Annotated in this window: 53 protein-coding genes and 9 pseudogenes (2 of these 62 cut by a window edge); 28 read left to right on the top strand and 34 right to left on the bottom strand. The window is 64.6% G+C overall.

The window, feature by feature from the left end; all coding sequences use genetic code 11:
- Positions 1-512, bottom strand: partial view of a citrate lyase subunit alpha gene (gene citF / locus BMG07_RS04070; RefSeq protein WP_198083461.1) — the 5' end (the start) only. It extends 1021 nt beyond the left edge of the window; only the first 512 of its 1533 coding nucleotides appear in the window; its start codon is at positions 510-512; its stop codon lies beyond the left edge, outside the window.
- A gap of 55 nt (positions 513-567) precedes the next feature.
- The gene (locus tag BMG07_RS04065) at positions 568-783 is read right to left on the bottom strand and encodes a hypothetical protein (RefSeq protein ID WP_198083460.1); all 216 of its coding nucleotides are present in this window, start codon (positions 781-783) and stop codon (positions 568-570) included.
- Between the two features lie 10 nt (positions 784-793).
- On the opposite strand from BMG07_RS04065, the gene BMG07_RS04060 reads away from it, so the two are divergent.
- From BMG07_RS04060 to BMG07_RS04035, 6 genes are all read left to right on the top strand, one after another.
- Positions 794-1378: an NAD(P)H-dependent oxidoreductase gene (locus BMG07_RS04060; RefSeq protein WP_198083459.1), complete on the top strand. Its 585-nt coding sequence runs from the start codon at positions 794-796 to the stop codon at positions 1376-1378.
- A gap of 42 nt (positions 1379-1420) precedes the next feature.
- Complete coding sequence (locus BMG07_RS04055; protein WP_198083458.1) at positions 1421-2641, top strand: bifunctional 3,4-dihydroxy-2-butanone-4-phosphate synthase/GTP cyclohydrolase II; 1221 nt, start codon at positions 1421-1423, stop codon at positions 2639-2641.
- 62 nt (positions 2642-2703) lie between these two features.
- Positions 2704-2808 carry a dodecin domain-containing protein gene (locus tag BMG07_RS04050; RefSeq protein WP_198083457.1) on the top strand — a complete coding sequence of 35 codons (105 nt, stop codon included), beginning with the start codon at positions 2704-2706 and terminating at the stop codon, positions 2806-2808.
- Positions 2809-2831: 23 nt separating this feature from the next.
- Positions 2832-3440, top strand: coding sequence for a glutathione S-transferase N-terminal domain-containing protein (locus BMG07_RS04045; protein WP_198083456.1), 609 nt, complete (start codon positions 2832-2834; stop codon positions 3438-3440).
- Between the two features lie 52 nt (positions 3441-3492).
- Positions 3493-4893, top strand: coding sequence for an aldehyde dehydrogenase family protein (locus tag BMG07_RS04040; RefSeq protein WP_198083455.1), 1401 nt, complete (start codon positions 3493-3495; stop codon positions 4891-4893).
- A gap of 54 nt (positions 4894-4947) precedes the next feature.
- Positions 4948-6108 (top strand): LLM class flavin-dependent oxidoreductase, encoded by a 1161-nt coding sequence (locus BMG07_RS04035; RefSeq protein WP_198083454.1) that lies wholly within the window; start codon positions 4948-4950, stop codon positions 6106-6108.
- On the opposite strand, the gene BMG07_RS04030 is transcribed toward BMG07_RS04035, so the two are convergent.
- The 3 genes from BMG07_RS04030 to BMG07_RS04025 form a co-directional block, all read right to left on the bottom strand.
- Positions 6075-6404, bottom strand: coding sequence for a hypothetical protein (locus tag BMG07_RS04030; RefSeq protein ID WP_198083453.1), 330 nt, complete (start codon positions 6402-6404; stop codon positions 6075-6077). The two genes, BMG07_RS04035 and BMG07_RS04030, sit on opposite strands and share 34 nt — an antisense overlap.
- 168 nt (positions 6405-6572) lie before the next feature.
- Positions 6573-6704, bottom strand: a complete 132-nt coding sequence (locus BMG07_RS41430) for a hypothetical protein (protein WP_269758618.1) — start codon at positions 6702-6704, stop codon at positions 6573-6575.
- On the bottom strand, positions 6688-7092 hold the full coding sequence (locus BMG07_RS04025) for an NAD(P)-binding domain-containing protein (RefSeq protein WP_198083484.1): 405 nt from the start codon (positions 7090-7092) through the stop codon (positions 6688-6690). Before BMG07_RS04025 ends, BMG07_RS41430 begins: the two co-directional genes overlap by 17 nt.
- Here BMG07_RS04025 and BMG07_RS44665 point away from each other — a divergent pair.
- The 5 genes and pseudogenes from BMG07_RS44665 to BMG07_RS03995 form a co-directional block, all read left to right on the top strand.
- Positions 6988-7314, top strand: a complete 327-nt coding sequence (locus BMG07_RS44665; protein ID WP_198083452.1) for an ATP-binding cassette domain-containing protein — start codon at positions 6988-6990, stop codon at positions 7312-7314. The two genes, BMG07_RS04025 and BMG07_RS44665, sit on opposite strands and share 105 nt — an antisense overlap.
- The gene (locus tag BMG07_RS04015) at positions 7277-7714 is read left to right on the top strand and encodes an ATP-binding cassette domain-containing protein (RefSeq protein WP_374221229.1); all 438 of its coding nucleotides are present in this window, start codon (positions 7277-7279) and stop codon (positions 7712-7714) included. Before BMG07_RS44665 ends, BMG07_RS04015 begins: the two co-directional genes overlap by 38 nt.
- Positions 7715-7989: 275 nt before the next feature.
- Entirely contained in the window at positions 7990-8313 is a 324-nt protein-coding gene (locus tag BMG07_RS04005; protein WP_198083450.1) for a transporter substrate-binding domain-containing protein, read from the top strand.
- Between the two features lie 341 nt (positions 8314-8654).
- Positions 8655-9834: pseudogene (locus tag BMG07_RS04000) on the top strand (IS3 family transposase).
- Between the two features lie 24 nt (positions 9835-9858).
- Positions 9859-10344 (top strand): annotated as a pseudogene (locus BMG07_RS03995) (IS21 family transposase); the annotation flags it as partial.
- A 387-nt stretch (positions 10345-10731) separates the two neighbouring features.
- Here BMG07_RS03995 and BMG07_RS03990 read toward each other — a convergent pair.
- The 6 genes and pseudogenes from BMG07_RS03990 to BMG07_RS43965 all read right to left on the bottom strand — a co-directional run bounded on the left by BMG07_RS03990 (position 10732) and on the right by BMG07_RS43965 (position 15474).
- On the bottom strand, positions 10732-11415 hold the full coding sequence (locus tag BMG07_RS03990; protein WP_198083449.1) for a hypothetical protein: 684 nt from the start codon (positions 11413-11415) through the stop codon (positions 10732-10734).
- Positions 11416-11456: 41 nt separating this feature from the next.
- Positions 11457-12430: pseudogene (locus tag BMG07_RS03985) on the bottom strand (tripartite tricarboxylate transporter substrate binding protein).
- A gap of 54 nt (positions 12431-12484) precedes the next feature.
- Positions 12485-13441: a tripartite tricarboxylate transporter substrate binding protein gene (locus BMG07_RS03980; RefSeq protein WP_198083448.1), complete on the bottom strand. Its 957-nt coding sequence runs from the start codon at positions 13439-13441 to the stop codon at positions 12485-12487.
- Complete coding sequence (locus BMG07_RS03975) at positions 13434-14810, bottom strand: amidase (protein ID WP_198083447.1); 1377 nt, start codon at positions 14808-14810, stop codon at positions 13434-13436. Before BMG07_RS03975 ends, BMG07_RS03980 begins: the two co-directional genes overlap by 8 nt.
- The gene (locus tag BMG07_RS41425; protein WP_307866862.1) at positions 14807-15022 is read right to left on the bottom strand and encodes a hypothetical protein; all 216 of its coding nucleotides are present in this window, start codon (positions 15020-15022) and stop codon (positions 14807-14809) included. Before BMG07_RS41425 ends, BMG07_RS03975 begins: the two co-directional genes overlap by 4 nt.
- Positions 14953-15474: an RraA family protein gene (locus tag BMG07_RS43965; protein WP_307866861.1), complete on the bottom strand. Its 522-nt coding sequence runs from the start codon at positions 15472-15474 to the stop codon at positions 14953-14955. The genes BMG07_RS41425 and BMG07_RS43965 overlap by 70 nt, the downstream gene beginning before the upstream one ends.
- Before the next feature lie 74 nt (positions 15475-15548).
- Between BMG07_RS43965 and BMG07_RS03965 the strand changes: the two genes are divergently transcribed.
- Both BMG07_RS03965 and BMG07_RS03960 read left to right on the top strand, forming a co-directional pair.
- Positions 15549-16502 (top strand): LysR family transcriptional regulator, encoded by a 954-nt coding sequence (locus BMG07_RS03965; RefSeq protein WP_198083446.1) that lies wholly within the window; start codon positions 15549-15551, stop codon positions 16500-16502.
- Between the two features lie 53 nt (positions 16503-16555).
- Positions 16556-16888: a DUF427 domain-containing protein gene (locus tag BMG07_RS03960; RefSeq protein ID WP_198083445.1), complete on the top strand. Its 333-nt coding sequence runs from the start codon at positions 16556-16558 to the stop codon at positions 16886-16888.
- Positions 16889-17005: 117 nt separating this feature from the next.
- Here the strand turns inward: BMG07_RS03960 and BMG07_RS03955 are convergent, their stop codons facing one another.
- From BMG07_RS03955 to BMG07_RS03890, 14 genes and pseudogenes are all read right to left on the bottom strand, one after another.
- A complete protein-coding gene (locus BMG07_RS03955) occupies positions 17006-17740 on the bottom strand; it encodes a class II aldolase/adducin family protein (RefSeq protein WP_198083479.1) in 735 nt (244 codons plus the stop codon).
- 50 nt (positions 17741-17790) lie between these two features.
- Positions 17791-18878: pseudogene (locus BMG07_RS03950) on the bottom strand (tartrate dehydrogenase).
- 19 nt (positions 18879-18897) lie between these two features.
- Complete coding sequence (locus BMG07_RS03945; protein ID WP_198083444.1) at positions 18898-20352, bottom strand: NAD-dependent succinate-semialdehyde dehydrogenase; 1455 nt, start codon at positions 20350-20352, stop codon at positions 18898-18900.
- Between the two features lie 16 nt (positions 20353-20368).
- Positions 20369-21085 (bottom strand): SDR family NAD(P)-dependent oxidoreductase, encoded by a 717-nt coding sequence (locus BMG07_RS03940; protein ID WP_198083478.1) that lies wholly within the window; start codon positions 21083-21085, stop codon positions 20369-20371.
- Positions 21086-21135: 50 nt separating this feature from the next.
- Complete coding sequence (locus tag BMG07_RS03935) at positions 21136-22038, bottom strand: PfkB family carbohydrate kinase (protein ID WP_198083443.1); 903 nt, start codon at positions 22036-22038, stop codon at positions 21136-21138.
- 39 nt (positions 22039-22077) lie between these two features.
- Positions 22078-23124 (bottom strand): ABC transporter ATP-binding protein, encoded by a 1047-nt coding sequence (locus BMG07_RS03930; RefSeq protein WP_198083442.1) that lies wholly within the window; start codon positions 23122-23124, stop codon positions 22078-22080.
- Between the two features lie 5 nt (positions 23125-23129).
- On the bottom strand, positions 23130-23981 hold the full coding sequence (locus BMG07_RS03925; RefSeq protein ID WP_198083441.1) for a carbohydrate ABC transporter permease: 852 nt from the start codon (positions 23979-23981) through the stop codon (positions 23130-23132).
- Positions 23982-23988: 7 nt separating this feature from the next.
- Complete coding sequence (locus BMG07_RS03920; protein ID WP_198083440.1) at positions 23989-24924, bottom strand: carbohydrate ABC transporter permease; 936 nt, start codon at positions 24922-24924, stop codon at positions 23989-23991.
- A gap of 60 nt (positions 24925-24984) precedes the next feature.
- Positions 24985-26295 (bottom strand): extracellular solute-binding protein, encoded by a 1311-nt coding sequence (locus BMG07_RS03915; protein ID WP_198083439.1) that lies wholly within the window; start codon positions 26293-26295, stop codon positions 24985-24987.
- A 74-nt stretch (positions 26296-26369) separates the two neighbouring features.
- Positions 26370-27242, bottom strand: coding sequence for an aldolase (locus tag BMG07_RS03910; RefSeq protein WP_198083438.1), 873 nt, complete (start codon positions 27240-27242; stop codon positions 26370-26372).
- 217 nt (positions 27243-27459) lie between these two features.
- The gene (locus tag BMG07_RS03905; protein WP_198083437.1) at positions 27460-28476 is read right to left on the bottom strand and encodes a LacI family DNA-binding transcriptional regulator; all 1017 of its coding nucleotides are present in this window, start codon (positions 28474-28476) and stop codon (positions 27460-27462) included.
- Between the two features lie 558 nt (positions 28477-29034).
- Positions 29035-29400 carry a transposase gene (locus BMG07_RS03900; protein ID WP_198083436.1) on the bottom strand — a complete coding sequence of 122 codons (366 nt, stop codon included), beginning with the start codon at positions 29398-29400 and terminating at the stop codon, positions 29035-29037.
- A gap of 791 nt (positions 29401-30191) precedes the next feature.
- Positions 30192-33131 (bottom strand): RHS repeat domain-containing protein, encoded by a 2940-nt coding sequence (locus BMG07_RS03895; protein WP_198083435.1) that lies wholly within the window; start codon positions 33129-33131, stop codon positions 30192-30194.
- Positions 33128-34204, bottom strand: coding sequence for a DUF6531 domain-containing protein (locus tag BMG07_RS03890; protein ID WP_198083434.1), 1077 nt, complete (start codon positions 34202-34204; stop codon positions 33128-33130). Before BMG07_RS03890 ends, BMG07_RS03895 begins: the two co-directional genes overlap by 4 nt.
- Before the next feature lie 204 nt (positions 34205-34408).
- Here BMG07_RS03890 and istA point away from each other — a divergent pair.
- A pseudogene (gene istA, locus BMG07_RS03885) lies at positions 34409-35733 on the top strand (IS21 family transposase); the annotation flags it as partial.
- Positions 35726-36223, top strand: a pseudogene (locus tag BMG07_RS03880) (ATP-binding protein); the annotation flags it as partial. The pseudogenes istA and BMG07_RS03880, both read left to right, overlap by 8 nt.
- Positions 36224-36529: 306 nt before the next feature.
- Here the strand turns inward: BMG07_RS03880 and BMG07_RS03875 are convergent.
- From BMG07_RS03875 to BMG07_RS03855, 5 genes are all read right to left on the bottom strand, one after another.
- Positions 36530-37417: a hypothetical protein gene (locus BMG07_RS03875; protein ID WP_198083433.1), complete on the bottom strand. Its 888-nt coding sequence runs from the start codon at positions 37415-37417 to the stop codon at positions 36530-36532.
- Positions 37418-37422: 5 nt separating this feature from the next.
- A complete protein-coding gene (locus BMG07_RS03870) occupies positions 37423-38403 on the bottom strand; it encodes a peptidylprolyl isomerase (protein WP_198083432.1) in 981 nt (326 codons plus the stop codon).
- A 169-nt stretch (positions 38404-38572) separates the two neighbouring features.
- Positions 38573-39601: a glycerophosphodiester phosphodiesterase family protein gene (locus BMG07_RS03865; RefSeq protein WP_198083431.1), complete on the bottom strand. Its 1029-nt coding sequence runs from the start codon at positions 39599-39601 to the stop codon at positions 38573-38575.
- A gap of 117 nt (positions 39602-39718) precedes the next feature.
- Positions 39719-40522: a DUF6528 family protein gene (locus BMG07_RS03860; RefSeq protein ID WP_198083430.1), complete on the bottom strand. Its 804-nt coding sequence runs from the start codon at positions 40520-40522 to the stop codon at positions 39719-39721.
- A 289-nt stretch (positions 40523-40811) separates the two neighbouring features.
- On the bottom strand, positions 40812-41984 hold the full coding sequence (locus BMG07_RS03855; RefSeq protein ID WP_198083429.1) for an ROK family transcriptional regulator: 1173 nt from the start codon (positions 41982-41984) through the stop codon (positions 40812-40814).
- A 176-nt stretch (positions 41985-42160) separates the two neighbouring features.
- Between BMG07_RS03855 and BMG07_RS03850 the strand changes: the two are divergent.
- From BMG07_RS03850 to BMG07_RS03790, 13 genes and pseudogenes are all read left to right on the top strand, one after another.
- Positions 42161-42673, top strand: a pseudogene (locus BMG07_RS03850) (TonB-dependent receptor plug domain-containing protein); the annotation flags it as partial.
- A gap of 38 nt (positions 42674-42711) precedes the next feature.
- Positions 42712-44865 carry a TonB-dependent receptor gene (locus tag BMG07_RS03845; protein ID WP_307866863.1) on the top strand — a complete coding sequence of 718 codons (2154 nt, stop codon included), beginning with the start codon at positions 42712-42714 and terminating at the stop codon, positions 44863-44865.
- A gap of 55 nt (positions 44866-44920) precedes the next feature.
- On the top strand, positions 44921-45706 hold the full coding sequence (locus BMG07_RS03840) for a MotA/TolQ/ExbB proton channel family protein (RefSeq protein WP_374221231.1): 786 nt from the start codon (positions 44921-44923) through the stop codon (positions 45704-45706).
- A gap of 26 nt (positions 45707-45732) precedes the next feature.
- Positions 45733-46161 carry a biopolymer transporter ExbD gene (locus tag BMG07_RS03835; RefSeq protein WP_198083427.1) on the top strand — a complete coding sequence of 143 codons (429 nt, stop codon included), beginning with the start codon at positions 45733-45735 and terminating at the stop codon, positions 46159-46161.
- A gap of 3 nt (positions 46162-46164) precedes the next feature.
- The gene (locus BMG07_RS03830) at positions 46165-46599 is read left to right on the top strand and encodes a biopolymer transporter ExbD (protein WP_198083426.1); all 435 of its coding nucleotides are present in this window, start codon (positions 46165-46167) and stop codon (positions 46597-46599) included.
- Positions 46600-46939: 340 nt separating this feature from the next.
- Positions 46940-47305 carry a hypothetical protein gene (locus BMG07_RS03825; RefSeq protein ID WP_269758616.1) on the top strand — a complete coding sequence of 122 codons (366 nt, stop codon included), beginning with the start codon at positions 46940-46942 and terminating at the stop codon, positions 47303-47305.
- A gap of 58 nt (positions 47306-47363) precedes the next feature.
- Positions 47364-48590, top strand: a complete 1227-nt coding sequence (locus BMG07_RS03820) for an extracellular solute-binding protein (protein ID WP_269758615.1) — start codon at positions 47364-47366, stop codon at positions 48588-48590.
- Positions 48591-48632: 42 nt separating this feature from the next.
- The gene (locus tag BMG07_RS03815) at positions 48633-49727 is read left to right on the top strand and encodes an ABC transporter ATP-binding protein (protein ID WP_198083424.1); all 1095 of its coding nucleotides are present in this window, start codon (positions 48633-48635) and stop codon (positions 49725-49727) included.
- Positions 49727-50611, top strand: coding sequence for an ABC transporter permease (locus tag BMG07_RS03810; RefSeq protein WP_198083423.1), 885 nt, complete (start codon positions 49727-49729; stop codon positions 50609-50611). Before BMG07_RS03815 ends, BMG07_RS03810 begins: the two co-directional genes overlap by 1 nt.
- A complete protein-coding gene (locus tag BMG07_RS03805; protein ID WP_198083422.1) occupies positions 50604-51368 on the top strand; it encodes an ABC transporter permease in 765 nt (254 codons plus the stop codon). Before BMG07_RS03810 ends, BMG07_RS03805 begins: the two co-directional genes overlap by 8 nt.
- Positions 51369-51517: 149 nt before the next feature.
- Complete coding sequence (locus BMG07_RS03800; RefSeq protein ID WP_198083421.1) at positions 51518-52411, top strand: glycerophosphodiester phosphodiesterase family protein; 894 nt, start codon at positions 51518-51520, stop codon at positions 52409-52411.
- A gap of 124 nt (positions 52412-52535) precedes the next feature.
- Positions 52536-53279: an inositol monophosphatase gene (locus BMG07_RS03795; RefSeq protein ID WP_198083420.1), complete on the top strand. Its 744-nt coding sequence runs from the start codon at positions 52536-52538 to the stop codon at positions 53277-53279.
- On the top strand, positions 53276-53668 hold the full coding sequence (locus BMG07_RS03790) for a hypothetical protein (RefSeq protein ID WP_198083482.1): 393 nt from the start codon (positions 53276-53278) through the stop codon (positions 53666-53668). The genes BMG07_RS03795 and BMG07_RS03790 overlap by 4 nt, the downstream gene beginning before the upstream one ends.
- A 66-nt stretch (positions 53669-53734) precedes the next feature.
- On the opposite strand, the pseudogene BMG07_RS03785 reads toward BMG07_RS03790, so the two are convergent.
- The 4 genes and pseudogenes from BMG07_RS03785 to BMG07_RS03770 all read right to left on the bottom strand — a co-directional run.
- Positions 53735-53978 (bottom strand): annotated as a pseudogene (locus BMG07_RS03785) (ATP-binding protein); the annotation flags it as partial.
- Positions 53979-54287: pseudogene (locus BMG07_RS03780) on the bottom strand (helix-turn-helix domain-containing protein); the annotation flags it as partial. It lies immediately after the preceding pseudogene.
- Between the two features lie 48 nt (positions 54288-54335).
- A complete protein-coding gene (locus BMG07_RS03775; protein WP_198083419.1) occupies positions 54336-55568 on the bottom strand; it encodes an NAD(P)/FAD-dependent oxidoreductase in 1233 nt (410 codons plus the stop codon).
- On the bottom strand, positions 55561-56538 hold the 3' portion of the coding sequence (locus tag BMG07_RS03770; protein WP_269758613.1) for a Rieske 2Fe-2S domain-containing protein. The gene runs 333 nt beyond the window's last position; only the last 978 of its 1311 coding nucleotides appear in the window; the start codon falls outside the window, past its right edge; the stop codon is at positions 55561-55563. The genes BMG07_RS03775 and BMG07_RS03770 overlap by 8 nt, the downstream gene beginning before the upstream one ends.

Genomic DNA, 56538 nt, shown 5'->3' with positions numbered 1-56538 from the left:
TCGTCACACGCCGGGGCCGCGATGAAGGCAACGTCGATCTTCAGATCTTCCGACTCGATGGCTCGGGCTCGACCGCCATGGGTCTGCATCACCGCAGGCACGGCCATCACGCCCCGGGACACGGCATCCGCGACCGGGCCCGACATGTATGCCGTGAAGATGCGCCCGACGACTCCGCTTCGGATGTGATCCACAAGCGGTGCATGAACCGGAAACAGCGAACTCGCGGCCAACGTCAGGCCTCGAAGCCCCCGTCTGGATGCCTCGACCAGCACCATGTTGAGTACCTGATCGCCGTTGCGCAGATGGTGGTGGAACGAGAGCGTGGCGCCATCGCCGATGGCGCACGCATCGAACGCGTCACCGATGCTCTTGAGCAGCTTGCGTTGCCCCTGAAAACGGGTCTTCGGCACCGCGATCTGGGCGGGCGGCGGCTCCATGCAGGCGCCGGCAAAGGGCACGACGCGGCCGTACCCGTCAATGAATCGCGGCAGTTCGTTTCGAGCAGTCATGAGGGCTCCTGGCAGTGCTTCGTCAAAGAATGCCCCACCCCGTGCGCACGTGGAATCAGATTCTCGCGATGTGGCCTTCGAAGTTTTCGCAGGCACGCGCAAGAGCCCACAGCTGCTCGGCAAGCGCCTGGTTAGGGTTTCTAGGGAGTTTGAATTTTCGACCAGGCTGCTTGTTGAGAATCAGCTTCCGCGATGCGAGGGGCGTGCCTAGCATCCGGCTCCATGACACCACCGCTGCGAGCAAACGCACGGCATAAATCAAAACAAACATGGAGCCCCGCATGGCAACAGAGCAAAGCGATTCGGTCGCTCCCCGCAAGCCGCACATCGTGGGCGTGGCCGGCAACTGGTCGCGCCCCTCGCGCACACGCACGCTGGTGCAGGCCGTGCTGGAGTCGGCCGCCAGAAGAGGCTTGGCAAGCACCGCCCTCCTGGACCTGGTCGACGCCGGCCCCGAGCTGGGCCACACCACCGAGCGATCCAAGGCGAAGCCCGCGCTCGCTGCCGTCTTGCAGCAGATCCAGGACGCCGACGCGCTGGTCGTGGGCACGGCGGTCTACAAGGGCGCGTACACGGGCCTGTTCAAGCATCTGTTCGATCTCTTCGAAATGGACGCCTTCGCGCGCAAGCCCGTGCTTCTGACGGCCACGGGTGCATCGCCCGCGCACGCCTCGGTGATCGACTACCACCTGCGGCCGCTGTTCCTGTTCTTCGATGCGCGCGTGGCCACGCGGGGACTCTACGGCTTGCCGCATGACTTCGAGGCTTCGGGCGCGCTCGGCGAGAGCTTTCTGGCGCGGCTCGAACGCTGCGTCGACGAGCTGGCCGTCGCGCTGGCCGCGCCGGCAGGCGCCCCGGGTGCCTGAGCCGTGCGCGGCCGGATACCCCATCAATCAAGCGGAGGATGAATGGCACTGGATCTGATTGAAGACGCCCTGCAGGCGCTTGCGCGTGGATCGATCGTCGTCGTCGTGGACGACGAAGATCGCGAGAACGAAGGGGATCTGATCCTCGCCGCCGAGTTCGCGACGCCCGAGGCGATCGCCTTCATGGTGCGCTACACGAGCGGCATGCTTTGCGTCGGGCTCCCGGGCGAGCGGCTCGACGAACTCGAGCTGCCGCTGATGGTCGAGCGCAACACGGACTCGATGAAGACCGCCTACACGGTCACGATCGACTACCGCCACGGAACCACGACCGGAATCTCGGCATCCGATCGCGCGGCAACGGTGCGCGCATTGGTCGACACACAGGCCGTCGCGGGCGACTTCAACCGCCCCGGGCATGTGTTTCCCCTGCGGGCGGTGCCCGGCGGCGTGCTGTCACGCCCCGGGCATACCGAGGCTGCGGTCGACCTGACGCGCCTGGCGGGCCTGCGGCCAGGCGGCGTGCTGGCCGAAGTGGTCAACGACGACGGCACCATGGCCCGTCGCCCGCAGCTCGAAGCCTTTGCCAGGCAGCACGGCCTGCCTCTCGTCTCCATCGCGGACCTGGTCGCCTACCGGGCGGAGAAGTCGAAGATCTGGCGGGAGTCGGAGGCCAAGATTCCGACCCGCCACGGCCTCTTCCGAACCTGCGTCTACCGCGAAGCCGGCAGCCCGCACGAGCATGTGGCGCTGGTGCTGGGCGATGTCGCGGGCAGCGCGGATGTGCTGGTGCGTGTGCATTCCGAATGCCTGACCGGCGACACCTTCGGCTCGCTGAGATGCGACTGCCGCATGCAATTGGAAGCCTCGATGGCCAGGATCGGCAAGGAGGGGCGCGGCGTGCTGCTGTACCTGCGCGGGCATGAAGGCCGGGGCATCGGCCTGTCGCACAAATTGCGTGCCTACGCGCTGCAGGACGAGGGAATGGACACCGTCGAAGCGAACCTCGCCCTCGGGCTGGCCGTGGACTCGCGCGACTACACCGTCGGCAGCAGCATCCTGCGGGAATTGGGCATCACCAGCATGCGGCTGATGACCAACAACCCGGCCAAATACCACGGCCTGTCCTGCCACGGCCTGGAGATCGTGGAGCGGCTGCCGCTGTGCACGCCCCCCACCAGGGAGAACCACGGTTACCTGTTGGCCAAGCAGACCCGGCTGGGCCACCAGCTGGACATGCCCCTGGGCATGTTTTGCGGCTGATGCCCCGATCCGCTTGCCGGGTCGGCAAACCAGACACCACCCCGAAACAACACGAGCCAACCATGACCGAGCACGTTTACAAGACATTGGAACTCACGGGCTCCTCCGAAAAGGGGTTCGAGCCAGCCACTCAGCGCGCGATCAGCAACGCGCACGAGTCCGTCTGAAGCGCGAAGCCAGGAGCAATCCCATGAAACTGTTCTTCAGCACCACTTCCCCCTATGCGCGCCTGGTGCGGATCGCACTCGCCGAAAAAGGCGTCGCCGACGTCCAGCCTCAGCTGACGGATCCCTGGAAGGACGCCCCCGAGCTGTTGAAGGCCAACCCGAGCGCCCGGGTTCCCACGCTGGTACTGGACAACGGGCAGGCACTGACCGAAAGCCTGTTGATCATGCTGTGGCTCGAGCGCCAGCACCCGCAGCCCACGCTGCTCGGCAACGACGCGCCGGCCGTGCTGTCGACCATGGGCATTGCCATGGGAGGCATCGATGCGGCGGCGGCCATCATCATCGGCCGCAAGATGACCGACGCCTCCTTCGACGAGTCGCCGGTGGGTCTGCGCCGGCGCCGCTCCATGGTCCAGGCGCTGTCACGGCTGGAAGCCGAGCCGCCCTCCCCGGGCGCATCGACGCCCGATCTGGCGGTCATCTGCACCGTGGTGCTCGTTGACTACGTGCGCTTTCGCTTCCCTTCGGCCCCATGGCTGCCCCGAACGCCGAAGCTCGACGCACTCGCTGCACAGCTGCGCGCAAGGGCCGCGTTCGCCAGCACCCTGCCCCGCGACATGCCACCGGCCTGACTCTTTTGCGCTGTCACACCGCTGAACCCCAAGACTTGATGGAGAAGTACCGATGAGCGCAATGGTTGATGTGTATTCCCCCTTTGACGGCGCCCCCGTCGGCCAGGTGGCCACGGCCACGCCGGAGGATGTAGAGCGTGCCCTGTCCACCGCCCATGCCCTGTTTCGCGACCGTCGGCAATGGCTACCCAAACAGCAGCGCTTGGCGATCCTCAAGCGCGCGGCCGAGATCATCGGCTCGCGGCGCGAGGAGATCGCACGGCAGGCTGCGCATGAAGGCGGCAAGCCCCTGAAGGACTCGCTGGTCGAAGTCGATCGTGGCATCGACGGCATCCACACCTGCATCGAGGAAATGCGCACCAGGGCAGGCCACGTCATCCCGATGGACCTCAATGCCACATCGGCCGGTCGCGTCGCCTTCACCCAGTTCGAACCCATCGGCGTCGTGGTCGGCGTCAGTGCGTTCAACCACCCCTTCAATCTGGTCGTCCATCAGGTGGCACCCGCCGTGGCGGTCGGCGCCCCCGTCATCGTCAAGCCGGCAGCCACCACGCCGTTGTCTTGCAAGACGCTCATCGACATCTTCCTCGAGGCCGGGCTTCCCCCCGGATGGGCGCAGATGGTTCTGCCGCAGGACCTGGACCTGGCCACGCGAATGGTGACCGACCCACGCGTGGGCTTCTTCACTTTCATCGGCTCCGCGGCCGTCGGCTGGAGCCTGCGCTCCAAGCTGGCGCCGGGCACCCGTTGCGCGCTCGAACACGGGGGCGTCGCACCGGTGATCGTCTCGCACGACGCCGATCTGGCCATGGCCATGCCGCGCATTGCGCGCGGCGCCTTCTGGCACGCCGGCCAGGCCTGCGTGGGTGTGCAACGCGTGTTCTGCCACCGCAGCATCGCCTCGGATGTCGCACAGGGCCTGGCCGCGCTGGGCAACAAGATGGTGATCGGAAACCCGCTTTCGATGTCCACCGACGTGGGTCCGCTGATCAGCCACAAAGAGGTGGATCGCGTCGGGCGCTGGGTCGATGACGCATTGAGCGGTGGCGCAAAGCTCGTCGCCGGCGGCAAGAAGGTCTCTGCCAGCTGCTACGCCAATACGGTGCTGCTCGATCCACCCGGCGACGCCGACGTGACCCGCAAGGAGGTCTTCGGACCCGTGGTTTGCGTGTACGGCTACGAAGACATCGATGCGGCGATCGCCATGTCCAACGAGCTGCCCTATTCATTTCAGGCTGCTGTATTCAGCCGCGACATCGACACCGCCATGCATTGCTATCGCCACCTGGACGGCACGGCCATCATGGTCAACGAAAACACCTTGTTCCGGGTCGACTGGATGCCGTTCGCCGGGGCCCGGGTCTCGGGACATGGCGTCGGAGGCATGCCGCACACGATGCGTGAAATGCAGACGGAAAAGATGATGGTCTGGCGCTCCGACGCGCTGACCTGAGCGACAGCCCAAGGCTCGACAAGAAGCCACCTATTTCAACAACCGGAGATTTTCATGAGCAACACAGCTACGCCTCACGTGCAGCCCAACCCGATGGCCAGTTCGCCGAACAAGATGAAGCTCGGCGTCTTCGCGATCAACGCGCATGGCGGCTGCGCCATCACCACCGCACCTGAAGTTCATCAGGCCGACAACTGGCGCACGAACCTGGAGACGGTGCAGATTGCCGATGCCGCCGGCTTCGAGGCCGCCATTCCCATCGGCCGCTGGCGCGGCTTCGGCGGCGACAGCAACTTCGGCGGCACCAGCCTGGAGACCTATACCTGGGCGGCCGCCGTCGCGGCGTCCACAAAGCAGATCGCGACCATCACGACCTCACACCTGCCGACCGTGCATCCGCTGTTCGCAGCCAAGCAGGCGGCCACGATCGACCACATCAGCGGTGGCCGCTTCGGCCTGAACATGATCTGCGGCTGGTTCGGGCCGGAGATGAGGATGTTCGGCGGCTCGATGATGGAGCATGACGAGCGCTATGCCCTCGCCGACGACTGGCTTGCCGTCGCGCAGGAGGCCTGGACGAAGAAGGGCTACTTCGACCACAAGAGCAAGTACTTCAACCTGGTGCAGGCGTTCTCGGAACCCAAGCCGCTGAACCGCCCCTTCCTGATCAATGCGGGGGGGTCACCGCGTGGCATGCGCTTCTGTGCCGAGCATTGCGACGCCGCGTTCATCATCCTCGGTTCGCATGACCTCGCCGGCGTGAGCAAGCAGGTGCGCGCCTACAAGGACCTGGCCAAGAACGAGTTCGGCCGGGATCTCAAGGTGTGGTGCTACTCCTACGTCTCGGTCGCGCAAACGCTGGCCAAGGCGCAGCAATATGTAGACCGCTACGTGCTCGAATACGGCGACGACGAGGCCTGCGAGAACATCGTCAAGGAACTCGGCATCCAGACGGGCATCTTCACGCCTGAACAAGCGGAGCAGTTCCGCTACCACTTCAAGGCTGGCTGGGCAGGCTTCCCGCTGGTGGGCACACCCCAGATGATGGTCGATCATCTGGGCATGCTGTCGGAGGCTGGTGTGGACGGCGTCTGCCTGAGTTGGCTGGACTACAACAGCGGCATCAAGCAATGGAACGCCGAAGTGATGCCGTTGCTCGAAAAGGCCGGCCTGCGCCAGGCCTACGCGCCCGCGGCGATGAAGCTGGCGGCATAACGCAGAGCTTGCAGGTCGCAGCTGGAAGGTCTGCTTCGGGCGACATCGTGCTTCTCGAGAGCTCCGGCGGCATGCGGCTCCGACAGATCGTCCGGACTCTGATCCGGCGGGAGGCAGAGGAAGAAAAGCGCGGACTGCAGGCACAGCGCCGAGCACTCGCACCGATGCCGCTGTCGGGCGATTGCCGGGGCCTGGGCGCTGTCGGACATGGCAAGCCGCGCTTGTCGCTTCGCCGCTCCCTCGGTGGTGCAGATCGCCTCCATGCGCAAAATTCGCGGATCGAAGCAGTCGATCACAGGCGACCGATAACCTTGCACGCAGGAATGAGCAACGTCCGTTGGTGCGAGCGAAGTCAGATCGAGCGTCCAACGGCATTACCACTGCGGTCGGGAAGCGCGCGCGGCGGCCTCCTCCCCGACGCGCCTTCACGAGCTTTGCTCAGTACTTGACCAGGTTCTGCAGAATCAGCGGGCCGCCCATGCCGAGCAGCGCGCCGCCTTCGGCGATCTTTCCCAGCACCATCGCGGCAAAGCGAGGTCGTCCACCAGCTTCGCAATGGCGCCCGAGGCCGCCTGCGCGTCACCGGCGATGAACATGACGCGCCGGCCGCCCTGCGCCCGGGCTCATCGCCAGCAGCTTGGCTGGCAGCTGATTGAATGTCTTGACGACATCCGCACCCCTGAACGCCGCTGCAACCACATGGCTGGACGCCTGGCCTTTCAGTTCCTCCGGGGACACGCCATAGGTGTTCATGGCGTCGACGACGATCTTGCCGGACCAGTCGGCCAAGGCAGCGGCCACGCTGGCATACGCGCGAAACGGCACATCAAGAATGACGACGTCGACTGTCAGCGCGTCCCCCAGCGTCGTGGGTTTGACATGGGGATCCAGTTCCTTGGCAAGCTCGGCAAGCGAGTGGATGCCGCGGGTAAGGTAGTGGCGCTGATTGGTTCCAACGGTGCTGGGAAATCGACTCTTATGCACGCTCTATCCGGATTGGCGAACTCCGGTCAGGGCACGGTGCAGTTGGGTCAAGCAACGCTGCACACTGTGGCGCCTCAGCGGCGCGTAGCTTCGGGTCTCATTCATGTGCCAGAAAGCCAACGCCTGTTTCGATCAATGAGCGTTGAGGACAACCTGCTTATGGGCGCCTTCTTGCGTCGCGACCATGCGGAAGTGCGCAAGACACTCGATACGAGTCTATGAGGTTTTCCCGAAACTGCGCGAGCGCGCTCGGCAGGACGCGACCACGATGTCTGGAGGCGAACAGCATATGTGTGCGATCGGGCGAGGCCTCATGGCCGATCCACGCCTGTTGATAATCGATGAGCTTTCGCTTGGCTTGTCTCCGCGGCCGGTCGGGGAATTGGCTGAGGCGCTGCGTCGGGTCAATCAACTTGGTGTCGCCATCTTGCTGGTTGAGCAAGACGTCGGTACGGCGCTGAATCTTTCATCGCGCGCCTATGTAGTGGACCAAGTGCGCATCGCCCAGACCGGTCCTTCGCACATGCTTGCGGGCGATCCGCCTGTTCGAGCCGCATACATGAGCGGTGTGCGACTCCAGCGGCGATGTGCTTCGCATTCGGCCTATGCCTCAATCCCATGAACTTCTTGGAGGTGCATTTAATCTTCAAGCGTTCCCTTTTGGCTTCCGCTCTTGCTATTGCCGCCGCGTTCAGTGCGCCGGCAATGGCTCAAGAGGAGGTTACTTTCGCGTACATCGAAGGCCACCGCTCGCAGCGACGATCAACGGTCAACCAGCAGGTTCGGACGTCGACGTCGCACGGGCCGTTCTGGCCAGAATGGGCATCAAGAATGTGGAGGTGAAAAAGGTGGAGTTCGCCGATCTACTGCCCGAGGGTAGCCTCCGGGCGGTGGACGATGAACACCGGTCTCTTCGTGACACCCGAGCGCTGCAGAACGGTGGCGTACTCCAATCCGATCTGGGCGCTTGTCGGCGGCATGATCGTTCGTGCGAGCAACCCGAAGCACGTGTCGAGCTATGCCTTGGTCTCAAAATCGGGTGCGCGGCTGGGCGTCGTCAAGGGAACTGTGCAAGTGGGCACCGCCAAGGCGGCTCGGAGTTTCTCTGAGCAGGTAGTCGAATTTGGCACGCAGGAAGAGATCATCGCAGCGATCAAAGCCGGACAGGTCGACGCTATCCGAACTCAGCGCTGGGCCACCGCGCAATCCTTGCTTGCCTGAAGGATTCAGATCTGGTACCGGCTCAACCGTTTGAACCATCGACGGACGGCAACGACCGCGCCAAGGCGGGATTCGGTGCGTATTCGTTCGCCCAAGCCGACCGTGCGTGTTGGCGCCGACCGGAAACTGAGCCAGTTTTGTAGGTAGTGCCGAAGTAAAAGTGAGCCAGGTGTTCAACCTACCCTGCTGTTTATTTAAGCGGCGGGGTTCGAGGAGTGATCACCATGGACATGATTGGCAAGATCCGACGGCTGCACGCGAGGGACAAGCTGTCGGAGTGACCGTGCCTCGATTTCACGTACAGCAAGAAGTTGATAACTTCTGGAGTACGGAGAAAAGAAATGAGAGATGGCAATGTGCCCAAGCGGCAATACACGGATGAGTTCAAGATCGAAGCGATCAGGCTGTCGGATTCGGTGGGTGGCCACGAGGCCGCGCGAAGGCTGGGAATTCCCTCGGCGACGTTGAGCAACTGGTCGCGCAAGCGCAGGCCGGTGGACTTGCCGCCGGTGCCCGAAACGAGTTCTGCGCAGCCACTTCGTCGGCCGGTGACGGAACTGGAAGCCGAGAACAGCCGGCTTCGCAAGGAGCTGGCCGACGCGAAGCTCGATGTGGAAGTGCTTCGAAAAGCGACGGCGTACTTTGCCAAGGTGTCGCGATGAAGTACGCCTGGATCGAGCATCATCGCGACGAGTACACGATCAGCCGGCTGTGCCGGGTGCTTGGGGTGTCCCGCACGGGGTACTGTCAATGGCGCGTGCGGCCGCCCAGCGCACGGGCACTGGCGAACATGGCCCTGGATGCGCAGGTGGCGACGATCCATCGTGACAGCCGAAGAAGCTACGGACGGCCTCGTATCACGCAGCAGCTTCGCCAACAGGGCCAGTGCGTGAGCGCCGAGCGGGTTCGTCGAAGTCTCAGGCGTCAGGGCTTGCGCCCGGTCTATCGGCGCGCATACGTCGTGACCACGGATTCGACCCACCGCCTGCCGGTGGCTGCCAACATTCTGGATCGGCGCTTCGACGGCTGGCGGCCGAATCGAGCGTGGGTGGCCGTATAACCTATGTTGCCACGGGCGAAGGCTGGCTGTACCTGGCCGCGGTGATGGATCTGGCCAGCCGCCGCATCGTGGGCTGGTCGATGTCTGAAATGATTGATGCGAAGCTGGTGTGCGCGGCCTTGAGATCGGCATATTGGCAACGCAAGCCCGGCGTCGGGCTGCTCGTTCACACGGACAGGGGCAGTCAATATGCCAGCCATGAATACCGCCGGCTGGCGGCGAACTTCGGGATCACGATGTCGATGAGCAGGAAGGTCAATTGCTGGGACAACGCGGCGATGGAGAGCTTCTTCAAGACCTTCAAAGTCGAGCGCATCTACCAGGTACGCTATGACACCCGGGCCCAGGCTCGCCTGGACATCGTCGACTGGATCGAGGGCTTTTACAACCGCGTGCGAATTCACTCGGCAAACGGATACCTCGCCCCGGTCACAAGAGAGCGCAGCCTCTTGCCTGCATGACTTGATGTACGTGGAAACGAGGCAAGGTCAGAGCGAGAGATAGCGCGCAGGACGGGGCTGTCTCGCAACACGGTGTCGAAGTGGCTGCGCGCACCAGTGAAGGAGGCGCCGAAGTACCGGCGCGAGCCGCGCCCGAACAAGCTCAGCCCGTTTGAGGAAGCGCTCAAGCAGGCATTGACGGCCGATGCCAGGCGGCCCAAGCACGAACGACGCACGGCACGCGCGTTGCACGCCGAGATCAAGGCTGCGGGCTACAGCGGCGGCTACTCAGCCATCACCGATTTCGTGCGGACGTGGCGCCAGGGTGAGGGGCAGACAGTCAACGTCACGGCGTTCGTACCGCTGAACTTCGAGCTGGGCGAGGCCTTCCAGTTCGATTGGAGCGAAGAAGGCCTGGTTGTCGGCGGCATCTACTACCGCATGCAGGTGTCGCACCTGAAGCTGTGCGCGAGCCGTGCGTTCTGGCTGGTGGCATATCCGAGCCAAGGCCACGAGATGCTGTTCGACGCCCTTTAGCACTCTGGCGACACGCCCCATGTGCCGCTACCCGAACTACCCGGCGTACGTGTCGGGCGACGTGACGAAGGCTGAAAGCTATCGTTGTGTTGCGTCATTACCCTGACCATCCACCGTGGCGCTGCCGGTACCGCCTTGTTGATCGGGAATAGTGCTCACGTGTCCACCAAGAGTTGTTGATGGGGACTAGGCTCCTATGCTCCGAGCAGGTTTTCAAGATGGTTGGACTGGACGCTCACCGAGAGACCGAGAGGCCGATGAGTGCGACGAGGCTGTGGCTGAGCAAGGTGTTGGCCGTCTTCACGCCGATCGAGCGAAGCTACCGGTTGTCGAGCTTCCCTGTTCCGGAACGATCGTCCTGCGTGGGCAACCAGTGCGCAGTCAGTTCGTCCGTACGAAACGCGGTTGGCGCATCGCAAGCGCCGATGCGCTGATATCCATGCGATACCGGAAAACTCGCGCGTCGATGAGTTCTCCATACTTCTCCAATGGCGCTCCCAGTCGGGCGATGATTTTTTCGGCGGCGGCCTCGCTGGTGCATTCGATGACCACATAACAGTCTTCACTGCCCACGTAGCCCGAATCCGCCGTCACCGGCCTGGAAAGGCCGGCATCGGCCTCGACAAAGTGGATCGAAGCCGTGCCCGGTTGGTCGAGCACTTCCAGAACGCCCGCAAGCGTCGGCATCATGGCTGGATCGCCAGACGGTCGCAGCCGCATCAGTGCGACTGCAACGCCTCGCGCGAACCCTGCGCTGTGCACCAAGCGTCCGACCACACGCGTCGGCGCGATGAATCGGGAAATGTGGTGATTCGACCACGCGGTCTGGTTCGCCAGGGCCGCCTTGTAGGGCGCACCGTTCAGCACATCGAAGCTGGTGGTGTTGTAGATCTGCAGGTAGCGGGTTGGCGTGCCCACAGATTCATACCGTCTCGCCTCGAGAAAGCCAAGTATTGCCACTCTCTCGGCCAGATGCTCACGGTCGAACCACTCATTGAAGTCAGCCACCTCGTCCGGGAGCACTTCCATGGATGAAATCAGGATGCCTTCGCCAGCAAAGACCATGTCGATTCTCTCTTTCGGATGATGATGTTAGTAGGTGCGGATCAGTCGATCCTGATGTTCGATTCGATGATCACCTTCTCCCACTTGAGGCGGTCCCGCTTGATCGTTTCGGCCAATCGCTGCGGTGAGCCGCCTTCGAGCTCCATTCCCATTTCAAGCAGCTTGTTCTTCATCTCCGGGTCCTTCAGGATGTCATTCACGTTCTTGTTCAGCAGTGCAATGACAGCGTCGGGCGTCCGGGCGGGCGCCAGCAGTGCAAACCAGTGCAGCAGCTCGAAATTGGCAAAGCCCTTGGTCTCGGAAACTGCGGGCAATCCGGGATAGGCGGGCGAGCGCTTCGCTGTGGTGACTGCGAGCGCCCTCAACCGGCCGGCCTTGGCCATCGGCATCGACTCCGGGCCGATGGCCATCATCACCGGCACCTGCCCGGACATGAGATCCTGCAGCGCGGGCGCTCCACCCTTGTAGGCACGTGCGTCATCTCGATAGACGCCGCGCGCTTGTACAACTCCATGCCCAGGTGGCTGGGGTTGCCGGCACCGCTGGAAGCGTAGTTGATCGGTGTCGTCGAAGACCGCGCGAACGCCGTGAGTTCGTCGATCGAATTGACCGGCATCGAAGGATGAACCATGACCACGCTGGGAAGAGTCACGGCCATCACGATCGGCGCGAGGTCCTTTTCTGGGTCGTAAGCGAGCCGTCCCTTGTAGAGGGTCGGATTGACCGAAAGCCCTGCGGTGGAGGCCAGCAGGATCGTGTAGCCGTCCGGGCTCGCCTTGGCGACGAAGCTGGCCGCGATCTGTTCGGTGGCACCCGGCTTGTTCTCGACGAGGACTGGCTGCTTGAGTCGCTGCGACAGCTGTTGTCCGATCAGACGGGACACCGCGTCAGATGCGCCGCCCGGTGGATAGGGAACCACGATGCGAATGGGCTTGTCCGGGTAGTCCCCTGCATACGCCAGCCCTGCCAATGCCAGCGAAAGGGCACACGCAGCACGTATCACGGCAATCTTCATATCAGTATCCAATCAAGAGAGTGAGAAATTCGTCGTCCGGGCCGCCCTGCAAGATCACTGGGGCGTGATCTTCGCGGCCTTCACCAGGCGGGCGTAGCTGTCCGCGTCCTTGCGCATGAACTCCCGGAAGTCCTCGGGCGAGTCCCCGACCGGAATGAGGGAGGTCTCCTCGAGCTGCCTGCGCAACTCGCCGCGCAGCGCGGTCTTGATCACGGCATTGAGTCTGTCGACCACGGCCCGGGGTGTCCCGGCCGGCGCGGCAATGCCGGTCCAGGTGACGACTTCGAAGTCGGGCAGCCCTGCTTCCTTCATCGTGGGAACGTCCGGCAGCAGCGGCGAGCGCTGGCGGCTGGTGATGGCCAGCGCGCGCAGCTTGCCGCTCTTGGCGTAAGGCAAGGCCGTTGGCGAAGTGTCGAACAGCATGTCGATCTGCCCGCCCATCAGATCCACGAGCGCCGGCGCGCCCCCCTTGTACGGAACGTGCAGAAGCTCCACGCCGGCCTGCTGCATGAAGATCTCGGTGGACAAATGCTGAGCGGAACCGACGCTCGCGCTGCCGAAAGTCAATTTTCCCGGGCGAGCCTTGGCCAGTGCGATCAACTCGCTGACGCTGTGAATGGGCGACTGGTGGCCTACGACCAGGATGTTGGGCTGATCGACGATTCGCATGATGGGCGCGAATGCCTGCAGCGGATCGAAAGGCGGATTGACATACAGGAACTGATTGGCGGCAAAGACACCGGCGCTGCCGACCAGCAGCGTGTAGCCGTCCGGCGGCGCCTTGGCGACATAGGCGGCCCCCACGTTGCCGGAGGCGCCAGGCTTGTTGTCGACCACGAAGGGCTGCTTCAGCGCGTCCTGCAAGCTCTTGCTGACCAGGCGCGCAACCAGATCCACGCTGCCGCCCGGGGGGAACGGGACGATCAGGCGCACCGGCTTGTGCGGGTAATCCTGGGCGGCCACGCATGGGACGACGAATGCGAGCAGGATGGCGGCCAGCCTGCTAAGCATTGCGCACCTCCTGGGGCGGATTTCGGGACGGAGACAGTGCAGCGGCGGCTTCGGCAGCGACACCCAGCAGTGCGTGATCGCCGCCCGCGCGACCGACCAGTTGCAGCCCGACGGGCCGTGCGTCGTCGTCCTCACCCGCGGGAAGCGAGATACCGCACAGCGCGAGCAGGTTGACCGGGCGGGTGAAGTGGACCGGCGCCACGTTGTGGTCGACGTCCTCGAGGCGCGGCGCGGTCATCGCCGTCACCGGCATGGCGATGGCGGACAGTCCGAGCCTGTCCATCTCGCCGGCGAACTCCTGCTGCCAGCGCGACGCAGTGGCCTGAGCCTGCAGGTACTGCACGGCCGTGGTCGCGCGGGCGGCGACGAGCCGCGATCGCACCGACGGATCCATCGGCGAATTCGGTTCGTCCAGGAACCGGTCATTCACCCAGGCGCCTTCGGCAATCATGATGGCGTTGGTGGGCTCTTTGAACGCCGCCAGCGACGCCGGAAACCGGAACGGCACCAGGCTGAAACCCGCCTGCTCAAGCCTTTGCAAACTCTGTGCATGACATCGCGCGACGGCCGGCGCGAGTGGCACGAGTTCGTCCGCCTCCAGCACGCCGATCCGCCGGCCGGCGTTCGAGCCCGAACCGAGCGCGCCGACGAGCGCCTCGAAGCACAACCGGGCATCCTGCACCGACGATGCAATGAGGCCCACGCTGTCCAGGCTCTCGCTGAGCGGATAGACGCCCTCGCGCGGCAGCGCATCGATCGTTGGCTTGAAGCCCACGATGCCGCAGAAGGCCGCGGGTACGCGGACCGAGCCGCCGGTATCGGAGCCGATCGCCCACGGCACCAGGTGAGCTGCCACGGCCACGGCCGATCCACTGCTGGAGCCACCTGCCACCAGCGTGTCCGTGGCGCGGCCGGCCGGATTGCGCGGCGTGTCCATGTGCGTATTGGTGCCCCAGGCGCCCAGCGCGAACTGCACCATGTGGGTCTTGCCAACGATGACACCACCGGCCTGGGCAATGCGCCGAACGATGGCCGCGTCCTGCTGCGCGATGTTGGCCGACAGCAGCGGCGAGCCCGCCGTCGTGAGCTTGCCTTGGATGTCCACCAGGTCCTTCAGCGCCAACGGAATGCCGTGCAGCGGGCCGCGATCGTGGCCTGCGCGGAGTTCCTCGTCGGCGAGAGTCGCCGCCGCCAGGGCCTCCTCTTCGTAGACAGCCAGGAAGCTCTTGAAGACGGTGTCGTGCGCCGCGATGCGGCGAAGGCACTCCCGCGTGAGGATCACCGAACTCGTCTCTCCGGATCGCAAGGCACGCGACAGTTCCACCATCGGTGCGAAGGCAGGCGGCCTGGTCAGGTTGGAACGCGTCATGCCGCCACCGCTCGAAGAGCCAATCGCGTGTCCAATACGTCGGCATAGGACTCGCCGGCACGCAGCCGTGACAGCGTCTGTTGCTCCGCCTGTTGCAGTTCGATCGCCTTCCGGGCCAAGGCCCATGCCTCGTCGGGCGACATCACCAGAACGCCGTTCTCGTCAGCCAGCACGACATCGCCTGGATGCACGCGCACACCCCCACAGTCCACCGGACGGCAGAAGCTGCCCGACTGCCCGCCGCGCGGGTGGTGCGGGCGCTCAGGCCGCGGGCCCACACCGGCACGCCGAGCTCGCGCAGCTCTGCGATGTCGGTGACGCAGCCATCGACCACCACGCCTGCTACACCGCGAAGGCGCGCTGCCAGCATGCTGGCGCCTCCCATGCACGCAATCGTCTCGTTGCCCGCGCGGTCGACGAACAGGAAATCGCCGGCCCGCAGTTGGCCCAGCGCGTGGTGCAGGATGGATCCGTCCGAGCCCTCGCATCGCACGGTGATGGCGGTGCCGACGCTGCGCGCCACCGCAGTGATGGCCTTGATCCGCCCGTGCAGGAAACCGCGATCATGAAAATGGCCGATGGTGGCCGGCTCGACCTCCTTCAGCAGGGCCCGCAGTTGCAGCGCGCACGGCGGCGGCAACTCTCCTAGTTCAATTGCAGTCATTTCGGATATCGTCGTTGTGAATGACGGCAATCGTAGGTAGCCACTCCCGGCACCGATACTGATCAATTCTCACGATGGTTGATTCGAGTTCTTTATCAACGAGGTTCACCCTCCATCAGTTGGAAGCTTTCGTGTGGACCGCGCGTCTCGGCACGGTGCATGCGGCGGCGCGCCACCTGCATCTCACCCAGCCGGCGATCTCGCATCGCATTCGCGACCTGCAGGAGGAACTGGGTATCCAGCTGTTCGAACGCCAGAACCAGCGCCTGCTGGTGACGGAGCTGGGCCGCAATGTGCTGGTCTATGCGGAGCGCGTGCTGGCCTCGGCGCAGGACATGGCGCGGCTCGATCTGCGGCGCACCATTACTGGTCTGGTGCGCATGGGGGTGGACGAGTCCTGCGCGATCATCGGGATGCCGCGGACCCTCAAGGACATCAAGGACAGCTATCCGGCGCTTCGCGTGGACCTGACGGTGGGCGGAGGCGCCCAGCTGCTTCAGAAGATCAACAACCACGAGTTGGACATGGCGCTGCACACAGGGCAAAGCAGCCAACCCGACGTGACAAGCCAGTTCATCGGACTGACCGAACACCAGTGGGTGGCGGCCCACGACCTGATCATGTCGGAGGGAGACTTTCTGCCGGCCCACGCCCTGAACCACCGCATCGTCTGCAATGCGCCTCCGTCGACCCTGCATGAATCGGCATCGCGCTGGCTGGCCTCGGACGGCTATTCGTTCGAGGAGTACAGCAGTTGCAACTCGCTCTCGCTCATGGTGGCGTTGGTTGCCTCCGGCCATGCGATTGCCATGCTGCCCGCATCGATCACACGCCAACAGGTCGCCGAAAAATCCTTGCAGGTCTTGCACGCCAAGCCAGCGGTACCGAACGTGCCCTACTACTTCTCGTACCTGGCGCACCACCGCAGCGACACAACGGCGCGCATTCTGGACATTGTGCTGCGCAATCTGCAAGACACCGGGTTCTTCCACGCCGGCGAATCGTCAAATGACAGCAGCGGTGATTGATGCGGTCTTCTGAATTTCGTTCTTGAGGAGACTGACGCAAGGCCGACCATCAGGTGCGGGAAACACGCCTCCACCAACCTGTCGAAGTCGAAGCCGAAGGCGTCGTCGTTGCCACCTCGACCAGCGTCGTGAAAGTCGATGAGAACAACGCTCCCGCGCGCTACTACTTCCCTCGCTCCGACCTCAGGATGGAAAAGCTGAAACGGTCGACGACGACCACAGAATGCCCTTTCAGGGGTACGGCGAACTACTACAGCCTGGATCTCGGCGAAAGGCGGCTGGAGGACGCTGTCTGGACTTACGAGGCCCCCCATGACGAGCATCAGGGCCTGAAGGTGTTAGCGCCAGTGCAATCGAGGCACAGGACTTCCTTGCACATCGCTTGACCTGTCGGCTGACCACAGTGCCCCTGTAGCGCGCGAACGTCAACACTACATTCCTGCATGCGCGGCGTGGGACGGCCGAAGACCTCCCCGGGCCTGCGAACAGTCTTGTGAAGTGGCTTATAACAACCTGAGTGCTGCATCCCAACCAAGCTGAACGATTTCGTCGACCTCCTCGCGGTCATACTGCCGCGCCGCGTGCTCGCACACGGCGGCGCTCGGGTAAGTCAGAGGGCGACCGCCGCTCAGCGCTTTGGTCTGTGCCTGGCACGCGCGCTCAAGGAACATGATGTTGTGGAACGTCCTAGGAATGCTCTTGCCTGCGGCGATGAGCCCGTGGTTGCGCAGGATCATGGCGTCGTGCGGCCCCAGGCTCTGCACCAGGCGCGAGCGTTCGTCTAGATCCACCGCAACGCCCTCGTAGTCGTGATATCCGAGCCGGCCGTAGTACTTCATCGCGTGCTGACTGATCGGCAGCAGCCCTTCGGCTTGGCACGACACGGCGATGCCGTCCGGCGTGTGCGTGTGAATGATGCAGTTCAGATCGTGCCGCGCTTCGTGGATCGCCGAGTGGATCACGAAGCCAGCGACATTCACGCGACTCTTGGCCGGGTCGACATCATCGACGACATTGCCGTGCAGATCGATCTTGATCAGGTTGTCGGCCCGCATCTCGTGGAACAGCAGGCCGTAGCGGTTGATAAGGAAGTGATCTGTGCCAGGAATGCGCGCGCTGATGTGCGTGTCGATCAGATCCGTCATGCGGAAATGCGCGACCAGGCGGTAGAAGGACGCGAGGTCTTCGCGGGTGCGCTCTTCGATCGCGCCAAGGCTTTGCGCCTGAACAGTTGACATAGTGAACTCCAATCCGATGCGTGTGAACAATTGACTCGGGCCGTCGAAGCTCACTGCGCAGCGAGCGCTTGCGCGACGGCCCGACCCGCCTCCGTGGTCGAGGCCGAGCCGCCCAGGTCGCGTGTGCGCGGCCCGCGGACCAGTACGGCCTCGATTGCCTTGACAATCGCGTCGTGCGCAGCATCGACGCCCAGAAACTTCAGCATCAGCGCGCCGGACCAGATCATCGCCAGTGGGTTCGCGATGTTTTGCCCGTAGATGTCCGGGGCCGAACCATGCACCGGTTCGAACAGCGATGGGAACGTTCGTTCGGGATTGAGGTTGGCCGAGGGCGCCAAGCCAATCGTGCCGGTGCAGGCGGGCCCCAGGTCGGAGAGGATGTCGCCGAACAGGTTGCTTGCCACGACCACGTCGAAGCGCTGCGGCTGCAGCACGAAGCGTGCACAGAGGATGTCGATGTGCTGCTTGTCAATGGTGATTCCCGGGTAGCCCTTGCCGACTTCGTCGGCACGCCCATCCCACCAAGCATGCTGATCGCGATGCCGTTGCTTTTGGTGGCCACCGTGAGGTGCTTACGCGGCCGCGACTGTGCGAGGTTGAAGGCGAACTTCAGAACACGGTCGGTGCCGAAGCGCGAGTAGACCGACTCCTGGATCACAATCTCGCGCTCGGTGTCCGCGTACATCACGCCGCCGAGATTGGTGTACTCGCCTTCGGTGTTCTCACGGACGACATAGAAATCGATGTCGCCTGGCCTGCGCGGCTTACCCTGCGGGTCGACGAGGGGACAGGGCACGCCCTCGAACAACCGCACCGGGCGCAGGTTGATGTACTGATCAAACTCGCGCCTGAACTTGAGCAGCGAGCCCCAGAGGGAGACGTGGTCGGGAACAGTCGCCGGCCAGCCCACCGCGCCGTAGTAGATCGCATCCTTGCCGGCGAGGCGCGCCTTCCAGTCCTCCGGCATCATCGCGCCGGTCTGGGCGTAGTAGTCGCAGCTGGCCCACTCGATGTGCTCGAGCTCTAACTCGAAGTCGAACAGACGCGAAGCGGCTTCCAGTACGCGCAGCCCCTCGGGCATGACTTCCTTGCCGATGCCGTCACCCGGCAGAACGGCGATCTTGAACTTCCTGGTCATGTCGTGTCCTCGTGTCCAGTTACGCGCCCAGGCCACCGATACAGGTGTACTTGACTTGCAGGTAGTCCTCGATGCCGTACTTCGAACCCTCGCGGCCCACGCCTGACTCCTTGTAGCCACCGAACGGGGCGACTTCGGTGGTGATCAGGCCTTCGTTGATGCCGACCAGGCCGTACTCGAGCTTCTCGGAGACGCGCATCGCGCGGCCCAGATCACCGGTGTAGAAGTAGCAGGCGAGACCGTACTCGGTGTCGTTGGCGGCTCGAACCACTTCGTCTTCGGTCTCGAAGCGAAACACCGGCGCGAGCGGACCGAAGATCTCTTCCCTGGCGAACTTCATCGAAGCAGTTGCCTGCGCAATGACCGTCGGCTCGAAGAACAGACCGCCGCGCGCATGGCGCTTGCCGCCGGTGACGATGCGCCCTCCTTTGGAAACCGCGTCGGCGACAAACTCCTCGACCTTGCTCACCGCGTCATCGTCGATGAGCGGCCCCTGTGTGACGCCTGCGTCGAAGCCAGAACCCACCACGAGCTTCAACGTTGCGTCGGCGAAGGCCTTTACGAATCGGTCGTAGATGCCGCTCTGCACATAGACACGATTCGTGCAGACGCAGGTCTGGCCGGCGTTGCGGAACTTCGCCGCGATGGCACCTTCCACGGCGCGGTCCAAGTCAGCGTCGTCAAAGACGATGAAGGGCGCGTTGCCGCCTAGCTCCATTGATACCTTCTTCACCGAGTCGGCGCATTGGCGCAGCAACAGCTTGCCAACGGGTGTCGAACCGGTGAACGTCAACTTGCGGACGAGGCTGTTGCTGGTCAGCTCGCCGCCGATGTCGCGCGCCGAACCCGTAACAATGTTGAGCACGCCCGCGGGAATGCCGGCCTGCTCGGCGAGGACTCCCCAGGCTAGGCCCGAGTACGGTGTCTGCATTGCCGGCTTCGCCACGACCGTGCAGCCGGCCGCCAGTGCAGGCCCGATCTTGCGAGCCAACATCGAGGAAGGGAAGTTCCACGGCGTGATCGCAGCCACCACCCCGACGGGTTCCTTGGTGACGAGAATTCGGCGCTGCTTCCATGGCGACGGGACCACATCGCCGTAGATTCGACGAGCCTCCTCCGCGAACCACAAAATGTACGCGGCGCTCATGCCGACTTCACCCTTGGCCTCGGCTAGCGGCTTTCCCTGTTCGCGCGTTAACAGTTCTGCCAGCGGTGCTTGGTGGTCCATGATGGCAGTCGAGAGGTCGCGCAGCATCTTTGCGCGCTCGGCCGCCGTGAGTTCCCGGTAGTCCTCAAACGCAGCAGCAGCCGCATCGATGGCGCGCCGCGTTTCGGTGGCACCGGCGTTGGGCACAGTGCCGATCTGCTCCCCGGTCGAGGGGTCGACCACAGGCACCGTGACGCCACCGGCGGCATCGACCCACTCGCCGGCGATGAAATTCTTCTCGCGTTTCAGATCGGACCATTGCAGCATACGGTTCTCCTGGGGTTCAGCTGGCGCAATATCCGCCATCGACTGGGATCGTCACGCCGTTGATAAGCTTGGAGGCGCGCGAAACGAGGAAGATTGCGGTGCCGACCAAGTCTTCCGGCTCTGCCCATTCGCCGCCGGGAATGCGCGCGACGACCTTGTTGTTGAATTCGGGGTTCTCGCGACCGCCGCGGCTGATCTCGGTCTTGATCCACCCGGGGGCGATGGCATTGACGCGAATGCCGTCTTCGGCAAAAGAGATTGCGAGCGACTTTGTCAGCGAGATGACCGCCGTCTTGGCCGCGCTGTACGCCGGCACTTGCGGCGCGCCGAAATACGCGTACATCGAGGCGATGTTGATCAGGCACCCTTTGCTGGCCTTGAGGTGCGGCCGGAAGGCGTTTGCCAGCCGAAGGTTGCCGACCAGGTGAATGTCGAGGATGTCCTTGAACACGTCGGGCTTGTATTCCTCCCAGCGGGAGAGCTTGCCGGCGCAATGGATCACGGCGTCGAGCGACTCGACCCGGCTCGCGAGTGCAGCCACCGCCGCGTCGTCTCTGACATCGAGGGTCTCGTAGCGAATGCGCGAGTTCGGCTCTTTGGGTTCCGCGAGGTCTGCAACGATCACTTTGGCGCCGCTCGCCACGAAGCCCTTCGCGAAGGCGCCACCGATGCCACCGGTGCCGCCGGTGATCAGAATGGTCTTGCCGGTTACGTTGAAGTCTGGAGTTGTCATCGAATCACCTTTGGGTAGATAGGTAGAAAAATGCTGGGTGGCTTGGAAGGTCACCAGGTGTGGAGCAGACGTTCGTCGACCTCGCTCCTATTGGGGAAGGTTGATCGGCCGCCGGTGCGCTCGCACTTGAGCGCAGCGGTCACCGCCGCGAACCGCAGCGCTTCGGATTCGGTCCGCCGTTCGGCCAGGGCCAGCGCGAAGGCGCCATGAAAAACGTCGCCAGCGCCAAGCGTTTCTCGCGCAGTCACGGGGAAGGCGCGGAGGTGCTGGGGCTGGCGTTCCGCGTCCAACCAAGCGACGCCCGCACCGCCTAACGTGACGGCCACGAACGGTGCGTGGACGGCCGCCCGCTTGAGCCCCTCCAGCGGATCGGCCGTTCCGAACAGCCCGGCAAGACCTTGCTCAGAGAACACGACGTGACTGGCCGCCTTGACAGCGAGAATCATCTGGGGATCGTCGGAGATGTCCGCGTCGAGCACCGCGGGAAGTCCTCGCGCCCGTGCGGCATCGAGCGCTCGTACCGCACCCGCGACCCAACGGTTGTCCGCGAGAACGACATTGGCCTGGCAGATCATGTCCAGCGGCAACCACTGGGCATCGGCATCGAAGTCGGTCGATCGATACAACACAATGGCCCGATCGCCGCGCTGGTCAACCAGCACGATGGAGTGCGGTGACGTTGCGTCGCAGATGCGTCTGGCGGTCACATGAACGCCCGACGTTTCCAGGCCGCTGACGATGTGGTTGGCCATGTCGTCATCGCCCACCCGGCCGATCCACCTCGCGTTACCACCAAGGCGAGCGATAGCGGCCGCAGCGTTCGCGGCCATCCCCCCTCCGCTCTCGACGCGCGAGCGTGCGACCAGCTTGGTGTCGCTGGACGGCAGCTGGTCGACGCGGTAGATCACATCGAGCACCGCGCCGCCCACGCAGGAGACTGTCAGGGCTTTCATGCGCAGGCTCGTGTCAGCAGATTTGCAATCGTGCGCACTTCAGAGCCTCTGCCCTTCGGCCGCGAACAACGCCGACTTCGAAGGGTTGAACGAGAGCCGGATCGGGTCGCCGAGCCGCGGCGTCGCATCCCCCGGTAAGCGTGCGAGCAGCTTGTGGTCGCCCACGGCAACGCTGACCAGCGTGTCGGCGCCGAGAGGTTCGATCAGCGAGATCAAGCCGGCGATATTGGGGCCGCTCGAATCGCTGACCGAAAGGTGTTCCGGTCGAATGCCGAAATCCGCGAGACCCGAGTAGCGAATCTCAGAGAGCATCCGGCTCCCACCCGGCAACTGAATCTCGCCGTTGGTGATCGTCACTGGCACGAAGTTCATCGCGGGGGAGCCGATGAAGCTGGCCACGAAGCGCGACTTCGGCTTGTTGTAAAGCTCCGCAGGCGTGCCGATCTGCTCGATGCGGCCGTCCTTCAGCACGACGATGCGGTCTGCCAGAGTCATTGCCTCGACCTGGTCGTGGGTGACGTACACCATCGTCGAGCCAATGCGTTGATGCAGTTGCTTGATCTCGGCCCGCATGTCGACACGGAGTTTGGCGTCAAGGTTCGAAAGCGGCTCGTCGAACAGGAAGATCTTCGGATCGCGGACCATCGCGCGTCCCATTGCCACGCGTTGACGCTGGCCGCCGGAGAGTTCCTTCGGCTTGCGATCGAGCAAGTGACCGATCTGCAGCACACCAGCGACGTGTTCGAGCTTCTTCGCGATCGCCGCCTTGTCCATTCCGGCCATCTTCAGGCTGAAGCAGATGTTGGCGCGCACGGTCATGTGTGGATACAGCGCATAGTCCTGGAAGACCATCGCGATATCGCGCTCCCAGGGCCGCAGCGCATTTACGACGCGGTCGCCGATCGAAATCTGGCCCTCTTGGAAATCTTCGAGTCCTGCGATCATGCGCAGCAGCGTCGACTTGCCGCAGCCCGACGGGCCGACGAACACGATGAACTCGCCGGCGGCGATGTCAAAACTGAGGCCGTGGATGACTTCCACTGCGCCGTAGCGCTTGACGACGTTTCGGATGGAGAGCATGGACATGGCGGTTATCCCTTCACTGCGCCGACGGCAAGGCCGGCGACGAGATGACGTTGCACGAGGAGAGCGAGGACCAGCGGAGGCAGCGCGATCATGGAAGCGGCTGCCATCAGCGCGCCCCAGTTCGTGACGCCTTCACCGACAAAATTGAACGAGGCGACGATGGCCGTCTTGGTGTCGAAGCCCGACAGTGCCAACGCGAAGAGGAAGTAGTTCCATGTGAACACGAAACACAGGATTGCAGCCACGACGACTCCCGGGATGACCAGCGGCAGCGCGATGCGCGTCAGGATGGCCAGGGGCCGGCAGCCGTCCATCTGCCCAGACTCGATCAGCGCCCGAGGCACGCGGTCGAAGTACGGCAGCAAGGTCCAGAGCGCGACCGGCACGGTGATCGCGCTGTGCGTCAGGATCAGCACGGTGTAGCTGCCGACCAGATCGACCTTCTGGAACAGGATGAACCACGGCAGCAGGAACAGCGTGCCCGGCGCCATGCGAGCGAACAGTGTCAGCGTCGCGGGCCAGGTGGTGCGATGCCACGACACTGCGAAAGCCGCGGGGATTGCCAGCAGCAGACCAAGCAGCGTCGCACCGATCGAGACGACGAGGCTGTTGTACGTGTTGTGCAGGAATTCGGTGCGAACGAAGAGTTCACGGTAGTTGTTCAGCGTCGGGGCCGAGAAGATGCGCGGCGGCAGCGACATCACGTCGACACTCGACTTGAACGACGAGAGGAACATCCAGGCCAGCGGCGTCAGCACGATCAGCAGCATGACAATGACCTGAAGCCGGCCGAGTAGGCGCGGCAGCGCCGCCGATGCGACAACGGTTCCGGAGGATGGGGCAGTGGAGGTGCTCATGGAGGCCTCAGTAGGTGAGCGCGCGGCGCAGCTTGGCGAAGACCACGACGGTCGCCAGCACGACCAGGGAGAGCGTGATCATGGCGGCCGATGCATTGCCGAAGCGGGAGAACTCGAAGCCCTGCTGGTACGCGTACATGTTCATCGTCGTTGACGCATTCCCCGGGCCGCCGCGCGTCGCGATGAAGACCAGATCAAAGAACCGCAGCAAGTCGACCGAGCGCAGCACCGCGGCGGTCAGCAACGTTGGCCCGAGCAGCGGCAGCGTGATGTAGACGAAGCGGCGCCAGCCGATCACGCCATCGACCTCTGCAGCCTCGAACACCGTGGCCGGCAGCGACTGCAGTCCGCCCAGCACGAGAAGGCCGACGAAGGGTGTCCACTGCCATGTGTCGATCATCGCGACACTCAGGATCACCATGTCTGGTGCTGCAAGCCAGAGCTGCGGCGGGATGCCGACTTGGCCGATGACCCAGTTCACGATGCCGACCGATGGGTCGAGCAGCACGATTGCCATCATGCCGACGACGACCGGCGGCAGCATGAACGGCGTGATTGCCACTGTGCGCACCAAGTTCCGCGCCCACTTCACGTTGTTGAGCACGACGCCAAGCCAAGTGCCCAGCACGAGTTGCATTGACAACGCGATCCCGTACAGGACCCAGGTAACCTTGAAAGCGTTCTTGAACTCGCGGTCGCTGGCCAGGTTGATGTAGTTGCCAAGCCCGACGAAGCGAGGTTCGGTGCCGAGCGACGCGTCGTAAAGCGAAATCCAGCCGGCGTAGAACAGCGGGAAGATCACCATCGCGACCACGAACAGCACGGCCGGCCACATCATCCAGGACAGCGAGATGCCGGTTTGGCCGTTCGGAACGGTACCCCGGCGGGCGGCCGGGGGCGCGCCGGGGGCCAACGTGGCCGGCGTCGTTGCGGTGTTCTTCATGGGTTGTCTCGATCTAGTGGCAAGCGCGGCCTGAACGTGTCGGACCGCGCAGCACGTTTTCTATTGCAGCTTGGCGAGGTCAGCGTCGGCGTCGCAGGCGGCTTCCTTGGGGGTCTTCTGACCAAGAACGACTTCCTGCACGGCGCGTCCGATGATTTCGCGCGTTTCGGGGACACGGTCGGTCGGCGACGCGTAGTCGCCCGTTCCGGTTGCGCTGAGTTCCTTCAGCGCCGTCACCCACTGCTGGCGCACCGGCTTCTCAGCTGCGAATGCCTTCAGTTCCGGGCCATTGAACACTGAGGCGCGCGGCGGCGCGACGCCCTTGGTCGCAAGCACGGTTTCAACCTCGGGCGAGGTGGCCCACTGAAGGAAAAACCAAGCCGGGCCCTTCTTCTTCGAAAACTCGGAGATCGACACGCCCCAGCCAAAACCGACCGGCTTCGAAAGCCCCGACGCCTTTCCCTTGGGCAGCACCTTCAGCGCGATGTCGCCGTCGCGGCCCGGGTACTTCATGATGTTCACGAACTCGTTCGACGACTCGTGCGTCATCGCGACTTTGCCCTGGCCGAGAAGCTCGACAACCTGCGGGAAGCTGTGGTTCGTCGCGCCAACGGGGCCGTAGTTCTTCAGCAGGTCGGTGTACATCGTCAACCCGGCGACCGACTCGGGGCGGCACATGCCCGGCTGCTTACCATCGACAGATTTGAACCCGCCACCCATGTTGAACAGGAACGCAGCCAGCGTGTACGGTACGCCGCTGCGCACGCCGCGCGCAGCCCACACCCCCTGTGCCGGATCGCAGGCCTTGAGCTTTTGCGCGGCGACCGGAATGTCCTCGAGGAACTGCGGCACCTCTACCTTGCACTTCGCAAAGATGTCCGTGCGCCAGTAGAACAGCGGCCCCTCGACGTTGATCGGCAGGCCGACCAGCTTGCCGCCAAAGGTCTCGTTGCGGATCAAGCCCGCGCCGAAGTCGCTTAACTCAAACTGCGGCGATGTCAGCGTGGGGTCCTTGATCATCGGGTTCAGGTCGGCATACCAGCCGGCCTTGTTGTAAACCGAGCCCTCGCGAATCTTCAGCGAGGTGTAGACGTCCATGTCCGACGCCTTCGCCTGCAGCAGTGTTCCGAGGCGCGCGCGTTGCGGGTCTTCGTTGAGGATCTCGATGCGAACCTTGATGCCGGTCTTCTCGGTGAATTGCGGCGCCATATCGCGAATCTGATTCGACCAGGGGTGGTTGTTGAGCAGGACGTTGATCGTCTCGCCGTCGTACTTCTTCCAGTTGAAGGCTTGGGCCATCGCGGAATTGCCGATTGCAGTGACCGCTCCCAATGCCAGCGCGGCTGCGGCACGGATCAAGTTGATGCGCATGTCTTCTCCTTCGTCCTTTGGACCAGTGGTTGCTTTAGAAGTGACTCGATGCGGTCACGTGGTGGGAAACGGATTCAGTGCGCGACGACGCGGTCGACGACCTCGCACAGGCGCTGCAAGCGAACGACGGCATCGTCCCGCAAGGACTTCTCGACATCGGCGCTTCCGATGACGTTGCGCCAGACGGCACGACCGGCCAGGAAACCCGACGCGCCTTCCTTGCAGGCCCATTCGACCGCCCGCGGGAAGTCGTCGGGCGCGACGCCGGAGGAGAGCACGACCCAAGGCCCTTGGATGATCGTCGTCAGCTGGGCGCATTCGTCGCGAACGGCCTTCTCGCCGCCCTTGCCGTGGCGCGGCACTTCGGCCTTGTAAAGGTCTGCGCCGAGGCCGCCCAGTTCGCGGGCCGCGGCCGCGATCCCAAGGTTCATGTCCCAGATGCGGCCGTCGCGTGCTTTCTTCGAGACTGGCTCGATGATGCTGATCAAACCCGCGGTCCGGCACCGTGCGACGAAGTCATTGACCATGTCGATGCGCGTCTGCGCGGGCTCGTCGGGGCGCCACGACACCAGAAGCTTGAGCGCGACCGCGCCGTCCTCCTTCATGGTGGCGGGGTCGACTTCTTCGTCGATGACGACGTTCGAGACTAGTTCGTCCGCGCTCGCGATGAACCGATCCGCGGCAGCGATCAAGCCGCACGTCGGGGCCACGGCCTTGGCCGCGATGGCAGGCTTCCAGCCGAATTCGTGGTCGATGAGGACGGCCGACGCGTAAGGCGTCAGGGCACGCAACGCAGCCAGCTTGAAGTCCACCAGTTGTGCGTCGGTCACGGTGCCCGATTGCTTCTCGGCGAACATGGCGCGCATCGATTCGCGCTGGTCGATTGCCAGCATGGCGAACGCACCAGACGGGCGGGTGAGGGCACTCAGAGGGGAGGTTTTGGACATGGGATCTCGCTGTCGTGGTCGGTTTATTTGATGACGCTCCGCTGGACCAGTACCTGTCGTGCAAATGAAGGCCCGGCGTCCTCGCGAAGGCTGTTCTGGCTCGTCGATTGAGCGAAGAGTAAACGATTACCTTATCTTCAAGGTAATCGTTTACCCGAATGGCTCTCAAGCTCCGAAAGGATCAATCGGACGGGGGGACAAGCGGCGCTCCTGAGTCCTACGCGGATTCGCGAATGGCAAGCGAATGGGGGAGGAGGACCGTCCGCGGCTCGCGTTTGCCGCCGAGTGATTGCTCCTTCAAGAGACCCGCAACGGCCTCACCGAAGTCGCTCACCGGCACATGGACCGTGCTGAGCCATGGGGCTAGCCAACGGTTAAGTCGGTTGTCGTCGAAGCCGAAGATCGCCAAGTCATTCGGGACGCGTAGCCCCATGTCGATCGCCGCTCTATAAACGCCGTAGGCGATGGAGTCGTTGCCGCAGAAGATCGCTCGCGGCGGGCTTTTGCCGCTCAGCAAGGCCCGTGCGTGCCGATGGCCGGCCTCAGGCGTGAGTTGACTTTGAATGCGCCGCTCGGCAACGAGCGATACGCCGTGCTGGCCCAGACGCTCGCTGAAGCCGATGAGGCGCTCGCGACTCGCGGCATACCGCAGCGAGCCGTGTATCGCGGCGCAGTCTTCGTATCCCTTCGACAGGAAGTGATCTGCTACATCCGCCCCTGCGCCGCGGTTGTCGACACCGACGAAGTCGCCCTTGACCGGATCGGGCGGGCGGCGGCTGACGAACACCATCGGTGTGCCGCCTGCGGACATCCTGAGCAGCGCAGGGCTCTCCACCACGCCTTGCAGCACGATGGCGGAGATGCCACGACTCTCGATCTGTTCTAGGTAGGCGTCCTGTTTCGCCGGGTCCTCCGCAGTGTTGCATAGCATCATGGACAAGCCGTTTCGCTGCAGCGCTCCTTCCAGCGAAGACGCAACGTCGGCACAAAACTCGTTCGTCGTGTCGGGTACCAAGAGCGCTGCCGCCCTGGCAGTGGCTGTGCGCAGCGATCGCCCCAGTTCCGATGGCTGATAGTTCATCTCGCGCGCGGCCTTTCGCACACGCTCCGCGGTCTCGGCGGAAAAGCGCCGTGGGTCGACATTGGCGAGAACGCGTGAGACGGTTGCAACCGACACGTTTGCCTTGCGCGCAACGTCTTCGACGGTAGGACGTTTGGTTGTGGTGCTCAGCATGTTGGGCAATCGATTACTCTATCTGCGTAGCTTACCTCGTCGCACCGAAGTCCTTGCGAAGTGTCTCGTCAGTCGTTTCCGTTGCAATATGACCTTGCCTCGATGCGCGAGAGCATCGAACGCGACACCCCCGAGGCGCAGGCCAGGTCTCCCCCGGACCGCCCAGAGGCCATCCGAAGCGCCCTCACCTGCTCACCGATGCGCGACGCAGACATGCTGCGCACGACAGGCGCCGGCCGCCTCGGCCGAGCGCGCGTTGCAGACGCCGGCAGACGAAGCGACCGAACTGTGGGCAAGGAGAAGCGATTACCGGTAGGGCTCGACGTGTTGGCCTTGGCTGTCTCGATCAGCGAGTTCAGATTGGCGCTGGCATTCGCGCCGCCCACGGTATCAGCGAACAGCCTTGAACCGCGCGCTGTGCTCGCGACGGGTCGCCCGCTTAACGACACCATCTATTGCGTCCACGTCATTCATCGCGGACACGATGCCTGCCGACTCTCAGGCAATCAAGATGACTTCACCGTGCGCTTACGATGTGCTCGCGGTGAAGGTAAACCTTCAGCCCTTCGTCGAAGCGGAACATCGCAACCTCCCCAGTGCGTCGAGTAAGTCGCGTGCCTGCTGGATGTCGCTCCCGCGCAGATCGACGATCACGCCGTTCGGAAGGCGAGCCTGCAGGTCAACACACGCGCTCCGTTCGGCGGGCTGCGAAGCCACAGGCACATCGTCGATATGCACCGCCACGAAGGCAGCCTGCGTCACTTCTGTGCCACTGCTCGCTGGCACCGTCGAACTGGCTGCCGCGAGAACGAACTTGCGCACCCACGCGCTCAGTTGATTCGCGTTGACGCCGCAATCGCCCGCCAGCTGGGATACCGACACGCCCGGCTCGCGGCATGCCAGGACCAACTGGCGCTTGGCCAACCCCTCCGTCCACTCTGACATCACGTTCCCACGTTCGGCGCACAAGGGCATGGTTTATTGAGCGCTTACCGCGCAGACGTTGGCACTCGTGGGTGAGCTTGCATCCGCGCTACTCGAGCTCAGCCAATTGACCCAGGAGCGGACTACGGGGCGAATCCGCCTACGCGCCAAAAAAGCTGCAAGATCACTGCCTGTACGAACCACCATTGTCCGAGTAGCAGGCCAACGACCACGCCAAGCATGGGCAAGCGCTTCCATCCAGATTGCCGGAGAACAGCAAGCGCGACGACGACGCTCAGGATCCCGAGGAAAGACAGGTAGCCCCAGTAAAACTCGGACGCCCACAGAGTCTTGTATGCAGTCCAAGTGAGCAATGAGGCGCATACAAAAAGCGCCCACCACGCGATTGATCTGGAAATGGTCACCGAAAGCTTCCGATCGCGGAGTCCCGATAGGCACGGGTATCCGACTCCGTGCCTGGACGAGGAGGCTGAGGCCATTGTTGCGGATCATCAGGTAGCGCTCTCAACTCATCCACCAAATTCCTGTCGCACACCGTCCGGCATGCACCATTGGGTCCGCATGCGACATAGCAGAGATCATGCCTCTTGTAGCAGGCGTCCCCGCTGTCTGTCGGCGGTGCATCGCCCACGGGGTTCCCCCTGCATGAGTACTGGCCGCCACTCCAACATTTTCCGCCCCAATTTCCATTCGAGGGGCCATTCAGAAGACTTCTACCGCCGGACCTGTTGAAGTAGCTTGTGCTGTCCAGCCTAGCGGATCCACAAAGCTCAGAGGATTCGCGTCCACATACCCGAAGCGATTCCACCCACCATCCAGCCCGATCGGTCCGGCTGGCTGTATCGCCCCGTCCTCGAGTCATAGCTGCGGAAGTAGTTGTAGAACAGGCCCGACTCCTCATCCGCGTACTGCCCTGGATACCTCAGATTGAATTTCACCTCAGGCATGGTGGTGGTGCCCGCGCTGGGCGTCGTCTCAGGGTTGGCGAAGCGGTTTTTCGCGAGCGTCGGCTGGTCTTCCCCGAACGCGCTGTACCCCCATTGCCAAACGGCCTGACCATCCACGTTCGTCAGCCTGCGCGGTGTGTTCAGATGATCGCTGTGCACTGCATAGCGGGAGCCGTTGACCACCGCGACGATCGGCATCGGGCCGTTGGCCGTGGGCAGGTAAATGTATTGCGCCTCGCCCGAGCTGTTCGTGCCACCGCTGCCTACCTCCGCGATCAGACTGCCTTGCTCGTCGTAGGTGTAGGCGTAGCCCAGCTGTTCGGCCGGTGTTGTGGTCGGACTCCACAGCTTGGTGAAGAACGCCACAAGGCTGCTCCAAAAGCCAGGGTCGTTCTCGTCGCCTTGGCTGGGCGGGTACAGCGGCTCGGTCTTGAACACGCGCTGGCCCAAGGCGTTGTGGGCGTACCTGGTGGTCGGGCTGATGTCGTTTGCACCCGTGGTAGCCGTGGCCAAGCGACCTTCGGCGTCGTAGCCGTAACTTCTGAGGCCGTCGCTCGTCAGATCGCCGTTGGCGTTGTAGCCATAGGCGACGCTGGTGCTGCTGGTACCGTTGATGGTCTGGCTGAAGCCCGCGAGGCGGTTGGCGCCCGGCTGCAAAGTGTAGCCGCGTTGGGTTGTCTGGCCCGCCAACACGCGTGTGCTGGCCGTGCGGTTGCCGTTGGCGTCGTAGGTGAAGCTGGCGCTGTCGCCAGTGGCCCCAGTGGCGGAGAAGCTGATGATGCGGCCCGTCGCGCTGTAGCCGACGCTCCAGGTGGTGTCTGCCGCGGCGATAGTGCTGTTGCCGGGATTGCTGTCGGCAGGTCCCCAGAGGTTTTGGGTGAGGCTGCCGATACGGCCGGCCGCATCGTAGGTGTAGCTGCTGAACTCGGTCTGGGCCAGTCGCGCGGCGTTGTCGTAGCTGCGGTTGGCAGCGAGCTTCGGGCTGGTGTTGGTGAAGGCCCAGTTCCAGCCGGTCGGCTGCCCGAGGGCATTCCAGGTGATGGCATCGATCAGCGGTGCGCCATTCCATCCGAGCTGCACTAGGCGGCCGGTCGTGTCGTAGAAGTGGCTGAGCACGCCACCGCCCGGGTACGTGATGCTGGCGAGTTGGCCCCTGGCGCTGTAGGTATAGGCGACCTGCTGCACGTTGGCCGTGCTTCCGCCTGTCGCCAGAGTCTGCTTCTTGAGCGTGACGCGTCCGTGCACATCGCGCGTGTACTCGGTGGTACTGGAGCGGTCGATGATCTCGCTGAGGTAGCCCCTGCTGTTGGCACTCAGGTCGTAGCGCAGTGTTGTGGTCTTGCCGTCTGCAAAGACGAGGCCGGTCGGACGCCCCAGTGCGTCGCGGGTGATGCTCGTGGCTTGGCCGAGTGCATCGGTAATCTGGCTGGGCAGCCCCAAGGCATCGTACTGGCGGCTGCGAGGGCCGCTGTCGGCGCTGATTTCAGTGGTGGCATTGCCCAGCGCGTCGCGGCTGTAGCTGGTAGCAACCGTGTTGAAGTCACTGGCTTGAGTGATGCCATCGAGTGCGTTGTAGTTGAGCCCGGCGCTGGCGTTGGCCGCATCGGTGATGGTCTTGACGCGGGCCAGTGCGTCCAGGCTCCAGTGGGTGCTTTGGTTCAGTCCGTTGGTCTGAGCGATGCGATCGCCACTCGCGTCGTAGCCAAAGCTCTCGCTCTGACTCGTTCCCCGTGTTTGAGTAGCGATTCGGTTGAGCTTGTTGATCGTGCGTGCAGTTGTCCACGCGATCGATCCGGAGCTGTTGAGCGTCTGCTCCGTCAGGCGGTTGCCAGCCGCATCGAGGGTATAGGTGCCGCTCTCGCCGCGGTTGTTGCTCCAGCCCGTCAGGCGTTGAGCGGCGTCATAGATGTAGCTGGTGACCAATCCGGTGGGCAGCGATACCGTCGCAATCGTGCCGGTGGGGTGATAGCTCAGGGTTGTGATCTGGCCGGGGCCCGTGCCAATGGTGCGCGTGAGCGGCCGGTCGTACGCATCCCAGGTGAAGGTGGTAACCAGTCCGTTCGGATCTGTCTGGCTCGTGAGGCGGTTGGCGGTGTCGTACGCATAGGTCGTGACATGGCCCAGCGCGTTGGTCGCGCTTTGCACATTCCCACGGGTGTCGTACGCATAGGTGGTGACCGCTCCGTTGGGCGCGGTGCGCGTGTGGACCAAACCTTCGGTTGTGTAGGTCTGCTGACTCGTGCGAGCGGCACCCGACGTGCCACTGGTGTCGGCGACCGTCTCGGTGAGCAGCTTGCCGCTGGTGCTGTAGGTGTATGCCGTCTCCCTGCCAGCCTGTGCGACCAGTGTGGGCAACGGCAGCGTGGCATCCCAGGTCGTGGCACTGTTGCGCTGTTCGGGCGCGCCGAGCGCTTCTGTGCGCGAGGCCTCCAGGCCCCGGGTGTTGTAGGTGAAGCTGGTGACACTGCCGGTTGCGTTGGTCTGGCTTGACAGCAGGCCTCGGGCGTCGTAGGTGAATGACGAGTTACTTGCCGGACATCCCGGTGCCGGCTCTCCCTGGATCTGGGAAATGCGCTTCACGCCGTTGACGACAACGTAGTGGTATGTCGTGGCACGGCCCACCGGATTGGTCACGGTTGTCGTGCCGTTCGCGTTGTAGGCCACCTGCGTGAGCCCGGCGTTGCCCGCGTGCGTGGTGCTCGTCGCGCGACCCAGCGAATCGTAGATGTAGGTGGCGAAACGCACGCCCAATTCGTCGGTCACGCCCGTGAGAAAACGCGGGTTGGCGGCGTTCTCGTAGTGTACGTGCGGCTCGTCACGGCCGAACCGGCCGTCTTCGTGACGGAAGTGAGCCGATTCGCGGTGTCGTAGTTGTAGGCGACACTGAAGTTGGGCGTTGTCAGCGAGCGGGGCTGGAAGTGGGCGTCCTCGGTGTAGCTGATGTTGTTGCCGAATCCGTCCGTCACGCTCACCGCGCTGTTGGCGCCATAGGAGAGGCTGTGATACCAGCCATCGGGGTGGGTTTGCTTGGTCAGGCGCCCGGTGGTGTTGAATTCGTACTGGGTGTTGTCCACATCGACGTAGCGCCATCCCGTGCCCGTTTGCGTGAGTGTGCCGAGCTCGTCTGCATCCCTGGTAATGGTCGAACCGCTGCGCGCAAACGGTGACTCGCGGCCATTCGCATGCAGCAGCACCACTTCGGCGGCACTGATCCTCAGGCGCGTGGCGTACGAGTAGCGCCAATAGCCGTCAGCGCTGTTGAAGATGCGCGAGAACTTGAGCGGGTAAGGCGCTGAGGCGCTACGGAAATCTTCTTCCTCCTGCACTTTGTTGCCCATCGCGAAGTTGATGGGGTTGCCGGTGCACGACTGCGGACCGTTGCGCTCTGTGCCGTCGCCCTTGTTCTTGCGAGGAATAACGTCGGAGGTGTCGTAGTACACCGTCATGTAGTCCGACGCGCTGCATCCGCCGACGCTGCCGGATACCGCCAAGTAGTTCGGGCCCGGGCGCAGCGTGACCGGAACCCCGCGTCCCTCGAGGAATGACACGACTGCGGTGAAGGAGCCGGAGTAGTTGAAGAACGGCGAACCGTTGAGCGTGGCAGTCACGGTGCCGGCATCGCCTGTGGTGGCATCACCGCCGCCGGTGCCATAGACCGTGATGTTGGGTGAGGTGACCTTCGCGCCTTTGCTGGGCGACGTGAAGCTCAAGGAGCAGGCGGCTTGCACCCATCCGGAAATGCACAGCAACGTGAGCGCTGTGGCCCCTTGCAGGGCGAGCCGCTTGATCTGGCGATGGCTGAAATGGCCATGCTCGGTGATTGCGTCGGAATTCATGTGTGACCCTCGTTCGTTCTTCTGAATTCGGATGCATTGCGCTGTGCGGCAATGCTCGGAACGAGCGTAACGACATGTTTAACGAGACACTCAAATGTCCATTTTTGATTTCTGTGATTGCCCATCGAAAGGATTACTTTGACGTCACCGAGGCGGCGACGGAAACGTAGTTGTGATGACGGGCTGGGTCAGGCGCGAAGCACGGCCGATGCGCGACGGCCCAAGCACGAGAGGCGCACGGCACGCGCGCTGCACGCCGAGATCAAGGCGGTGGGCTACGACGGCGGTTACTCGGCCATCACCGACTTCGTGCGGGCCTGGCGCCAGGGTGAGGGGCAAGCAGTCAACGTCACCGCGTTCGTTCCACTGACCTTCGAGCTCGGCGAGGCCTTCCAGTTCGATTGGAGTGAAGAAGGCCTGGTCGTCGGCGGCATCTACTACCGCATGCAGGTGTCGCACCTGAAGCTGTGCGCGAGCCGTGCGTACTGGCTGGTGGCCTACCCGAGCCAAGGCCACGAGATGCTGTTCGACGCCCACACGAGATCGTTCGCAGCGCTGGGCGGTGCGGCGCGGCGCGGCACGGGATCTACGACAACATGCGCACCGCAGTGGACAAGGTGTACAAGGGCAAGGGCAGCACCGTCAATGCCCGCTTCGCAGTGATGTGCGCGCACTACCTGTACGACCCCGACTTGTGCAACGTCGCATCGGGCTGGGAGAAGGGGCGTGTGGAGAAGAACGTGCAGGACAGTCGTCGGCGCATCTGGATCGAGGCGGGCCGGCGCCGCTTCGGCTCCTTCGTCAAACTCAATGCCTGGCTGGCGGAGCGATGCCGAGCACTGTGGAACGAGGTGCGCCACCCCGAGCACAGCCAGTTCAGCGTGGCCGAGATGCTCGAGCACGAGCGTCCCCATCTGATGCCCATGCCTGAGCCCTTCGATGGCTACGTAGAGAAGCCTGCCCGGGTGTCGAGCACGTGCCTGGTGTCGGTGGCACGCAACCGCTACTCGGTGCCCTGCGAGCTGGCCGGGCAGATGGTTAGCACGCGGCTGTATCCGGGCAGCGTCGTGGTGGTCGCAGAAGACGCGGCAGTGACGCGCCACGAGCGCCTGAGCGCCTGAGCGCCTCTGGCGGCACTCGCTACGACTGGCAGCACTTACATCCCGCTCATCCAGCGCAAGCCTGGTGCATTGAGGAACGGTGCGCCCTTCGCCGACATGCCCGAAGCGCTGCAACGACTGCGCCGCGGCCTGCTGCGCCAGGCCGGTGGAGATCGCGTAATGGCGCAGGTGTTGGCCATCGTGCCGGCGGCGGGGCTGGACGCGGTGATCGTGGCGGTCGAGTTGGCTCTGGAGAGTGGTTCGCCATCGGGCCGGGTCAGCGTGGAGCACGTCGTCAATGTGCTCGGCCGGCTCACCGCGCCGGCAACACCGCAGAGTGCCGAGACGGCGCTGCAGATCGTCACCCCGCCGCTGGCCAACACGGCACGCTACGACAGCCTGCGTGGACAGGAGGTGGACCATGCGTGACGTGACTGTCGAACTCAAGGCGCTGCGCCTGCACGGCGTGGCCAGTGCCTGGTGCGATCTGTCGGAGCAAGGTATAGCGTCCGGCCTGGACGCCTCACGCTGGCTGGTCGAGCACCTGCAGCAAGTCGAGACCACGGATCGGTCGACGCGTTCAGTGCAGCACCAAATGAGCTCGGCGCGCTTCCTCGTGCACCGGGATCTGGCCGGCTTCGACTTCGATGCATCGGTGGTTGACCAGAAGCTGGTCCACCAGTTCGCGATGCTGGAGTTCACCGAGGCCGCGCACAACGTTGTCTTGGTCGGTGGGCCGGGCACAACCGGGACTTTGCCGAATGCTCGACAGTGTTCGGCGACGCGAGATGACCACCGCCTTACTAGATCGGATCACGCATCACTGCCACATCGTGGAGACGGGCAACGAAGCCATCGCTTCCTGCACAGCAGGGCCACGGCAAAGAAGCGCGTCGAGGCCAGGAAACAGGCCCGCGAGGGCGGCGCCAAAGCCGATACAACCGACGCCACCCACTCACGGCGCCTTGCCACGCGAATCCATTACCGCGATCAGGAGGTCAAAGACCGAGGCAAGACATACACTTATCCACAGCCGACCATCACAGCGTCGGCTTCCACCCCTGGCTCACTTCTCCTTCGGCGCGGACAGGTCAGCTGTGCTGCCAGCGATGCAGCAGCAGTTCATCGATGCGGCTACGCGGCTGCTGCTGATTGCCGCCGAAAACTGACCCTCCAAAGCCCCCACGACGTCGGGCTTCGTTCGCGGGCAGAGTTCGATCGTCCCCTATTGACGGGCCACGCCATCGACGGTCTGGGCGGCGCAGCAACGGCCAAGCAGCGCCGCGGCTTCGCCGAGCAAGGCTTGAGCTTCCTCCGGATTCAATTCGTCGAAAAATCCGGTGCCGCGCAGTTGGTCTTCCGTCATCGGCTGCGGGTAGTCAAGTTGCGTGGCCGCGAGTTGCCACGCGGCTGAGCGTTGTGGGTCGGCTGCGGCGAGCAGGTTGGATCTCAGCAGTTGCGCGGTCAATGTCATCGCAGGTCGGTAGCCAGCCAGCGCCATCTGCTCGACATCGGCCAGTGTTGCGGCGTCCCTGAAGCCGCTCGTGTCGGTCGGGTCCTGGTCACGCAGAGCCGAGGCAGCCGTGAGGGCCTCCTGCACCCGGTGTTCGAGCAGGAAGAAGCGCGCGTCCGTACTGCCGAGGGTCGCCGCTTCACGCATCAACGCTTCGACCCGGCGGTACTCGTAGGGGCCGACCATCTGGCACGCCATGCGCTGTTCCTGTTCTGCGCGAAGGAGCGCTGCAGCGAACGCACCGGACGGATCGATCGCGTAGCGTTCGTCCGTGCCGTCGGCAGGTGCCTGCCGATCCGACTCTTGAAGCGCAAGGCAGTCGGCGTAGTGACGCGCCTCGCGATAAGGATCGGCCGGGCTCGCACCCGCGGCCCATGGTGCGGCAGCCGCAGCCTGAGAAGATGCGGAGGTCGTCGATGCGGTGCAGCAGTCGCGAACGACGGCGATGGACGCGCTCGCGACGGCATCGGTGCCGGGGCCGATTGGCGGCGCCTGCGACAGAACGGCGCCCAACGCCGCCCCAACCGCTAGTGCCACCACACCGATCGCGAGCCGCCGCCGCATCGAGCGGCCGGCGGGTTCAATGTGCAAGATTGCCATCGCGCTCAACGCAGGCCGACTGCACTTGAGCCTTGCACCACGGTGCCTTGTGGGACGACGGTGTGCGCGCCCTCCTGGGCGAGCAGTCGGTCGCGCTGCGCGAGCCAAGCTGTGGCGTCGAACATGACGGGCGCGCCGCTCCGCAGGCGGCTCACCTCGGCATTGGCCCAGGCGTCACGCAGTTCGAATTCGAGCAGGCGCCGGCTTGACTCGAAATTGGGCGACGTCTTCTCGTCGAGTCGGATCAGGTGGTAGCCGTCGCTGCTGAGCAGAGGCTCGCTGACGCTCTGCGGCCGAAGTACTGCCACCGCCGACCGCAGATCGGCACGCAGATCCATGGCGAACATCTCGGGCAGTTGGCCGCCATGGTCGCGGCTGTCGACGTCATCGGAAACCCTGCGTGCCAGCGTGGCAAAGTGCGCGCCGTGCTCCAGCTGACGCTGGATCGACCGTGCGCGGGCCAGGGCCTGTGCCGCTGTGCGGCGCTGGGCGGGCGGCACGGCAGGGTCGTTGTCGGAGATGCGCACGAGGATCTGGCTCAGCCGGTATTCGTCGTGGCTCGTCGGGTCGGCGTCATACCGCGCACGCACCTGCCGGGCATCCACCGGTGCCAGTTGGCGCAGACGGGCGACCTGTTCGTCCGCGAGGATGGTGTCACGTGCCAGCGCCAGGCGCTCAGCGATGCGCGGATCGCTTGCCAAGCCTGCGGTTTGCGCCTCCTTGGCCAGGATGTGCCGCTGGGAAAAGGCCTGTGCGAAGGTGTCCAGTTGTCCGGCATCCATCGACAGCGGCGCGTCGGCCGCCAGCATCGACCATGCGAGGCGTTGAGCCGACCAGTGGTCCGTTCCGACGATCATCACGGACGGTTCGTGTGCCGGCTCGGCTGATGCAGCCAGATGCGGCATGCCGAAAGCCAAGGCGAGGGTCGCGCAGGCCAGTTGCACGGCGCGACGCACGGTGCGGCCGTCGATTGCAATTGCGTTCATGGTGTTCTCTTGCGGAGGGGGGGCCGGAGGGGCGCGCGGGCTTGGGGGATCGTCGCGAGCCGCTCCGGCAACGAAAGGCCAGAGGCGGCTTAGTGCTTTCCGCGCACGAGGTACCAATCCGACAGGGCGACGGAGTTGTCGCTGGTAACGAAGGTGAAGCCCTGGTTGTTCAGGTAGTTCCAGTCGCCTCGGTTGTCGCAGTCTCTTTGCGGCCGTTGTAGGTGACGTACTTGTCTTCGAGCTTGTAGCAGCAGTGCCCGTCGCTGTCGTAGAAGCGGCCGCCACCGCCCGGGTAGTCCGGGATCGCATTGAACGTCCCGACGGGCGACTTCCGGCCCTTGGCCCAGTCCAACAGCTCGCCCTGCAGCAGGCCGTTGACCGATTTCACATTGGCCTCGATCGCCACATTGTTCGAATTCGCCGCCCAGGCGTCGCGCACTTGCGCCACGTTGATGCGTGAGAGGTTGTTGGTCACGAAGACGGGAATACCGCGCATGTTGGGAACATCCGCATGGAAGGCGGCCTGACTCTTGTAGAGCGTCGCATTGACCTTCATGGCCATGGTGTCAGTCGGCTTTTGCGCGAGTTGATTAGCAACCCTGCTGACAGCGCGCGCGGCATCCGCGGTTTTTACGTCGAACACGATGGGCGCATCGTTGGGGTGGGACCGTGCTGCGGTGATCGCAGCAGCGACCGTGGGGACGAAGTCGCCGGTTGTCGTTGACCGATCCGGCGTCAGGAGTCGGAGTTGCCCGACAAACTGCGCCGTGTGGGAGCTGACGGTGTCGTTGGTGCCAGTACCGTTTTCCGGGCTGTACTTGCGGCCGCCGGAAACCCTTGTCCAGATGTTCGTGGTCCGGCCGAGGTTGTAGTCGTGCATGAGCACCGGCACGCCATCCTGGGTCATCTTCACGTCCAGTTCCATTGCGTCCATGCAATGGTCCGCCGCACTCACGACCGCACTGCGCGAGTTCTCGGCGACCGCGTGGTTGTCCGGGTTGTACCGGCCCCAAAGGCCACGGTGGGCCAACACGGTCACGTACGCGTTGCCTGCGGCCGGGCCGTAGAACAGACCATTGAGCCGGGTGGGGGCCGAAGCGCCACAACCAGCGTGTGCGCTCGTGGTGAGCGTGGCGACTGGCAACAGGACGGCCAGTGCGCAGCACGCGGACCAGAAAGACGATGGGGATGGTTTCATGCAAGAGTCCTTGTGCGTTGCTGGTTGATGCACCGCCACGGTTGCGGTGCTTGGTGACGCGAAATGCGCTGTCGGAAGAGACCGGCTCAATCCTATTAACTCACTGTGACTTAATTATTAAAGCGGACGAGGGCCCGCAACTTTCCACGAGGGGCCGTCAGGGCGTCGCGCGGTCGGGCAGCCAGCGCACCTTGTAGAGCCTGATGTCCGGCACGTCGATGAAGCTTCGGGTGCGAGCAGCCGGATGCGATGGGACCACCAGCGCTCCTCGGGCTGCTGGAAGGCGATGCGGCCGGTGCGCGCTTCGACGCTGACGGCCTTGACGTCCCGCAGGTCCGCCAGTGGCGCAAAAGGCGCGTAGACACCGGTGTCGGGGTCGAACTGCCAGACGCCGTCGTGGGTGCTCAGGACCAGCCCGCGGCCGTCCGGTAGGCTGGCGAGATCGTGTCCGTTGGCCTTGCCCGGCAGCGGCCAGGACGTCACCAGCGCGAGCCGCGGCGTCCGGGAGTCCCAATCCGCCAGCTTGTACGCCCTGATGGCCTCGTGCCCCAGGGCGTAGAGCTGCGACCGGTGCTCGTCCCACACGACGCCATGGCCCGAGTACAGCTCGGTGGCGTGGAGCATGCGGCCCGGCAGGGCCGCGTCATAGATCTCGATGCGGTTGCCCTGCGGCGCAAGGGATGCAGCCACGGCGATGCGATGGCCAGGCAGCATCTCGGCGGAATGTGCCATGGCCACCTGCGCCCAGAACGTGGCATGGCCGCTCTGCAGGTCGACCAGTGCAACACCGCCGGTCGATGCCGTGATCAGGACCGCACTGGCGTCGAGAACAGGCTTGCATTCGTCGATCTTGTCGAACAGCCCCGACTTGTAGGCCTCGGGCATGTTGCTGTCGGTTCGCGCGGACCACGACCATGTCACGGTCGAACGATCGCCGTCGACTTCGTACTTGCGAACCGCGTCGCTGCCGCAGGCAGAAGCGCAGCGCTGTGCGAGCTTGTTGTGCCGAGCAGCAGCGCCGAAGCGAGAAACAGTGCGGCGCGAACCTTGCCCGCAGGGCGGGCCGGCAATGGAGGCATGACAGTGATCCTTGGAATGAGTGCGATGGCAGAGAGGCACGTCGCCCAGACTCTGAACCGCATCCAGTCTATTTATTCACTGTTACTGAAATATTAAAGGCGAAAGAGCTTCACACGCTCCGGAGGCGGGATCACAGGAAGAAATGTTCCTTGAACGGCAGTGCGGCCGCACCGATGGCCGTGGCATCGCTGGGAGCCTCGGCCGGCACGAGGCGTGGTTCGGGGCGCTTGCGTCCGCGCCGGGGCTTGTTGTCGATGGTCGATCCGGCGATCAGGCGTTCGGCCAGCGCACGCGGCAGGCGTCCGCCGTAGACGATGGCATCGGGGTCGAGCAGCGCGACGCTGGCCGAGACGATCAGCGACATCGCGGGGCGTGCACGCTCCAGCCATCGGTCGCAGGCCGGCCAGTGGGGATTGAACTGTGCCAGCATCGCGCCGATGTCCGCGAAGGCCAGGCCGTCCGAAGCCAGCATTTCGCGCAGCAGTTCCAGTGTGGGCGCCTCGATGCCTGGTATCGACAGCATGCCGGCGACTTCGCCCGCATTGCCGTGGGCGCCCCGGACGCATCGGCCGTTGACGATCAGGCCGCCTCCCAGCCCCAGGCTGAAGTACAGGTAGACGAAGCTGCGCGCCCAGCGCCCCACGCCCAGCATGCTCTCCCCGACGGCAGCCACGGTGCCGTCGTTGTCCAGCCATACGGGGTGCCCCAACTCGCGTGTGAGCAGTTCGTCCAGATCGGCCAGCGCGAGGTCGTCCAGCGGGGAGGGGGCGTTCACGCGGCGGCCTTCGCCCACGAAGAAGCCAGTGATGCCCACGCCCAGGCCGAACAGCCGGTCGGGCGAGACCTTGTGCGTGTGCAGCAGCGTCTGCATGTGCTGGCGCAGCACCGCGACCAGCTTGCTGCGATCGAGATCCGGCGTTTGCTCGTGCCTCTGTCCGAGCACATTGCCCGCGAAGTCGACGATCGCCGAGCTGACGCTGTCGGTGGTGACCGAAAAGCCGATCGTACAGGCATGGCCGGGCACCAGCTCGACCGCCTGGCTTGGTTTGCCCCGGCCTTCGCGCGGCAAGGTTTCGCCCAGGTGAAGCAAACCGCGGTCGCGCAGCTCGTCGACCAGCCGCATCACCGACTGCGCCGCCAGGCCGGTGGCGCGCACCAGGTCCGCGCGGGACATCCGCCCGTGGCGGCGGACCAGATCGAGCAGCTCTCGCTCGTTGGGGCTGGCCACCACGGGGTCGGCGGGCGTACGCCAGAACGCCGGTGGCGGGGTGCCCGTCTCGGGGCGGTGCGAGTCATCTTCCATGCAACAAGTTTATATACATGAAGGTGACATAAATAAGAAAAAAACTGCGCCTTCTGCTTTTCTTCAAGCAAAGGTTCGCTTTTTAATAATTCAGTCACAGTGAATAAATAGAGTCGTGACCGTTGCCAGGGCGATGTGCGCCCTTTCCACGAACCCCTTATTCATCTGGAGCCGTCATGCAAGCATTGTTCAGCCGAGCCGCACTGCTGAGCGCCCCCTTCGTCCTGGGCGTCCTGCCGCTGTCCGTCACCCAGGCCTGGGCGCAGGTACAGCCCGGCCCTGCGCCGGTTTCGTCCGTCGAGCCCGCTGCGCCGGCCACGGAACTGGCGCCCGTGGTCATCACGGGCCGCGCCCTGTCGGCGAAGAAGGCCATCGCGGAGAAGCGCGCCGAGCGTGTCGTGTCGGACGGCGTGTCGTCCGACGAGATCGGCTCTATTCCCGACTTTGGCCTGGGCGAGGCGCTGCAGCGCGTGCCCGGCGTGTCGATGATCGTCAACAACGGCCGTGGCGAGGCGCAGTTCATGACGCTGCGCGGATTCAATCCCGACTACAACAGCGTCACCGTCGACGGCATCGCGCTGCCGGCCACGGAAACCACGCGTCGCGTCGTTTCGCTGGACGTCATTCCCGCTTCGCTGGCCAGCCAGGTGTCGGTCTACAAGACCTTCACGCCGGACATGGAGGGCAACGCCATCGGCGGCCTGACGAACCTGCGCACGCGCAGCGCATTCGACAATCCCGGGCGGCACTTTTCGCTGCGCACCGATCTGTCGGACTGGACCAATCACCGGCGCCTCGACGGATCGTCGCCTTCCGGGCAGCTCGAGGGCACGATGAGCACCACCTTCGGCGAGCACAACGAGTTCGGCGCATTGCTGTCGGGCAGCTATTTCCGTCGGGTCTCGTCGTCACTGAATACCGCGATCGACAGCTACAGCTACTACACCAAGGGCGGCACGCAGACCAACGCAGCCAAGCTCAACCCCGCCACCGCCGACGTCAGCAACGCCATTGCGCTCCCCGACCGCCTGCGCTGGCTGACCTACGACACGTCCGCGAGCGCAAGAGCCTGTTCGGCAAGTTCGAATACGACAACCACAGCAACTTTCGCGCGCACCTCACCGGCGGGTGGTTCCAGCACCTGAACGACGAAGACCGTCGTGCGCAATGGCTGCAGAACACCACCACCAATTCCTCGCCCGTGACGGTCGGCGGCCTCGCCGGCAGCGCCGCGAGCGGCCAGTCGCAGACCGACTACGCCAAGTTCGACCAGAACCGCCAGCTGCGCTATTTCGAGGCCGGGGCCGAATACCAGCCCTGGGACCGCGGCCTGATCGACGTGACCTTCAACAAGGCGGGCGGCAGCTACCGGCAGGACTCCAAGCTGCACACCTTCGCGACCGGCAACAGCACGGCGCTGGGCTACGACTACATGCTGGTTCCTGGCGCCGTGCCGGTGTTCACGCCCAGGAACGGCAGCGCCCTCTACGACACTAGCCGCTACAACCTGACGGAAAACACCTCGCAGGTCGAGCAGTCGACCACGCAGCAGCAGACGTTCAAGGTCAATCTCAGCCACAACCTGGAGGACGGTGCGCGCGGGTGGGGTTTCAAGGCCGGCTTCCAGGTGCGCGACCTGACGAAGAACTACAACTTCGACGAGCTGCGTTTCAACCCCGTCGCCGGCCGGCCGATCACGCTCGCGCAGGTCGGTGCCAGCGGCGCGGTGGTGGTGCCCTACGACAGTGCCGGCCGCCCGCTGCTGCTGGTGGACCCGTCGCTCGCCCAGGCCTACTTCAATGCCAATCTGGGTCGCTACACGCTGTCGCCCGACCAGGTGGCGCGCAGCACATCGCAGGACTTCGATGTCTCCGAGCGCATCAGTGCCGCCTACGGCATGACGGCCTATCAGCTGGAGAACTTCACCGCGACCGCCGGTGCCCGTATCGAACATGCCAACACGCGTGTGGACACCTGGATGCCCACACCGCTGAACCAGTCCACCACCTACGGGCAGACATCGCAGTCGTCCAGCCGCACCGACGTGCTGCCTTCGGTGAACCTGAGCTGGGACATCCAGCCAGACCTGCGCCTGCGCACGGGTCTGGGCCGTTCGCTGGCGCGTCCGATCTACTCCGACCTGGGCCAGAACTCCAGCTCCGTTGCCGGCAATATCATCACCACGACGCAGGCCAATCCGGACCTGCAGCCGCGCAAGTCCCGCAACCTGGACGCCTCGCTCGAGTGGCACCCTTCGCTCGATTCGATGGTGTCGGTGGCGCTGTTCGACAAGAACATTTCCAACGAGATCGCGCGCCTGACCTCGACCAACAACCTGACGATTGGCGGCGCCAGCTACACGCAAAACGTGACGCAGGCCTCCAACGTCGGGACAGCCAAGGTCAACGGCCTGGAGCTCGGCGCGACCGATGTGCATTTCGACTTCTTGCCGGCGCCTTTCAACGCCTTCGGCGCGGCCGCGAACTTCACGCTGATGGACCAGAAGCCCGCGAGCGTGCGCATGAGCAACGGCACCAGCCGCGCCATGCCCCAGATGCAGGATTCGCCCACGCGCATGGCCAACCTGTCCCTGTTGTGGGGACGCGGCGCCTGGAGCGGCCAGGTCGCCTACAACCACACTGGCAAGACGCTCACCTCGCTGTCGACCACCAACGCGGCGCTGGACATCTACTACGCCGCGATCAACACGGTCGACATGCAGGTCCGCTACCAGTACAGCAAGGCGCTTTCCTTCGCTCTGCAGGCGAAAAACCTCAACGGTGCGAAGCTGCGCCGCGTGACGGGTCCGGGGCAATCCCTGCTCAACCAGGAGATCGACAACGGCAAGTCGTACTGGTTCGGCATGACCTACGCGCTCTGACGGTGCCACACATGGCCCGCACCACACCCATTCAACCCATTCGCTCCACACCATGATGAAACAACGCCCACTTCTCGAGCGTGCGCGGCACGCGCCGCATCGCTTCGCCTTTCTTGCCGCATGCGGCCTGTGCCTCGGCGCGCCGAGCTTCGCCGCAACCGCGGCAGCCGCTGCCGCCAGCAACCCCTACGGCTTCGATGCGCTCTGGAACCAGGGCGACGTGGTGGCCAGGGCGGTGCTGGTGATCCTGGCGATCATGAGCATGGGCAGCTGGTACCTCATCGCGACCAAGCTGCTCGAGCAGAGCAAGATGAAGCGCCAGGCCGCCAAGGCCGGGCGCGAATTCTGGAATGCCGGCACCACCGAAGCGGGCGCCGAAAAGCTGGCCGACGGCAGCCCCTTCCGCTTCATCGCCGAGGCGGGCCTGAGCGCCACCCGCAAGCACGCGGGGCTGCATGCCAAGGTCGACTTCTGCGACTGGATCGAACTGTCCATCCACCGCGCCACGGAGCGTGTGCAACGGCGCCTGGGCAACGGCATGTCGTTCCTTGCGACCGTGGGGTCCACCTCGCCCTTCATCGGGCTGTTCGGCACCGTCTGGGGCATCTACCACGCGCTCACCGCCATCGGCGTGGCGGGGCAGGCCAGCATCGACAAGGTCGCCGGCCCGGTGGGCGAGGCGCTCATCATGACCGCCATCGGCCTGGCCGTCGCGGTGCCCGCGGTGCTGGGCTACAACTGGCTGCTGCGCCGCAATGTCGCCGTGATGGACGAGGTGCGCGACTTCAGCGGCGAGCTGCACACGGCGCTGCTCGGCGCGCCCACCGGGCAGGCGGCTTGACCCGCATCTGAAACCGGAGCATCGCGATGGCCATGAACATCTCCGCGATCGACGGCGACGAAGACCAGGTCGTCTCGGCGATCAACACCACCCCGCTGGTGGACGTGATGCTGGTGCTGCTGATCATCTTCCTGATCACCATCCCCGTCGCCAACCACGCGGTGCCGGTGGATCTGCCCAAGGAGCGTAACGAAGTGCGCGTGAGCAAGGCCAAGGATGTCGTGATTTCGGTGGATGCGCACGGCGACATCTACTGGCTCGACAGCCGCCTGCCCGATGGCGAGGCGCTGGCAGGGCGGCTGCGTGCGGTGGCCGCGATGAACCCGCAGCCCGAAGTGCAGATCCGCGGCGACGGCGCCAGCGACTACGAACCCGTGGGCCGAGTCATCGACGCCTGCCAGACCGCAGGCATTGCCAAGGTGGGCTTCATCACCGAACCTCCGGCCAACGACTGAACCATGCGCAAGAACTGGAAAACCCCACGCCGCACCGCGGCAGCGGACGCGCCGGTCGCGGACATCAACACCACGCCGTTGATCGACGTGATGCTGGTGCTGTTGATCATGCTGATCATCACCATCCCGGTGCAGCTGCACGCGGTCAGCCTGAACATGCCGACGGCCGGTGCGCCGCCCAGTGAACCCAGGCCCGAAGTGCTGCATGTCGACGTGAGTGCCGCCGGCGTGGTGGCATGGAACGGCGAGCCGCTGGCCGACCGGGCCGAGCTCGTGCGCCGCATGGAGCAGCTCGCGGCGCAGCCCGAGCAACCGCCGGTGTATCTGCGGCCGGACCGCAAGGCGAAATACGAGGTGGTGGCCGCGGTGCTGGCCGCGGCGCAGCGCACCGGCCTCACCCGGATCGGCATCGTCGGCTCACAGGGGTTGGCCCCATGAGCGCGACCCTGCCGACCCTGCCTGGTGTGCGCCCTGGCCGCGTGAAGGACTTCAAGCCCTCGAACCGCTTCGGACTGGCGGGCCTGGCGGCGATGGTGGGGCTGCACCTGCTGATCGGCTATGCGCTGGTCTCCGGACTGGCGCGCAAGGCGGTGGAGACGGTGGCGAGGAAGCCGCTGGAAGCCGTCATCGTCCAGGATGTGAGGCCGCCGCCCAAGGTCGAGAAGATCGTCCAGGCGCGCAAGGCGGCTACGCCGCAGCCGGCGCGTGTGCCGCGGCCCGAGGTCGTGCGGACGCCCGCGCCTGTTCCGGTGCCGGCACCGATCCCCCGGCCGTCGCGATGCAGAGCCCTGAGCCGGCACCGGCCCCTTCGCCGCCAGCACCGTCCCTGCCGTCCCCGCCGGCCCCGGCTGCGCCATCTCCCGCGCCCGCCCGCCCGGCATCGTCCAGCGTGGGCGTGGTGTGTCCGGGCTACCAGGCCGCGCTGCAGAGCGGGTTGGCCGGCGTCTTCGAACGGGTCGGCCTGGCCGCCACGGTCAAGGTGCAGTTCCGTGTGCGCGGCGATGCCGTGCAGGACGTGAGCCTGCTGTCGGGTCCGCGCGAATACCAGCGCGCGGTGCAGTCCGCGGTGCGCCGCTTCACCTGCAGGTCCGAAGGTGTCGAGGACGCACTCGTGGTCTTCGACGTCAACTTCCGTGCCGAGTAGCCGGCAACCCGGGTCCGTATACATGTTCACGCATTCGATGTTTCTGTTTCTGTTCCGTATGGCCGCCTTGCTCGTCCTGCAGGCCTTCGCGCTGGCTGGCGCCCATGCACAGGCTCCGCTCAAGTACGCCGACTTCGACGCGGCCGCGTTGACGAGCGACAACTTCTACAAGGTGCTCGAACCCGTGGCTCGACGCGAAGGCAAGCTCATGCTCTACAACTTCGCGGGCAACTTCGATCCGGCGTGGAAGCTCGGGCTGATCCCTCGCTTCGAGGCGCGCTACGGCGTCAAGGTCGAATACCGGAACGTGCGCCAGGCGCAGGCCAACCAGCAGCTGATGGCCGTCCACAAGGCGGGTGCGCCCTCGCCAGTGGACGTGTACTTTGCCGGCAGCACCGACAGCTTCGAGGTGCTGCGCGCCGCCGGCGTGATCGCGCAGCTGGACCTGGCCCATGTCATGCCCAATCTCTCCGCTGTCCCCACCGAGTACAAGCGCACGATCTTCGGCGTGGACACCGGCGGCACCTGGCCGTTGGTGCATCTGAACCAGACCGCGCTGGGTTACGACAGCGCGCTGCTGCCCACCGCCCAGGTGCCCGCGAACTTCGAGTCGTTGCTGGCGTGGGCGCAGAAGAACCCCAGGAAATTCGCCATCACCTCGCCCGCCAAGGGCGGCTCCGGCAGCGGATTTCTGTACGCGGCCGCGCTGCACTTCGCCAGCGACGCGGCATGCCGCAAGACGCTCGCGAGCGCGCGGATGACCGAGGACGAGGCCGTGCAATGGGCCGCGACCGCAAGCTGCCTGGACCCGCTGTGGGCCTACCTCGCGCAACTGCTCAAGGTGGCGGAACTCACCAACGGCAACGCCGACACGCTGAACCTGCTCAACAACCGGCAGGCATGGATCGGTACCACGTGGGAAGACCTGTCCCTGGCGTTCGTGCGCGACAGCCAGCTGCCGCAGAGCTTCAGGCTCATGCTGCTGGAGGGCGGCATGGCCGCCAGCGGCGACGGCCTGATCGTGCCGGCCAACGCCAGGAATCCGGCTGCGGCACTGCTGTTCATCGACATGGCCTTCGACCGCGAGTTCCAGACCTGGAAGCTGGAGCACCACGCCTCGCGTTCGCCGCGCAACGACGTCGACCCCGCGGCAGTCGCAAGCGCCGCGACAGCGCCTTACCTGGTGCCCGCCGCGCAGATGCGCACGCGCTCCTTGCCGGCCAACTGGCTGGTGACGCGCGGGCTGATCCGCGCGTTCGAGGACAAGGTGCTCGCGAAGCGCTGAGCCCCACCGACCCCATTCTCTCTATTTTTGAAACGACAAAGCATGGCCTCCCTGAACCTGAGCGGCGTTCATAAGTCCTACGGCTCGACCGCGGCTTTGGCGCCCACCGACTTCGACGTGCCGCACGGCGAGTTCGTCACGCTGCTAGGTCCTTCGGGCTGCGGCAAGACGACCCTGCTGCGCATCGTCGCGGGCATCGCGAGCGCCAGCGGCGGCGAGATCCGGCTCGGCGGACGGCGCATCGACACGCTGCCGCCTGAGCAGCGCGACGTGGCCATGGTGTTCCAGACCTATGCGCTGTTCCCTCATATGAGCGTGCGCAAGAACCTGGGCTTTGGCCTGCGCATGAAGAAGATCGCACCGGCCGAGCAGGCCCGCCGCATCGCGCATGCCGTGGCCATCTGCAAGCTCGACGGCCTGCTCGACCGCATGCCGCGGCAGCTCTCCGGCGGGCAGCAGCAGCGCGTGGCGCTGGCGCGCGCGATCGTGATGCAGCCGGCCCTGCTGCTCTTCGACGAGCCGCTGTCCAACCTGGATGCCAAGCTGCGCGAGAGCCTGCGCGAGGAGCTGGTCGCGCTGCACCGGCGCGTGGGCACGACCAGTCTGTACGTCACGCACGACCAGGCCGAGGCGATGGCGATGTCGGACCGCATTCTGGTGATGAACGCCGGGCGCATCGTCGAGAGTGGCACGCCGCTCGCGCTGTATCGCCGCCCGGTGGATGCGTTCACGGCGCAATTTCTCGGGCACACGCACCTGTTGCGCTTGCCGCTCACCGGCCGCGGGAAGGACTGCAGGGTGACCTTGCCCTGGGGCGCATCGGCCGCAATCGACGAGCTGGCCGATGGTGCCTACTCCGTCGATGGCGCCGGCTCCGCGCTGGTGTCGCTGCGGCCCGAGGGCCTGTCCGTCGTGCCCGATGCCGACGGCGCGGGCGAGGTCACGGCCGCGAGCTTCACTGGCGCGCAGGTGAACTACACGGTGCGCATCGCGGACCTGAGCCTGCGCGTCACGGTCACGGCCGGTGACGGCACGCGGCTGCTGCCCGTGGGTCAGCGCGTGAACGTCACAGTCGGGGAGCGCCTGCATGCGTTGAAATCCACCGGCCAGGACCCCGGCCACGAGGGTCGTGCGTGATGAAGAGCGCATCCGCGGGGGACAACCGCACTTGGCTTGTGGCCTGGGCCTTGCTGCTTCCCAGCCTCGTCTTTCTTGGCGCGCTGTTCGCCGGCCCGCTGCTGTGGAGTCTGGCGGGCAGCCTGGGGCTCGATCAGGGGCTGGCCGGTTTCACACTCGAGCACTACGTGCAGATCTTCACCCATCCGGCCCTGCGCAGCGGGCTCCTGGTGTCGATCTACTACGGCATCGCCCCGGTGGCGGTGACGCTGGTCCTCTCGATCGGCCTGGCGCTGCTGCTGCGTCGCCACTTTCGCGGGCGCGCATGGTTCAACGGACTCTACAAGATACCGATGGCAGTCCCGGGCATCATTGCCGCGCTGGTCGTCATGACCCTGGCCGAACGCGGCGGCTTCCTCGACCGGCTGGCGGCGCCGCTCGGCCTCGCGCTGCCCCGCCTGGTGCGCGACCCTTGGGGCGTGGGCGTCGTCCTGACCTCGGTCTGGAAGCAGTTGCCGTTCATGACCCTGGTGATCACCGGCGCCTTCGCCGCCATTCCGCAGGAGGTGAGCCACGCCGCGCGCACGCTGGGCGCGGGCCGCTGGCGCACCCTCCTGTGGGTGGAACTGCCGATGGCGCTGCCCGGCATCTCGGCGGCGGTGCTGCTCACCTTCATCGGCACCATGGGCTCGTTCGCCATTCCCGACCTGGTGGGGCCACCTTCTCCGCGCCCGCTGGCCGTGCACATGTACGCGGAATTCGGCAGCGGCCACCTGCCGCTGGTCTATGCCATCGGCATGCTGCTCAGCGCCTTCGCTGTCGCGGTGCTGCTGGGCTACTACGCGTTGAGCGCGCGGGCCGCCCGGCTCCTGGGCGGCAGCGCACTAAAGGACAACCATGAATGAAGCCGCATCGGCTGCCCCGGCGCGCCGGCGCTTCGCGCCCGAAGACCGGATCTGGGTTTCGGCGGGCCTGTTCGCGGCGCTCGCATTGGCGCTGGGCCTGCCCCTGGTGCTGCTGGTGCTGTGGAGCGTGGCCGGGCGCTGGCCCGCGCCGGACCTGCTGCCCAGCAGCTACACCGGCGCCATCTGGCGCGCCGTGCTCGACGACGGCGACGTGCTGGGCGCGGCAATCACCAGCACCGTCATCGCCGTACTCGTGACCGTGCTGACCGCGCTCGTGGCGCTGCCCACGGCCTGGGCGATGGCCAAGTTTCCGCTGCGCTGCAAGCGCGCGATCGAGGTGTTCGTGCTGGCGCCTGTGATCGTGCCGGGCATCGTCGTGGCCGTGGGCGTGGGACAGGTGTTCCTCACGTGGGGCCTGACCTACACCGTGCCCGGCGTGGTGCTGGTGCAGATGGTGGGCACGCTGCCGCTGATGATCCGGCTGCTCGTGGCCAGCTTCGAGACCTTGCCCGACGAATTGCTCCATGCCGCGCGCTCGCTCGGCGCGAGCCCGCTGCGCGCGGTGTGGCACGTGGCGCTGCCGCTGTGCACGCCGGGGCTGCTGGCCGGCGCGCTGCTGTCCTTCGTCGGCAGCTTCGAGGAATTCGACAAGACCTTCCTCGTCGCGCGCCGGCGGTGCAAACGCTGCCCGTGCTGCTGTACCACCACCTGGACCCGTACTCGCTGCAGTTTCCGCTGGCCGCGGTGGTGGCGCTGATTCTTCTGCTGCCGGTGCTGGTCGTGTTCGTGCTGTCGGGTCGCATCCTGCGCGACGACCTGATGGCCGCGGGCATGGGAAAGGTCTGAAATCACTCCCTTCGTTTTCTCGTGAACCGCTCGCTTCATCTTCAACATCAATCACCTGCAATGGCCGTTTCCGCATTCTTGCCAACTGACGACTCCTCCGTCTCGACCACCGCGCTCATCGGCCCCTCGAACCCCCGCGTGCTCGTGGCCGCGCACCGCGGTGCCTGGCGGGAGCTTCCCGAAAATTCCATCTCGGCGCTCGACGACGCCATTGCGCAGGGCGCGGACATCATCGAGCTCGACGTGCGCGCCACGCGCGACGATGTGCTGGTGCTGCTGCACGATCCGACGCTGGAGCGCACCACGACCGGCAGCGGCGCCGTGGCCGCGCTCGATTTCGGCCAGGTGCGTCGGGCTCGTCTCAAACCCCGCGACGGCGGTAGCGCACTCGTGCCGACGCGCGAGCGTCTGCCCACGCTGGCGAGCGCGCTCGAAGCGGCGCGCGACCGCGTGGTGGTCAACATCGACGTCAAGGACACGCGGATGGCCGACCACGTCGCGCAGGCCGTCATCGCTGCGGGCATGGCCGACCAGGTGTTCGTCAAGGCCACGATCACCGAGCAGCGGCATGTGAACGAGGTCCGGGCCAGCCCCTTCTTCGGCCGTATCGCCTTCGTGCCGATGATGCAGGCCCGCCCTGGCCGTTTTGCCGAAGACCTGCGCTGGCTCGAGCCGCTGGGCTGCCAGATGTACGAGGTGGGCTTTGCCAACCTTGCAGATCTCGAGGCCGGCCGCGACGAACTCAGGCGCCAGGGCGCGCGCCTGTGGGTCAACACCATCGATTGCTCGCACAGCCTGGACTTCAACGACACGCATGCGCTGCGGGACGCCGATGCCGTTTGGGGCCGTCTGCTCGACGTGGGCGTGGGGGCGATCCAGACCGATGTCGTGCCGGACCTGGTGGCTTACCTGGCGCGCAACGGGCATCGCCAGGGCACCGGGGCGGCGCGATGACCGCGGCGAATGAACCGGGGCAGGTGGGCGCAGCGATGCCCGACGGACTGGCGCGCGCACACCGCATCGTGTCCGACGCGGCCGCATGCGCACTCGAGGCGTTCACGACCGCGGCAACCTGCGCATGCGCCCCAAGGGGCCGCAGGACTTCGTGTCGGCGGCCGACGAAAAGGTGGAGCAGTTGATCCGCGCGCGGCTCGCGCTGGATTTCTTCGGCGACGCGGTGATCGGCGAAGAGTGCGGCGGGCGGCCCAGCGCGAACGCGACCTGGTTCATCGACCCAATCGACGGCACGAGCAACTTCCTGCGCGGCCTGCCGTTGTGGGGCGTGTCGCTGGGGCTGGTGCGCGACGGAAAGCCGAGCATTGGCGTGATCGCTTTCCCGGCGCTGGACCTGATTGTCGGTGCCGAGACCGGCTTCGGCCTGTTCGTCAACGGGCGAGCGGCGCAACCGCAGCGGCCGTTCAGCGATGTTCACCTGGCCTCGGTCGCGACGCCGATCTGGATCTCGAGGACGCGCTGGCCACGACGCGCCGACTGCGCGAGGCGGGGTGGGTGGTGGAGTCCTACCGCTGCACCACGCTGGGCCTGGCCTTCAGCGCGCTCGGCCGCCTCGATGGGCATCTGCAGCATCGCGTGCAGGCCTGGGACGTTGCGGCCGGCCTGGTCTTGTGCGCCGAAGCCGGCCTTGAAGTGCACCACGGCCCGCTGGACGAGAGGCCGACATGGGTGCGAGCCGGGTTGCCGGAGATTCACAGAATCACGCAAGCTGGTTGGGGTACCGCTTGCCATGGTGACTCATCGGCGCTTCCGTCGCGGCGCTGATGGCACGCGGCTATTGGTAGAAAGAACCCCGAGCCCGACATGAACGACATCGCCAAGCGATGTCCCATGAGACTGATGTTGCCGGTATATATGGGCGGGACAATGTTCGCTCTGTTCGAACCGGGCTTGCGTGAACTCCACCGGAAAGCGGGCTCAGCGACAGCCATTCATCTCGTGTTCATCCTCTACCAAGAACCATTTAACTGGCACTTCATGCCTTGCGCATGCTGTGCTGATGCAATTCAGATCTCGGCGCGAGCCACCCGGGCGCTCCGATACCCGATCACTGTCCGCGCCGAAGTAGAAGTGAGCCACCGCGTCGATTGGGTAGGGAGCCAGGGGTGGAAGCCGACGCTGCGATCGGCGGCTGTGGATAAGCGTATATCTTGCATTGTTCGTTGCCCTCCTGATATTGATGATGGTGTCGCGTAGTAAGGCGCGAAGGGCGTAGCCCGTAGCGCCTTGCCACGCAAGGCGCCGTGAGTCGGTGGCGTCGGTTGTATCGGCTTTGGCGCCGCCCCTGCGAGCCTGTTTCCTGGCCTTGACGCGCTTCTTTGCCGTGGCCCTGCTGTGCAAGAAGCGATGGCTTCGTTGCCCGTCTCCACGATGTGGCAGTGGTGCGTGATCCGATCTCGTAAGGCGGTGGTCATCTCGCGTCGCCGAACACTGTCGAGCATTCGGCAAAGTCCAGGTTGGTAGTGATCATTGCGCTGGTGTGCTCGTACAGCTTTGAGAGCAGATGCCTGCCCTCGCCTTGGCGCCACGCTCGAGCGAAGTCAGTGACGGCCGAGTAACCACCGTCGTAGCCCGCCGCCTTGAGCTTGGCGTGCCGCGCACGTGCCGTGCGCCTCTCGTGCTTGGGCCGCCGCGCACCGGCCGTCAATGCCTGCTTCAGCGTTGACTCGAACGCACTGAGCTTGCTCGGGCACGCCTCGCGCCGGTACTTCGGCGTCTCGGTTATCGGTGCCCGTAGCCACTTCGACACTGTGTTGCGCGACAGCCCTGTCATGCGCGCTATCTCGCGCTCCGACAGCTTGTCCCTCACGTGCAGCCGCCGGAACCGGTTGCCCGGCTCTTCCTATTGCTTCAAGACGAGCATCTACGCGCGCACGGCGGACTCGACTTCGGCTTCAAGCGGTGAGCCTGCGCGAACAAGCTTCTTGCCCAGCCGAAGATCGCTGGGTGAATTCACGGCCGTGATGCCCACAACAACGCCATCGGACAGATGAAATATCGCGAACCGTCGAGCTGAAATGTCACCTCGCACGACATGCTCGTCGCCAGTGACCGCGCCGAACACCTGAATGTTCAGATCGTATTGATCGGACCAGTATCCACAGATTTCCTGATAGACCCCCTCGGGCTTGATCATGGCGGCGCCCACGTGACGCCCATGCGCTGCTGCGTGGTGCCAGTTCTCCTGGCGCTGGTGGCAAACAACCCGGCCGTTGTAATGGAATGCGACCTCGCCTGCCGCGTAGATGCCGGGAATGCTGGTGACACCGAACCCATCCACCCTGATGCCCCCGGCCGCGCATTCGATTCCGCATCGCTCGGCCAATCCGATCTCGGGGATCACACCGACCCCGACCAATACCAGATCGACTTCCAGTGTGCGACCGTCGCTCCAAGAGATGGTGTGACGGTTTCGGGAAAACTCGAAGGCACTGGGAATTGCTCCGCATTGCACATGCACGCCATGCGCTCGGTGCTCTTCGTCGAGCACCTGGCTCAACTGCGTGCACGCCGCGCGGGACATAAGTCGCGGCGAAGCTTCGATCACCGTCGTTTCCACGCCCAACCCCACCGCAGTGGCCGCCACTTCGAGGCCGATGACTCCGCCTCCGACGACGGCCAAGCTCTTCGCACTCTTCAATGCGCCCCTCAAGGCGACCGCATCGTCGAGGGTTCGCAGATAGAACACACCCGCGCCAGCGGGCGGCAAACCGGGTAGAACCCGCGGGCGCGACCCTGTGGCAAGCAACAGCTTTTCGTAGCCAACGACGGCGCCGTCGTCGAGAACGACACTGCTTCTGTGCACGTCGATCTCAGCAACACAACGTCCGCGCAACAGCCTCGTCATCGGCGCTTCGAAGATCGCGCTGTCTCGCAGGTCGATGCGTGCTTCCGCGCCGGGCTCCTTCAGTACCTGCTTGGACAATGGCGGTCGGTCGTAAGGCATCTGCCGCTCCTCTCCGATCATCGTCACCTGTCCGAGGTAGCCGGCCTCGCGCATACCTTCCAAAGCGCATACGGCCGCAAGGCCGGAACCGACGATGACAATGCCGGCATGCTGTTCACCGGCGGCGAGCATTTGAGCGGGATCAGCCATGGCGAGCCTCGGCCTGAACGTCTGCCGGAGAGATCGCCTTCAACTGATCCGTTGCGCCCTCGATGAAGTCAACGCCCTTGGCCAGGACGATCGCCACCGAGCGAACCTGGTACCACTCGGGGTGAAGCGGCGGCTTCGGTCCTTGCCCCGCCTCCAGGCCTTCGGCCATGCGCAGCAGCGATTTGCGAAATCCCACGATCGCTGCATCTCCGGAGCCCAGGTTCTCTCGACTCCGGTCCACGATGGTGCCCATGCTTTCCTGAATCGCCGTGTCCTGCATGCCAATGCTGTCGATGCCGGTTGAACTGCGCAGCCGTTGGGCATCGCGGTCGATGCGGTAGTCGTTGGTGCGATTGATCAGCGGTCGGTACGAGCCGTCCGGCACCACCTGAGCGTGTACGCCACCATGATCCAGCTCATGCGCTTCGAGCGGCCGCTCGGCGTTCCACGTCATGGTGAACAGCCAGCAGTTGTGATCGTCGATAGGAACCCAAGCGTGACCCATGATCGGTCCACCGGCCTTGTTGGGCGCAATCATCGTGTAGAAGGGCGAAAGGAACTGCGTGATCCGCCAGTAGTATTCGTCGTCGGTCGCATTGCGGCGCGCGCCGATTGCCATGCCGTAGTCGGTATGGCGCACAAAGAAACGCGGGGCCGTATCGGAGGCAAGATAGGGAATCGCCAGATTGGGCGAAATCTGACGCTGCCTGAAAGGCATCTCCGTATCTTCGTTGAGCACGCTGTGCAGGATTCCGACGTGGCTCGAATCGATACCACCTTCGACGCCTTGCGCGAAATTGGTTTCTTGCAGCCGCTTCGTGATGTGGCGATGCGCCTGAGGCACGACACCCCATTCAATTTCTGGCGGCACCTCAGGCATGCACTCAGGCTCCCCCATGTATGCCCAGATCAGTCCACCCCATTCGACGATCGGATACGCCGTGATCTTCAACTCATCCTTCAACGTGCT

This window comes from Variovorax sp. E3, assembly GCF_016082275.1.
Classification (GTDB): Bacteria; Pseudomonadota; Gammaproteobacteria; order Burkholderiales; family Burkholderiaceae_C; genus Variovorax.
The sequence above is the reverse complement of the archived record's forward strand: the minus strand, read 5'-3'. Positions and strand labels throughout refer to the sequence as shown.

Coding starts and splice junctions, on each gene's coding strand:
- BMG07_RS04050 (WP_198083457.1), top strand. CDS start 2,704: ATGACCGAGCACGTTTACAAGACATTGGAACTCACGGGCTCCTCCGAA.
- BMG07_RS41430 (WP_269758618.1), bottom strand. CDS start 6,704: ATGTTCATCGCCGGTGACGCGCAGGCGGCCTCGGGCGCCATTGCGAAG.
- BMG07_RS03930 (WP_198083442.1), bottom strand. CDS start 23,124: ATGTCCATGCTCTCCATCCGAAACGTCGTCAAGCGCTACGGCGCAGTG.
- BMG07_RS04065 (WP_198083460.1), bottom strand. CDS start 783: ATGTTTGTTTTGATTTATGCCGTGCGTTTGCTCGCAGCGGTGGTGTCA.
- BMG07_RS03915 (WP_198083439.1), bottom strand. CDS start 26,295: ATGCGCATCAACTTGATCCGTGCCGCAGCCGCGCTGGCATTGGGAGCG.
- BMG07_RS03825 (WP_269758616.1), top strand. CDS start 46,940: ATGCAGAGCCCTGAGCCGGCACCGGCCCCTTCGCCGCCAGCACCGTCC.
- BMG07_RS03920 (WP_198083440.1), bottom strand. CDS start 24,924: ATGAAGAACACCGCAACGACGCCGGCCACGTTGGCCCCCGGCGCGCCC.
- BMG07_RS03800 (WP_198083421.1), top strand. CDS start 51,518: ATGGCCGTTTCCGCATTCTTGCCAACTGACGACTCCTCCGTCTCGACC.
- BMG07_RS04045 (WP_198083456.1), top strand. CDS start 2,832: ATGAAACTGTTCTTCAGCACCACTTCCCCCTATGCGCGCCTGGTGCGG.
- BMG07_RS03805 (WP_198083422.1), top strand. CDS start 50,604: ATGAATGAAGCCGCATCGGCTGCCCCGGCGCGCCGGCGCTTCGCGCCC.
- BMG07_RS03810 (WP_198083423.1), top strand. CDS start 49,727: ATGAAGAGCGCATCCGCGGGGGACAACCGCACTTGGCTTGTGGCCTGG.
- BMG07_RS03820 (WP_269758615.1), top strand. CDS start 47,364: ATGGCCGCCTTGCTCGTCCTGCAGGCCTTCGCGCTGGCTGGCGCCCAT.
- BMG07_RS03935 (WP_198083443.1), bottom strand. CDS start 22,038: ATGAAAGCCCTGACAGTCTCCTGCGTGGGCGGCGCGGTGCTCGATGTG.
- BMG07_RS04015 (WP_374221229.1), top strand. CDS start 7,277: ATGCGGAAGTGCGCAAGACACTCGATACGAGTCTATGAGGTTTTCCCG.
- BMG07_RS03890 (WP_198083434.1), bottom strand. CDS start 34,204: ATGAATTCCGACGCAATCACCGAGCATGGCCATTTCAGCCATCGCCAG.
- BMG07_RS03990 (WP_198083449.1), bottom strand. CDS start 11,415: ATGGTCTTTGCTGGCGAAGGCATCCTGATTTCATCCATGGAAGTGCTC.
- BMG07_RS03910 (WP_198083438.1), bottom strand. CDS start 27,242: ATGTCCAAAACCTCCCCTCTGAGTGCCCTCACCCGCCCGTCTGGTGCG.
- BMG07_RS44665 (WP_198083452.1), top strand. CDS start 6,988: ATGGGGATCCAGTTCCTTGGCAAGCTCGGCAAGCGAGTGGATGCCGCG.
- BMG07_RS04060 (WP_198083459.1), top strand. CDS start 794: ATGGCAACAGAGCAAAGCGATTCGGTCGCTCCCCGCAAGCCGCACATC.
- BMG07_RS43965 (WP_307866861.1), bottom strand. CDS start 15,474: ATGACTGCAATTGAACTAGGAGAGTTGCCGCCGCCGTGCGCGCTGCAA.
- BMG07_RS03795 (WP_198083420.1), top strand. CDS start 52,536: ATGCGCCCCAAGGGGCCGCAGGACTTCGTGTCGGCGGCCGACGAAAAG.
- BMG07_RS03790 (WP_198083482.1), top strand. CDS start 53,276: ATGAACGACATCGCCAAGCGATGTCCCATGAGACTGATGTTGCCGGTA.
- BMG07_RS03775 (WP_198083419.1), bottom strand. CDS start 55,568: ATGGCTGATCCCGCTCAAATGCTCGCCGCCGGTGAACAGCATGCCGGC.
- BMG07_RS03965 (WP_198083446.1), top strand. CDS start 15,549: ATGGTTGATTCGAGTTCTTTATCAACGAGGTTCACCCTCCATCAGTTG.
- BMG07_RS04005 (WP_198083450.1), top strand. CDS start 7,990: ATGAACACCGGTCTCTTCGTGACACCCGAGCGCTGCAGAACGGTGGCG.
- BMG07_RS03940 (WP_198083478.1), bottom strand. CDS start 21,085: ATGACAACTCCAGACTTCAACGTAACCGGCAAGACCATTCTGATCACC.
- BMG07_RS03855 (WP_198083429.1), bottom strand. CDS start 41,984: ATGGAAGATGACTCGCACCGCCCCGAGACGGGCACCCCGCCACCGGCG.
- BMG07_RS04040 (WP_198083455.1), top strand. CDS start 3,493: ATGAGCGCAATGGTTGATGTGTATTCCCCCTTTGACGGCGCCCCCGTC.
- BMG07_RS03905 (WP_198083437.1), bottom strand. CDS start 28,476: ATGCTGAGCACCACAACCAAACGTCCTACCGTCGAAGACGTTGCGCGC.
- BMG07_RS03875 (WP_198083433.1), bottom strand. CDS start 37,417: ATGGCAATCTTGCACATTGAACCCGCCGGCCGCTCGATGCGGCGGCGG.
- BMG07_RS04055 (WP_198083458.1), top strand. CDS start 1,421: ATGGCACTGGATCTGATTGAAGACGCCCTGCAGGCGCTTGCGCGTGGA.
- BMG07_RS03955 (WP_198083479.1), bottom strand. CDS start 17,740: ATGTCAACTGTTCAGGCGCAAAGCCTTGGCGCGATCGAAGAGCGCACC.
- BMG07_RS03835 (WP_198083427.1), top strand. CDS start 45,733: ATGGCCATGAACATCTCCGCGATCGACGGCGACGAAGACCAGGTCGTC.
- BMG07_RS04035 (WP_198083454.1), top strand. CDS start 4,948: ATGAGCAACACAGCTACGCCTCACGTGCAGCCCAACCCGATGGCCAGT.
- BMG07_RS03945 (WP_198083444.1), bottom strand. CDS start 20,352: ATGCTGCAATGGTCCGATCTGAAACGCGAGAAGAATTTCATCGCCGGC.
- BMG07_RS03840 (WP_374221231.1), top strand. CDS start 44,921: ATGAAACAACGCCCACTTCTCGAGCGTGCGCGGCACGCGCCGCATCGC.
- BMG07_RS03870 (WP_198083432.1), bottom strand. CDS start 38,403: ATGAACGCAATTGCAATCGACGGCCGCACCGTGCGTCGCGCCGTGCAA.
- BMG07_RS03865 (WP_198083431.1), bottom strand. CDS start 39,601: ATGAAACCATCCCCATCGTCTTTCTGGTCCGCGTGCTGCGCACTGGCC.
- BMG07_RS03980 (WP_198083448.1), bottom strand. CDS start 13,441: ATGCTTAGCAGGCTGGCCGCCATCCTGCTCGCATTCGTCGTCCCATGC.
- BMG07_RS03925 (WP_198083441.1), bottom strand. CDS start 23,981: ATGAGCACCTCCACTGCCCCATCCTCCGGAACCGTTGTCGCATCGGCG.
- BMG07_RS03975 (WP_198083447.1), bottom strand. CDS start 14,810: ATGACGCGTTCCAACCTGACCAGGCCGCCTGCCTTCGCACCGATGGTG.
- BMG07_RS03815 (WP_198083424.1), top strand. CDS start 48,633: ATGGCCTCCCTGAACCTGAGCGGCGTTCATAAGTCCTACGGCTCGACC.
- BMG07_RS03830 (WP_198083426.1), top strand. CDS start 46,165: ATGCGCAAGAACTGGAAAACCCCACGCCGCACCGCGGCAGCGGACGCG.